Origin of the sequence: Limnohabitans sp. Hippo3, assembly GCF_003063665.1 — a bacterium.
Taxonomy (GTDB): Bacteria; Pseudomonadota; Gammaproteobacteria; order Burkholderiales; family Burkholderiaceae_C; genus Limnohabitans_A.
The window spans coordinates 55,077-111,461 of sequence record NZ_NESF01000001.1; the positions used below are offsets into that span (position 1 = coordinate 55,077).

A 56,385-nucleotide genomic window follows, 5' to 3' on the forward strand; every position below is an offset into this window, starting at 1 on the left:
TCATGGATTGCTGCTCGTGGCGACCCGCGTCGGGGTTGGTCTTGCCCATCACGATGTAGACCGCGCAGCGTGGGTCGCCCGCGCCGGACGACCACCACTTGCGGCCGTTGATCACATACTCGTTGCCTTCGCGGCGGATTTCGCACTCGATGTTGGTGGCGTCGGACGAAGCCACATCGGGCTCGGTCATCAAAAAGGCCGAGCGGATCTCGCCGCGCAGCAAGGGTTCCAGCCACTGGTCCTTGAGTTCTTCGCTGGCGTAACGCTCCAGGGTTTCCATGTTGCCCGTATCAGGTGCCGAGCAATTGAAGACCTCGGCGGCAAAAGGCACACGCCCCATGATTTCGCACATGGGCGCGTATTCCAGGTTGGACAAACCCTGTGGCGCCCGCTTGGACTTGGGCAAAAACAGGTTCCACAGGCCGGCGGCTTGGGCCTTGGGCTTGAGCTCCTCGACGATTTTGGTGGGCACCCAAGCATTGCCTTTGGCGCGGTTTTCGGCAATTTCTTCAAAGAACCTCGCCTCGTTGGGGTAGATGTGCTCGTCCATGAAGGCGAGCAAGCGGGCCTGCATGTCTTTGACCTTGGGGGTGTATTCAAAATCCATGGTCTCTCTCCTAGGGTTGGGATTCGGTTCTTAAAAATGGGGTCACGCTTGGCGGGCAAAGCGCCAGGCCAACTCGGCCATGGGGCGGGCCCCTGCGCCTGAAGTTTTGGCTTGTTCGCTGGACGCAGTACCGTCTTCGACGCGTTTGGCAATGCCTTGCAAGATGGCCGCGATGCGGAACATGTTGTAGGCCAGGTAAAAATTCCAGTCTTTGGCCAAGGCCTCGGGCGTGGTGAAGCCGGTGCGCTCGCAATAGCGGCGGATGTATTCGGCTTCAGAGGGAATGCCGAGCTCTGCCAGATTGAGCCCGCCAATGCCGCGGAAGGTCCCCGGGCTGATGTGCCAGGCCATGCAGTGGTAGCTGAAGTCGGCCAGCGGGTGGCCCAGGGTGGACAGTTCCCAGTCGAGTACCGCCAGCACGCGGGCTTTGGTGGGGTGAAACATCAGGTTGTCCAGGCGGTAATCACCGTGCACGATGCTGACCAGCGAATCGTCCTTGGCGCTGTCCGGGATGTTTTTCGGCAGCCAGTCGATCAGCTGGTCCATCTCGGGGATGGGTTGGGTGATGGAGGCGGCGTATTGTTTGCTCCAGCGGCCGATCTGGCGCTCGATGTAGTTACCCGGTTTGCCATAGCTGGCCAGGCCTTGCTTGGCAAAGTCGACTTTGTGCAGCGCCGCCAGCACACGGTTCATCTCGTCGTAAATTTCTCCGCGCTCAGCAGGCGTCATGCCGGGCAGAGACTGGTCCCACAGCACGCGGCCTTGCACGAACTCCATGACATAAAACGCGCGGCCAATCACCGACTCGTCGTCGCACAGCGCATGCATTTGCGCCACGGGCACGTCGGTGCCGTGCAAGCCTTGCATCACGGTGAACTCGCGTTCGATGGCATGGGCTGAGGGCAGCAGCTTGGCCACCGGGCCGGGTTTGGCCCGCATCACGTATTGGCGTGAAGGGGTGATCAGCTTGTAGGTAGGGTTCGATTGGCCACCCTTGAACATTTCCACGCTCAAGGGGCCTGCAAACCCGGGCAGCTTGGCCGTGAGCCAGCTTTCCAAGGCCGGGATGTCGAAGGTGTGGGTGCCGGTGACAGGCCGGGTCCCCACGAAATGATCAAAAGCACTCATGGGGTGACCCGTCGAAAATCAAGGGCCGCTGCAGTCAGCGGTGAGATGAAAAAACTGTGGCGCGTCAGTGGTCCGCGTTCACGATCAGCAGCAATGCATCGCGATCGAGCACCACCAAGCCACCGGGCTCGATGCGGATGATCTGCTCGCGTTCCATTTGCTTGAGTTCCTGGTTGACGCGCTGGCGCGACGCACCCAGCAGCTGGGCCAGTTCTTCCTGGGCCAGTTGCAGGCTGATGCGGATCGCCTTGGCGTCCGACAGACTGGGCACGCCGTAGCTGCGCAGCAAGTGGTTGAGCTGTTTGGCCAAGCGCGCGCGCAAGGGCAGGGTGTTGAGGTCTTCCACCAGACCGTACAGCTGGCGAATGCGGCGCGACTGCAGACGCAGCATGGCTTCGTAAAACTCGACGTGCTGGGACAGGATTTTCTTGAAGTCGGCCTTGGCCACGTTGAGCGTGGTCGTGTCGCCGTGTGCATAACAATCGTGCGTGCGTCGGTCCCCGTCGAAGATCGACACATCGCCAAACCAGATGCCCGGCTCCACATAGGTCAAGGTGATCTGCTTGCCCGACACCGAGGTCGAGCTCACGCGCACCGCGCCCTTGGCACAGGCAATCCATTGCTCGGGCGGGTCTCCCCGTGCCGCGAGCATGTCGCCGTCCTTGAAACGTTTGACGTAAGCGCATCGAAGTATGTCGTGACGAAGTGAAGGTGAAAGGGTTGAGAACCAGCGACCACCATTGATCGCCTCTCTTTCCTCCATTGTCAGAATCGGTTCGTCCATGCTCTGTCCTTTGAGTGACTGGGAATCGTTTTTTTGTCGCCTGGGGGACCAGTCGCTTTATTCGTATTCGGGTTTTTGCTTGTTCAGGAATGCGGAAATGCCGATGCCCGCATTGGCGTGGTGCAGGTTTTTGACAAAGTGGTCGCGCTCACGCGCCAGTTGCGCATTGAGGCTGCTGCCGTCGGCATCGCCCAGCAATTCCTTGATGCTGGCCAGCGCATTGGGAGCGCGGGCGTTGAGCTGTTCGCTCAGTTGCAAAGCCTGCTGCAGGGCTTGTCCGGCGTCCACCAGTCGATTCACCACGCCCAGCTGCTGCAAACGTTCGGCACCGATGCGCTCGCCGCACATCAGCAGCTCGGTGGCCAGTTGGCGCGGCACAGCGCGCGACAGACTCCAGCTGCCCCCGCCATCGGGCGACAAGGCAATCGAGCTGTAGGCCATCACGAACACGCTGTTACGGGCGGCCACGATCATGTCGCAAGCCAATGCCAGCGAAAAACCGGCACCAGCGGCAGGACCTTCCACCGCCGCAATCACCGGTTTGGGGAAAGTGCGGATGGCTTCGATCCAGTTGTGCAGGCCTTCGATGCTTTGCGCTTGGTGCTCAGGCGGCAAATGGCGGTTGTTTTGCAGGCGCTGCAAATTGCCACCTGCGCTGAAGATGCCGTTGGCCCCGGTGATGACCACGCTGCGCACATCGGCGCTGGATTCGGCCACGCTCAAAGCTTCGACGCCTGCGGCGTACATCTCGGGACCGAGGGCGTTGCGAAACTCCGGGTTGCTGAGGGTCAAAACCAGGGTCTGGCCTTCGCTGGTGCTGAGCAATTGGGCGGTCATGGGCGTCCTTGGTGTTGAGGCTGATCAGTCTTCGGTGTGCATCAGCGACAGACCAATGGCGCCGCGTCGGCGCAACCAGGGGCTGGGGCGATAGCGTGGGTCACCATAGACCGTTTGCAGGTTGAACAGCACTTCCAGCACATTGGTCGGGCCATAACGGTTGCCCATGGCCAAAGGTCCCAAGGGGTAAGCCAGGCCCAACGTGACAGCCGTTTCCAGGTCTTGCGGGGTGCAGATGCGTTGCTGGCAAATGTCGGAGGCGATGTTCACGATGGTGGCTACCACGCGTTGGGTCACAAAACCGCCGCTGTCTCGGATCACCGACACGGCCTTGCCGTCGCGGGCAAACAGGGCGTGCGCAGCATCGCGCATGTCGGCGCGGGTGGCAGGGTTGGTGGCCAGCACGCGGCGTTTGGTGGCAGCGTCGTCGATCAGCATGTCGATGCCCACCGTGCGGGCTGGGTCCAGGCGTTCGACCACGGCCACCGTGGTGATGTCAAAGCCCAAGGGCGCCACCAGGGTCAGCGCCTCGGGCGATGGGGAGGCACCGGTTTCGATTTTGGCGCCCAGGTCCTTGAGCAGTTGCAGCAGCTCCATGCGGCGTGCTGCGCGGGGCGAGACCCACACGGGAGGGATATTGTCGACCACAGGCACAGGCGGCTCGGCTGGCACTTGGGCCACACCGTCGACATACTTGTAGAAGCCATCGCCGACTTTTTTGCCGACCACTCCACCGGCCAGGCGCTGGGCCGTGATCACGTTGGGGCGGTAGCGCGGCTCTTCGTAATACTGGTGGTAGATCGCTTCGATCACATGGTGCGACACGTCCAGGGCCGTGAGGTCAAACAGTTCGAAGGGTCCGAGTTTGAAGCCCACCTGGTCGCGCAGAATGCGGTCGATGGTGGCGAAATCGGCAATGCCCTCGCTCACGATGCGCAGCGCTTCGGTGCTGTAGCCACGGCCCGCGTGGTTGACGATGAAGCCGGGGGTGTCTTGTGCTTGCACGGGCGTGTGGCCCATCTGACGCGCAAAGTCGGACAGGCGCTGGCAGACCGCTGGATCGGTTTTGAGACCTGCGATCACCTCGACCACTTTCATGAGCGGCACGGGGTTGAAGAAGTGGTAACCCGCAAACTGGCCCGGGCGCTGCAAGGCGGTAGCAATGGCCGTGACCGAGAGCGACGAGGTGTTGGTCACCAGCACAGCGCTGGGTGCCAGCACTTTTTCCAGATCACTGAACAGGCTTTTCTTGATCTCGAGCTTTTCCACAATGGCCTCGACCACCAGCTCGCAGCCCGCTAGGTCTTGCAGCGTGGCAGCGCCCAGCAGGCGGCTTTTGTGACCAGCCACAGCTTCGGCCGTCAGGCGGCCTTTTTCCTGCAGCTTGTCCCACTGCTGAAACACCGCGTCGCGGGCTTTGGCGATGGCTTCGGCCTGCGTGTCGTACAGCCAGACCTGGCTGCCTGCTTGTGCGGCGATTTGGGCGATGCCCCGGCCCATGGCGCCGGCGCCGATGATGGCAACTTTGGAGAATGCAAGGGTCATAAAAAAGAAGTCTTAAAGGGATTCAATATGGCGTCTAACAACTGCTGCCTGCAGGCTCCGGCTTGTACAGCAGAAGAACACCCAAGATTATGGCCTGAGTTCACCTACCAAAAGGTGTGGTCATACAGGCTCAGCGCCGCACTTGCAGAGCGCCGGGATTGACGATGTTGGTGGGGGTGCCTTTGATGAAATTCACCACGTTGTCGAATGCGGCACCGAAATACAGTTCGTAATTGTTTTTTTCGACATAACCGATGTGCGGTGTGCAAATGCAGTTTTCCAGGCGGAGCAGGGCCGAGCCTTGCAAAATGGGCTCGGATTCGAAAACGTCGACTGCTGCCAAGCCGGGGCGACCGCGGTTCAAGGCACCGATCAGTGCGTTGGGTTCGATCAGCTCGGCGCGCGAGGTGTTCACAAACAAGGCGGTAGGCTTCATTCGACCCAGGTCATCGCCTGTGACCAGGCCCTGGGTGGCTTCGTTGAACCGCAAATGCAGCGACAACACATCGGACTCTTCAAAAAAGGCAACGCGACTGCTGGCGGCCCTGTGGCCATGCTGGACGGCCCGCGTGCGAGACTCGTCGCTGCCCCAAACCATGACATCCATGCCAAAGGCTTTGCCGTATCCGGCCACCAGCTGACCAATCTGGCCGTATCCCCAAATGCCCAGCGTTTTGCCGCGCAGCACGGTGCCCAGCCCGAAATTGGCAGGCATCGAGCCGGCCTTCAGGCCCGATTGCTGCCAGGCGCCGTGTTTCAGGTTGCCGATGTACTGAGGCAGTCGACGGGCCGCGGCCATGATCAAGGCCCAGGTCAACTCGGCGGGCGCGACCGGAGAGCCGACACCTTCGGCCACGGCCACGCCGCGTTCTGTGCAGGCGGCCAGATCGATGTGCCCACCCACCCGGCCTGTCTGGGCAATCAGCTTCAAGCGCGGCAGTTTTTCGATCAGGGCCCGCGTGAGCTGGGTGCGTTCGCGGATCAGCACGATGATGTCTGCGTCTTTCAAACGCACAGACAGCTGCCCGATGCCCTTGACGGTGTTGGTGTAGACCTTGGCCGGGAAGTTTTCGAGTTTGACTGCGCAGTCGAGTTTGCGCACTGCATCTTGGTAGTCGTCAAGGATCACAATGTTCATCCCTCCATTGTGCCTTGACGAGGCGACCCCTTCAGGTCAGCCGGACGGCATTGGATGTCAAATGCGGGCCTGTGCGGCTTCCAGTGCGGCCAGGCGGTCCAGTTCAGCGCAGACATCGGCCATGCGCCCTGAAATCACCATGCGACCGGCACCTTTGACCCGTTGATCGCTGTCGGTCACCCGCACAACGCGCAGGGCGGGTGTGGCCACAGCTGGGGTGCGTTGCGGCTGGGGCGCGTTGCGCGCTGCCAGAGGCCCGCACGCTGGCTGGCGTGTGGCCCAGACCGGCCGCAAATAGGCCTTGCTGCGTTGCGGTTTGACCGCAACAGGTGCTGCACGGTGGAGACTGGAGAGGCCTTGAAAAAGACCCGAAAAAGCAAGCAGAGCGATTCCCATGTGAAACCTTTCAAAAGCATGGAGGTTGGACACAGGCAGGATTGCTGAAGAAGCCTGTTGCATCAGGGCTGGCAGAACCATGCTGCCAGCGCCCGCCACCTGATGCAACAAGCAGGTGCTTTACATCAGGAGTGTGTTGCGGATCAGGCCCACGGCCAAGCCTTCGATGTCGAAGGGCTCTTCGGGGTTGACCACGATCGTGGGGTAGTCGGGATTTTCGGGCAACAGCTCGATGCCGCCGCTGGTCTTGCGAAGCCGCTTGACGGTGACTTCATCGCCCAGCCGTGCCACCACAATTTGCCCGTTGCGGACTTCTTTGGTGGATTTCACGGCCAGCAGGTCGCCGTCCATGATGCCTGCGTCCCGCATGGACATGCCGCGAACGCGCAGCAAGTAATCGGGTGGCTCGGCAAACAAGCTGCTTTCAATCTGATAGGTCCGGTCCACATGCTCTTGCGCCAAAATGGGAGAACCGGCTGCAACACGGCCGACCAGCGGCAAACTCAATTGACCCAAGCCGGGCAGGGTGAGGCTGAACAAGTCGGACGGTGCCCGCAAAGCGCTGCGGTTGCTGCCTTTGAGGCGGATGCCGCGCGAGGTGCCGCTGACCAGTTCGATGGCGCCTTTGCGGGCCAGGGCCTTGAGGTGTTCTTCAGCCGCGTTCGCCGACTTGAAGCCCAGCACGCTGGCGATTTCGGCACGCGTGGGTGGGGCACCGGTGTTGGCGATGGTGTTCTGGATAAGTTCCAGAATTTCCTGCTGCCGGGCGGTGAGTTTGGGGCTGTCGGACATGGCGGTCTCCTTGTAGGAAATGGATGAGGCTGTTTTTTCATCCAGTGACTGTATTTTTAACCAGTTTTTAGGGCTGTGCAAGTGGTAAACGCAAAAAAAATTCAAAAAATCGTGGTTTTGGGCACAGGGGGCACCATTGCCGGCACGGCCGCGAGCGCCGCAGACCACACGGCGTACACCGCCGGACAGCTGGGGGTGCAGCAGCTGCTGGACGCGGTGCCGGGCCTGGGTGATGCCCTGCAAGGCGATCAGCTGGTGTGCGAGCAAGTGGCGCAGCTCGACAGCAAGGACATGGACCACGCCACCTGGCAGGTCTTGGCGCAGCGTGGTGTCCACTGGCTCGCGCAGGCGGACGTGGGGGGCATCGTCATCATGCACGGCACCGACACGCTGGAAGAAACCGCCTGGTTTTTGCAAATGCTGCTGCACACCCACAAACCGGTGGTGCTGACCTGCGCGATGCGCCCGGCCACGGCGCTTTCGCCCGATGGGCCACAAAATGTGATCGACGCCATGGCTGTGGTGCGCGACCCGATGGCTCGGGGGGTGTTGGCCGTTTGTGCGGGGCGCATCCACAGCGCCCGTGACGTGCAAAAAGTCCATCCTTACCGCTTAGACGCTTTCAGCTCGGGTGAGGCAGGACCGCGCGGCTGGGTGGAGCAAGGCGTTGTGCGTTGGACAGACCCGGGCGCTTGGCCGGTGGCGCATGCTCATGCCCAGCTGGCGCTTGGGCAGCCTGCTGCCGATTGGCCTTGGGTCGAGGTCGTGCCCAGCCATGCCGGTGCCGACGCGAGACAAGTGGATGCCTTGGTGGCTGCAGGTGTGAAGGGGCTGGTGGTGGTGGGCACTGGCAACGGCACGGTGCACCAGGCCCTGTGGGTGGCGCTCGCCCGAGCGCAGGACCAAGGTGTGGCCGTGCGCGTGGCCACCCGCTGCGCCGAAGGCCAGATTGTGGGGCAACCCGCTTTGCAGACAGCACCACGAGGCCTGAACGCCTACAAGGCGCGGGTGAGCTTGATGCTGGATTTGATGGGCCAGGGCTGAGCTGGCCCCGAAAGCACAAAGCCCCGCAGGGCGGGGCTTTGTGGGGGTGGCTGAGCTGAAGAATCAGCTCGCCAGCGCCTCGAAAGCACGGGCGGTGATGTCTTCCACGCTGCCCGTGCCTTGAATGGCGCGGTATTTGGGGGCGGCGGTGGGGTCTTGTTTGGCCCAGCCAGAGTAGTAGTCCACCAGTGGTCGGGTTTGGGCGCTGTAAACATCCAGACGCTTCTTCACGGTTTCTTCCTGGTCGTCGGCACGTTGCACCAAGGGCTCGCCAGTCAGGTCGTCGACACCAGCCACCTTGGGCGGGTTGAATTTGACATGGTAAGTGCGGCCAGAGGCGGGGTGGGAGCGGCGGCCGCTCATGCGTTCGATGATGGCATCAAAGGGCACGTCGATTTCGAGCACGTAGTCGAGTTTGACGCCCGCAGCCTTCATGGCATCGGCTTGGGGGATGGTGCGGGGGAAGCCGTCAAACAGGAAGCCATTGGCGCAGTCGGCCTGGGCGATGCGTTCCTTGACCAGGTTGATGATCAGGTCGTCGCTGACCAGACCACCGGACTCCATGACGGCTTTGGCTTGCAGGCCCAGGGGGGTGCCGGCCTTGACGGCTGCGCGCAGCATGTCACCTGTGGAGATTTGGGGGATGTTGTATTTCTGGCAGATGAAAGTGGCTTGCGTGCCTTTGCCGGCGCCGGGTGCGCCTAACAGAATCAGTCTCATGGGAAGGTCCTTATCGTTTGAAATGGTTTTGGCAAGACGGGCTTTGTCACCGCTGCCAGATTGTTTTTGAGAATATCACGCCAGGCTCAAAGTTGGCTTACGACGTCTACCCTGGTTTTCAATTCAGCCGATGAGGCTGCGCACACGCGCCAGATCTTGCGGCGTGTCGACGCCGGGGCCGGGGGCTTCGGGCGTCACATGCACCGCGATTCGGTGGCCATGCCACAGGGCGCGCAGTTGCTCCAGCGACTCCATGGTTTCAATCGGGGCGGGCGGCAAGGTCGGAAACAGCGCCAGAAAACCAACCCGGTAAGCGTAAATGCCGATGTGGCGCAGCGGCGCTGGGCTGGGCAAGGCCTTGAAGCCCGAGTCCGACTGGCCCTCACGCCACCAGGGAATGGGGGCACGGCTGAAATACAGCGCCATCTGGCGGGCATCCATGGCCACTTTGACCACATTGGGGTTGGTGAATTCTTCGACCGAGCCGATCGTGTGGGCGGCCGTGCTCATGCTGGCATCGGGCCGCTCGCTCAGCACGCGGGCCACTTCGTTGATGAGCGCGGGTGGCATCAGGGGTTCGTCGCCCTGCACATTGACCACCACCGCGTCATCGGACAAGCCCAGCAGTTGGCAGGCTTCGGCCAACCGGTCGCTGCCGCTCAGATGGTCTTGGCGGGTCAACAGGGCCCGCACGCCGTGGGCGGCGCAGGCGGCCACGATCCGTTCGTCGTCTGCGGCCACCACCACTTGGCTGGCCTCAGACTGCAGGGCCTGTTGCGCGACGCGCACCACCATGGGCAATCCGCCAATATCGGCCAAGGGTTTGTCGGGCAGGCGGCTGGACGCCATGCGGGCAGGAATCACCACGGTGAAGCCGCGTTGCGCTGGGGCATCTGTCATGGTCAATTGTCAGAGCGCAGGACGCAGTGCGGCCAGTCGGTCGATTTCTTCGTCACTCAGGGTGCGGGCTTCGTTTTCCAGCAAGATCGGGATGCCCTTGCGCACCGGATAGGCCAAGCGGGCGCTGCGCGAGAGCAGTTCCTGGCGTTCGCGGTCGAAGTTGAGCGGGCCTTTGGTGACCGGGCAAACCAGCAGTTCAAGCAATTTGGTGTCCATGCCGTCAATGATAACGGGGCCATGGTCCGCCGTGTGGCGGTACAGGTGGGCGTCAGTGCTGCAAAAGTGTGTCCATGCGCGCATCCAGGGCTGCCCAAAAATCATTTTCGGGCGTGAGCACCAAGGGCACGGCCAGCGCACCGGGTTCATGGGGCCAGAGTTTGGCCGCGTCTTTCTCGGTGCACAGCCAGGTGCGGTCGGGGCGTGCTTGCCAGTCCTGGTAGTCGTGGTGGTCGGGCAGGGCGGTGGTGGTGGCGAGGCTAAGGCCCGATTGGCGCAACATCTGGAAAAAAGCCTCTGGCCGAGCCAGTCCGGCCACGGCATGCAAGGGGCGCTGGCTCAGTTCGCTCAGCGCCATGCGCTGGCCCGTCGCGGTGATGGCATGGTCTGCCAGCTGGCGTGTGGCTTGGTATTGGGTGGGCTGGTCCTTATCTGACGCATGAGCCGAACGGGTCGGCCCCGTGTGCAGCACCCAATCGACCCGGCGCGGCCAGGCTTCGCGCAGGGGCCCTGCCGGCAGCAACCAGCCGTTGCCCGTGCCGCGTTCGTCCATCACGCATATTTCGAGGTCGCGGGCCAAAGCCAGGTGCTGCAAGCCATCGTCGCAAATCAGCACTTGCACCCCCGGGTGTTCTTGCAACAAGCCCAGTGCCGCATCAGCCCGGGCCCGCGCCACCCAAACGGGCACGCCCGTGGCTTGGTGGATCAGCAAGGGTTCGTCCCCTACGTCCAGTGGGTGGCTGTTGTGCGTCACGGCCCGCGCGTCATGCGTTCGGCGTCCATGCCCGCGTGAGATCACCCCGACCTGCAATCCCCGGGAGCGCAAGTGCTTGGCCAAGGCGATGGTCACAGGCGTTTTGCCTGCACCGCCTGCCACCACATTGCCCACCACGATGACCAGAGCGGGGACGCGCCGGGTTTTGAACAGACCCCAGGCGTAGGCCATGCGCCGTAGCGCCATGAGTGCGCCATACAAGGCCGCCAGCGGGCGCAAGGCCCAGGCGAGTGGACCACGCCGCAACCAGATGCGGGGCAAAAGCTGGTGGAGGTAGGCGGACAGGCCCATGCCAATCAGGAGCCCGGCACTTCGGCCGACTGGGCAGCAAAGGTGATTTTGGACAAACCGCTGCGGCGTGCCGCCTCCATGGCGTGGATGACGCTTTGGTGCGAGGCAGCAGCGTCGGCGCTGATCACCAGCATCGCGTCTTTGTCGGCCAGCGGGGTCAACACCGCCACCAAAGCGCCCACCGAGCTGGCACCTACAGGCGATTTGTTGATGGCGTACTGTCCTTGCGCGCTGATGGTCAGCACAATCTGGCGAGGCCGCTGGCTGGACGCGCTGGCGTCGGCCACGGGCAGGTTCAGCTGGATCTCGGTCAGCCTCGACCAGGTGGTGGTGAGCATCAAAAAGATCAGCACCACCAAGAGCACGTCAATGAACGGGATCAGGTTGATCTCGGGCTCGGGGGCGGTGCGAGGGGTCTTGAAGTTCACAGCCAGCCCTCAGGTGCGCGCAAGGCCCAGGTAACGGGCAAAGTGCTCGGCGGCCACTTCCATGGCCAGCACATGGCGGTCCACCACCGCGCGAAAGTAGCGCCAGAACATCAGCGCCGGAATGGCCACGATCAAGCCAAAAGCGGTGTTGTAAAGCGCCACCGAAATGCCTTGGGCCAGCAAGGCGGGCTGGTTGTTGGCCGCGGTGTGCGCGCCAAAAATCTCGATCATGCCGACCACCGTGCCCAGCAAGCCCAGCAAAGGGGCCGCCGAGGCGATGGTGGCCAGCGCAGGCAGGTAGCGCTCCAGCCCTTGGGCAGCCAGACGGCCCGCCATTTGCATCTGGGCCTGGATGTCTTCGCTGGTGGCTTGCGGGTTGGCTTGCAGACAACGCAGCCCGCTGGCCAGTACCGGCCCCATGGCCCCGGCTTTGTCCAGGGCCTGGATCATTTCGGGCAGGGGCACACCGCGTTGCGAGGCCTCGATGGTTTGCGCCAGGATGTTGGGGGGCATGACCTTGGCAGCTTGCAACTGCCAGCAGCGCTCCAGGATCAAGGCCAAGGCCACAATGGAACACAAAATCAGGGGCCAGATGGGCCAACCGGCGGCTTGTATGATGGACAGCAAGAAAAAAACCTTCCCGTTGATGGCGTCGCGAACGGGCTGATTATCGGCCAATGCCCGCGCTGCCCTGCAAACAGGGGCCGGATGTTGGGATTTCTGTGGATAACTTTGTGAAGAACTTGGCCTGTCGCGCTGTTCAGCATACTCAGGTATATATTAATTCTCAAAAATTCGCCCGGCTATTTTTAAAATACTCAACAAAATCAATGGCTTACGATGGCCTTACTGTTGCACTTGCACCGCAGTAGTCAAAAGCCGCATCGGGCTTGGCTTGTGGAGTACTTGGGCTGAACAGATCAGGGTTTGCCGCCTGAAATGCCCGTGAAACGCTGATAAAACCTCAATCCCATGCCCTTGAACGACGATCTGAAGCCGCGCGCGTGGACAGTTTCCGCGCTGTGCCGCGCCATCGCTGACACGCTGGACGCCCCGTTCAACCCGGTCACCGTGCGCGGCGAGATTTCGGGTTTTTCGCGGGCCGCCAGCGGGCATTGTTATTTTTCGCTCAAGGACGACACGGGCCAGATCCGCTGCGCCATGTTCCGGCGTGCCGCCAGTGTGATGGACTTCGCCCCGCGCGACGGCGAATTGGTCGAAGTGCGGGGCCGTTTGGGGGTTTACGAGGCCCGGGGCGATCTGCAGCTGATCGTTGAATCCATGGAACGCGCAGGGCTGGGCGCGTTGTTTGAGCAGTTTTTGCGTCTGAAGGCCAAGCTCGAAGCCGAAGGCCTGTTCGACCCCGCGCACAAACGCGAGTTGCCCGCCCAGCCCCGCGCCATTGGGGTGGTCACGTCATTGGGCGCAGCCGCTTGGCACGACGTGGTGACCGCGTTGCAGCGGCGCGTGCCCCACATCCCGGTGCTGATGGCCCCGGCCTTGGTGCAAGGCGCAGGCGCAGCCCCCACGCTGGCGCAGGCCTTGCAAAGCATTTACGCCCTCACGGCCGAAGACAACCCGCTGTGCCCGCCCGTGGACGTGATTTTGTTGGTGCGCGGCGGCGGCTCGATGGAGGACCTGTGGTCCTTCAACGACGAAAACCTGGCTCGCTTGATCGCCCAAAGCCCGGTGCCGCTCATTTGCGGTGTGGGCCACGAGACGGATTTCACCATCGCCGACTTTGTGGCCGACGTGCGTGCCCCCACGCCCACGGCCGCAGCCGAGCTGGCCGCGACCGACCGGGGCGTGGGTCTGGAAGCCCTGTCGGTGCTGGAGCAGCGCCTCGGCCGGGGGCTACTGCGACAGCAGGACCGCCAAGCGCAACGTTTGGATGCGGTGGCGGCACGCCTGGGGGTGGGTTTGGTCCGTCAGCAAGAACGGCAGGGTCAGCGCCTGAACGCGATTTCCACCCGTTTGGGTCGCCCGCAAGCCCTGCTGGGCCAGCACCGCCAGTGGCTGGACCGCTTGGCGCACCGTTTGCAAGCGGGCGTGCAAAGCCCATTGACGGACCGAGCGCACCAGTTGGAGCGCTTGAATGACCGACTGCGCTTTAATTTGGGCCAGCAGGTGCCGCAACGCGCCCAGCGGCTGGAGCATGCCGCTTTGCGTCTGTCATCGGTGGACCCGCGTCAGGTGCTCGAGCGGGGTTACGCCTGGCTGAGCGATGCGCATGGTCAGGCTCTGACCCACGCCGCCCAGTTTCAGCCAGGCCAGGCGGTTCGGGCGACGCTGGCTGACGGCGAAGTGCCCTTGAAAGTACAGGACTGATCAGAGAGTCCTTGTTTTCCTTGTGGGAGGTCGCCCCTGCAGCCGAATGCTTGCATGGGTTGAGGCTGATTTGGCGGATGCGGGTAAGCCGTCATGGGTCGGGGCCTGGGCACCTCATGAGGGAGTACCCAAAATCGGCGCCCAGGCCCCGGCCCATGACGGCGATGGGCAGCGTGAGCTCTTCAAAATCGGTTTCTGGGTATCAGCCCACGACGGCAATAGCCGGGTTGACACTGTTTTCAGTGACCTGCCGCTCCAAAGGGCGATCAGGCAACCCCTAAAATGCACGGGTCTACCTTCAACCTGCAACAACAAAAGGACACCTTCATGGAACACACCTTGCCCGCACTGCCTTATGCGATCGACGCTTTGGCCCCTCACTACAGCCAGGAAACTCTGGAGTTTCACCACGGCAAGCACCACAACGCTTATGTGGTGAACCTGAACAACCTGCAAAAAGGCACTGAATTCGAGAGCATGTCCCTCGAAGAGATCATCAAGAAGTCCAGCGGCGGCATCTATAACAACTCGGCCCAGATCTGGAACCACACCTTCTTCTGGAACTGCATGAAGCCCAACGGCGGCGGTGAGCCCACAGGCCCATTGGCAGCCGCCATCAACGCCAAGTTCGGCAGCTACGCCGCTTTCAAAGAAGCTTTCGTCAAGAGCGCTGTAGGCAACTTCGGCTCCGGCTGGACATGGCTGGTCAAGAAAGCCGACGGTTCGGTGGACATCGTCAACATGGGCGCCGCTGGCACACCCCTGACCACGGGCGACACCGCTTTGTTGACCGTGGACGTGTGGGAACACGCCTACTACATCGACTACCGCAACATGCGCCCCAAGTTCGTCGAGACCTTCCTCGACAAGCTGGTCAACTGGTCTTTCGCTGAGAAGAACTTCGGCTGATCGAAGGTTTGCCCAAGTCAAAAAGCCCGCTGACGCGGGCTTTTTGCATTTTTCAGCAGGGCTGTTGGACCTGAAGGTACCGAACTACAAAATATGGGCGAAATCCGACTGAGCTGAGCGTGGGCTGGGGCTGGGCACCGATTTTGGGTACTCCCTCATGAGGTGCCCGAAGCACCCAGCAGCCAGCACCCAGCACCCAGCACCCAGCGCAGTCAGCGGATCATCATCCCGCCATCTGCCACGATGGTCTGCCCCGTCACATACTGCCCGGCCGGGCTGGCCAGGAACACCGCCACACCGCCAATGTCGTCGGGCTCGCCCATGCGGCGCAGCGGCGTCTCCTTGTTGTACTTGGCACTCAACACCGGGTCTTCGTGCAGCGCTTTGGCAAAGTCGGTCTTGATCAAGCCCGGTGCGATGCAGTTCACCCGAATATTGTCCGGGCCCCATTCCACGGCCAGGTTGCGCGCCAGCTGCATGTCGGCCGCCTTGGAAATGTTGTAGGCCCCGATGATGGCCGAGCCGTGCAGGCCGCCAATCGACGAGACGATCACGATGGCGCCGTCCTTCTTGGCCTTCATGTCCGGGTAGACCATGTTGCACAGCCAGGTGTTGGACAGCACGTTGTTGCGCATGACCTTGTCGAAGACCTCGTCGCTCATGCCCGTGGTGGGGCCGTAATAGGGGTTGGTGGCCGCGTTGCACACCAGGATATCGATCGGGCCCCAAGCCGCGCGGGTCTGGGCGATCAGGTTTTGCAGTTGTTCTTTGCTGGAGATGCTGGCGGCAATCGCCATGGCTTCGCCGCCTGCGGCCTGGATTTCCTTGACCACCACTTCGCAGGCGTCCTGCTTGCGGCTGGATACCACCACCCTGGCGCCTTGCCGGGCCAGTTGGTGCGCGATGGATCGGCCAATGCCCCGGCTGGAGCCAGTGACGATGGCGACTTTGCCTTTTAGGTTGAACAACGACATGAAACGGTCTCCTTCTTGAATGCTGGGCAGTCTGCCCGGTTGAGGTGTCCGTGTCTGTCCTTCGGGTGTCACCCGAACAGGGAATTCGCCCAGCTTGCGACACAATGGGGCCCATGGAACAAGTAGATGCTGTCGTGATCGGGGCTGGCGTGGTCGGCCTTGCTGTGGGGCGGGCGCTGGCGTTGTCAGGCCGCGAGGTGATGGTGCTCGAATCAGAGAACGCCATTGGCACGGGCACCAGCTCGCGCAACAGCGAGGTCATCCACGCGGGCATTTACTACCCGGCAGGCTCGCTCAAGGCGCGGCTGTGCGTGCAGGGCAAGCAAATGCTGTATGCCTATTGCGCTGAGCGCGGTGTGGCGCACCAGCGCCTGGGCAAGCTGATCGTGGCCACCAGCCCCGAGCAAGTGCTGGCGCTCGACGGCATCATGGCCAAGGCCGCCGCCAACGGCGTGCACGACCTGCAAAAACTCAGCGCCGCCGAGGCCCAGGCACTGGAGCCCGCGCTGGCCTGCGAAGCCGCGCTGCTCTCGCCCAGCACGGGTGTCATAGACAGCCACGGCCTGATGCTCGCCCTGCAAGGCGACATGGAAAACGCGGGTGGCCTGCTGGCGCTGGTCTCGCCCGTGCAGCACATCGGTCTCAAGCATGGCACCGCCACGCACCCGATCCGCGTGACCACGCAAGACGGCACCGAGCTGGCTTGCCAGGTGCTGGTCAATGCCGCAGGCCTGAACGCCGTGCCAATGGCGCGTGCCATGGAGGGTCTGGACCACAGTTTGTTGCCGCAAGCCTACTTCGCCAAAGGCAATTACTTCACGCTGGCGGGCAAGGCGCCGTTTTCGCGTTTGATCTACCCCGTGCCCGAGGCGGCGGGCTTGGGCGTACACCTCACGCTCGACCTGGGGGGGCAGGCCAAGTTCGGACCTGATGTGCAGTGGGTGGATGACCCGGCCGATCTGCAAGTCGACCCGCGCCGGGGTGACGCTTTTTATGCCGAAGTGCGCAAATACTGGCCCGCCTTGCAGGATGGTGCGCTGCAGCCAGGTTATGCGGGTATGCGCCCCAAGATCAACGCCCCTCACGAGGCAGCAGCCGATTTCATGATCCAGGGACCGGCCCAGCACGGCATGCCCGGTCTGGTGAATCTGTTGGGCATCGAGTCGCCGGGTTTGACGAGTTCGTTGGCGATGGCTGACGAGGTGTGCGCCCGGCTGGGCTGATCGCTTTTGGGACAGCGCAGGCGGCAGGCGCGCGCCTATCATGGCGCGCATGCACCCACTCGACGAAGCCATTGACCTGCGCGCCTCTGCCCTTGCGGACGCACCCCACGAATTCACAGGCGCAACCCATCCGGCCTATGCCAACATGGTCGGGCCCTTTGGGGGCACCACCGCTGCGCAGCTGTTGCAGTCGGCCATGCTGCACCCCGATCGCCTGGGCGAGCCGGTGGCGCTCACGGTCAACTTTGCTGCTCCGGTGGCCGATGGCGACATCCGCTTTGTGGCTCGACCCGTGCGCACCAACCGATCCACGCAGCACTGGATCATCCAAGCCCACCAGGCCGAAGGCGTGGTGGCCACAGCCACCGCCGTGTTTGCCGTGCGGCGCGAGACCTGGTCGGATGTTGAGGCGGTGATGCCCGCCAACGTCCCCGCGCCCGATGCTGTGCCCCGCATGCCTGTCAAGGGCATGCCCGCCTGGCCGCAGCGCTACGACATGCGTTTTGTCGAAGGTGCTTTCCCCTCGGCCTTTGACGAGCAAGAACAAACCCACTCGCGCTCCACCCTGTGGGTGCGCGATGAGCCCGAGCGGGCCATGGATTTTGCCTCGATGGCGGCCATCAGCGACAGCTTTTTCCCGCGCATCTACATCCGTCGTCGCCGCCGGGCCATGATCGGGACGGTGTCACTGACCACCTATTTCCACGCCGACAGCGCCCTGCTGGCGCAGGTGGGCACGCGCCATGTGCTGGGCGTGGCCAAGGCACTCAACTACCGCCACGGATATTTTGACCAGACCGGCGAGCTGTGGAGCCCCGAAGGCCAGCTGCTGGCGAGCACGCACCAGCTGGTGTACTTCAAGGACTGATTTCATTTAATGAAAACCAATTGATCCCTAAAAAACCTTGTTTAGGCATCAGTGATGTAGGCTACTTAGGCTGGGGATGGCTCGGACTTGCAAAATTACCCCAATCTATCTACGGTAAACATCCCAGTCGCTTGGCTTTCGTAACGGTATCCGCAAAGTTACAGATACCCATTAACTTCTTCTCGAAGATTGAGTCGACTGACTCATAGCCAGCTGGTAAGCTTCCTACGCTGTTCCAGCTTATAGGTAATGAGTTATCACACTTATCTGGGTTTTTTGTCTTAAATCCAATTTCTTGGCATTGAGCGCCATATTTCGCGACTTTCTCTGCCCGTTTAGCCCAAAATTCGGACTCGTTTTTCTTTGCTTCTGCAATAGTTTGCTCAAAATCTTTCTCAGCTTCAGCACGAATCTCACGAATTTGCTGCTCTGTGAGTTTCCCTACAATATGTTCTCGCATTGCGTAAGCTGACGGTGGAGCATTTCTTTCGCAAGCAGAAAGACAAAGCAAAATAATTAGTTGTAAAGAAATATTTTTTATTTTCATATAGGAATTTTAAGCGTAATCCTCATTGGTTCGGACTCAGCTCTTCAATTGCTGCAGCGCACTGGCCACTTCTGTGACCAGCGCCGGGCCTTTGTAGATCAGGCCTGTGTAGATCTGCACCACGTCGGCTCCAGCCTCGATCTTGGCGATGGCATCGTGTCCGCTCAGGATGCCGCCCACACCGATGATGGGGAAGTCTTTGCCCAGCGTGGCGCGCAGCTGGCAGATCACGCGGTTGCTGCCTTCCAGCACGGGTGAGCCGGACAGGCCACCCATTTCTTCGGCATGAGGCAGGCCGCTCACCGCGTCGCGCGCCAGTGTGGTGTTGGTGGCGATCACGCCATCCATGCCATGTTTTTGCAGCGTAGCGGCGATCACGCCGACTTGGGTTTCATCCAGATCGGGAGCGATTTTGAGGAACATGGGCACGCGGCGGCCGTGCTCGGCGGCCAGTTCTTCGCGCCTCGACACCAGAGCGCCCAGCAAGCCGTCCAGCGCTTCATCGCTTTGCAAGGCGCGCAGGTTTTTGGTGTTGGGGCTGGAGATGTTCACCGTCACGTAGTCGGCATGCGGGTAAACGCCCGCCAGCGCGATCAAATAATCGTCGGTGGCGTTTTCAATGGGGGTGGCGGCGTTTTTGCCGATGTTCAGGCCCAGCAGGCGACCTTGCTGGCGGAACTTGGAGCGCTTGACGTTGGCGATGAAGGCGTCGAGCCCGTCGTTGTTGAAGCCCAGGCGGTTGATCAGGGCTTGCGCCTCGGGCAGGCGGAACATGCGCGGTTTGGGGTTGCCCGGCTGCGCCTTGGGCGTGACGGTGCCGACTTCGACAAAGCCAAAACCCATGGCGCCCAGGCCGTCGATGCAGCGGGCGTTTTTGTCCAGACCTGCCGCCAGGCCCACGCGGTTGGGGAAGTGCAAGCCCGCCAGTGTGATGGGCTGGGCGACAAAGGGCTGGCGGTAAACCCGGTCGAGTGGGGTGTTTTGCGTGCGGGCCAGGCCCTCGATGGTCAGTTCGTGCGCCTCCTCGGGGTCCATCTTGAACAAAAACGAACGGGCGAGGGCGTAAGGGATCAGGGACATTGGATAATTCCGGGCTGGCGCAGAGATCTGCGGCGTTTGAATCGGTGGCCCTGATTGTCGCAAACCCCGGCCTGTCTTTTTTCACTCACAAACCGAGCCCCTTTCATGACCCAAGACGAACTCAAAGCCCTGGTGGGCCAAGCCGCCCTGAAATACGTTGTCCCTGGCGAGATCGTCGGCGTGGGCACGGGCTCGACGGTGAATAAATTCATCGACGCCTTGGCCACCATGAAAGACCAGATCAAGGGCGCGGTGTCCAGCTCCGAAGCCTCCACCGTGCGCCTGAAGGCCTTGGGCATTCCTGTGTTTGACAGCAACGAGGTCGAGAGCCTGTCGGTCTACATCGACGGCGCTGACGAGATCGACCACCAGGGCCACATGGTCAAGGGCGGCGGCGCGGCGCTCACCCGTGAAAAAATTGTGGCGGCGCAGTCCAAGCAGTTTGTCTGCATCGCCGATGAGAGCAAGCTGGTCAATGTGCTGGGCTCCTTCCCCTTGCCCGTGGAAGTGATTCCGATGGCCACGGCCCGCGTGATGCGCCAGTTTGCGGTCATGGGCGGCACGGCCGCCGTGCGCCTCAAAGACGGACAGCCGCTTGTGACCGACAACGGCCAGCACATCGTGGACGTGAAGGGTCTGAAGATCACCGACCCGGTGGTGTTTGAAAACACCGTCAGCCAGTGGCCGGGCGTGGTGACGGTCGGCGTGTTCGCGCTGCAAAAAGCGCAGGTGTGTTTGCTGGGGACATCGACGGGCGTGAAGACGCTGACGTTCTGATCTTCAAGCTTTGCGCAGCAGCAGGCGCAGATCGGGGCCGATGCGCTCCACCGCATGAAATGCGAGCTGGACCGAATCGCTCAGCGCCGTGAGCGCTGGCAAATTGGCCATGCCCTGGCCAGGGCCCATCAGCTTGGGGGCCAGGTAGACGAGGTATTCGTCCACCAGTCCTTCGCGGATGAAGGAGCCGTTGAGCTTGTGGCCGGCTTCGACATGCAGCTCGTTGATCTCGCGCCGGGCCAGGTCGCGCAGCATGGCGGCCAGGTCCACCTTGCCGCCGGGGCCCGACATGTCGATCACCCGGGCGCCGCGTGCTGTCAGTGCCGCACGTTTGAGCGCGTGCTCTGCGTTGGCAGGGTCAACCGCTGTGTAAATCCAGATCTGCCGCGCCTGATCGCCTGCGCCTTGGGTGTCCAGCAGTTGGGCGTTCAGTGGCATGTCGAGGCGGCTGTCCACCACCACCAAGTGTGGCTGGCGTGGGGTGTCCAGCCCTCGCACGTTCAGCTGGGGATCGTCTTCGAGCACGGTGCCGATGCCGGTCAAGATGGCGCAGGCACGCGCTCGCCAGGCGTGCCCATCGGCACGGGCTTCTGGCCCGGTGATCCATTGGCTTTGGCCGTTTTGCAAGGCGGTTTGCCCATCCAGCGAGGCCGCCACTTTCATGCGCACCCAGGGCAGGCCCCGCTCCATGCGGCTGAAAAACCCGATGTTCAGTTCGCGGGCCTGCACGGCGATGTCGTCCGTCACGTTCAGGATGTCGGTCTGCACGCCCGCTGCCGCTAAACGTGCCATGCCTTGGCCCGCCACTTGGGGGTTGGGATCGGTCAGGGCTGCCACCACGCGGCCGATGCCCGCTGCGGCCAGCGCGTCGCAGCACGGCCCGGTGCGGCCCTGGTGGGCGCAAGGCTCCAGAGTCACCCAGGCGGTGGCACCTTGCACGCTGTGCCCGCGTTCGGCCGCGTCGCGCAGGGCCATGATTTCGGCGTGCGGGCCACCAGCCCGCTGGGTGTGGCCAATGCCCAGCACCGTGCCGTCTGTGGCGGTGATGACACAGCCCACGCGCGGGTTGGGTGAGGTCAGCCAGAGGGCCTGGCGGGCCGATGTCAGGGCCATGTCCAGGGCTTGGGGCAGGGGGGATGGATCGGTCAAGAGCGGCACGGCAGACAACAGTTCAGGAGTTCAGAAGGTGCAAGCCAAAGCGTACACGGACTAGGGGGAGGATACGCCAAGCCAGCCAGGCACAGCCGAGACGCTGCTGTGCCAGTCGATGAAATTGTCTGCGGCGGCCCATTGCACCCGCACGTGCAGGTCGTGCAGCGTCCCATCGCCTCGGGGTGTGCTGCGTGCTTCACGCTGGTAGCGAACGCCCTGCACCTGTACGCTGGTCTGTGGCGGGCACCAAGTGATGCCCGTCCTGGCTTGGGCGTGCAGGCAATCCATGGCCTCTTGCGCCAGGTGTTGGGCCACCGTGTGCTGGCGGCTTTCGCTGGCGGTGTTCAGGGTCTTGAGGGTGAGCTGCGTAGCCCCCACCAGGCCAATGCCCAAAACCGCCGAGGCGATCAGGGCCTCGATCAGCGCCATGCCTTGCTGGGTTGGCCTTGTGCGAGTCATGGCGCGCCCTCACTCCAGCTGCCGTGGATGCGTTGCAGGCGTGTGGCATCGATGCCCTGCGGCCAGTTGAGGATGTAGGCATTGCGCCCATCGGCTTGCGCCAGCACCGTGCCCGATCGCCATTCGGGCAAGCCGGACTCCACGACCAGCTGGCCTTCGATGGTGCCAGCTTGCCAGCCCCGCATCTTGTCGTCGTTGCAGCCCGAATCGATCAAGACGCTGCCGTGGATGCGCACGCCAGCGCCGATGCGCGGGCAGCGCTGGGCACAGGCTTTGGCTGAAAACACCAGCAGGGCCGGGTGATCCGTGCTGCCCACGTTGCCCTGCCAGTCGGCGGGGCTGTCGATCCAGTAAATCGTGCGCGGTGGGGTGCTTTGCGCGGTCAGGCCGTTGCGCTCTTGGGCGCTCGACCAAGCTTGCAGCTGTGCATCGGTGATGTCGCCCAACACACTTCGCCAGGCAGCGCGTGTGCACGGACTGCGCACGCTGGCCGAGCTGGGGCCGGTTTTGCTGCCTCCACCGGGCAAGCTGCTGGCGCTCAGGGCCAGGCAGGCATTTTTCTCCGCAGTGGAAATGCTGCCGTTGCGGTTGGTGTCCGCCACCCAATGCGTGAGCACTGCAGGGCCTTTGGCGCTGCTGGCGCAGGTTGGGCCTTGGCTGGTCAGCGGGCAAACCCGCAGATGGGCCGCCGCGGCTTCACTGACGCAGCCATTGAGCACGAGTGCAGCGGGCGCTGCCAGACTGGGTGCCGGGGCGACGGTGGGGGCGAACACGCTTTCCCGCACCAGCGCCTGGCTCTGTTGCCCGCTGTGGCGGGCGCTGGCGTGCAGCGTGATCACATGCGGCGATAGGAGCAGGTCGCGCACAGCGATGGCGCTCAGCTGCGCTTGGGGCAGAGCCGGGTGCGGCGGCAGCGCCAAGGGGCTGCATTGCCACTGCCGGCCGCTCAAGCCTGCAGGGCAGTGGGTTGGGCTGTTCATCAGGTCCTGCGTGGGGGTGGCACTCAGCACGGCCTGCGCGCTGGCCAAAGCCGCTTCGGCCGCCAGCTGTGATTGCTTGGCTCGGGCATGGTTTTGGCTGGCCATTTGGTCCATCAACACGCTGCGCGCGCTGTAAAAACTGGTCAGGCTGGCCAGGATCACCAGACCGATGGCCACCAGCAGCGTGATGGCACCGCGCTGTGGGTGCAAGTCGCGATGGCGGTTCATGGGCAAAACAGCGCTTGGTAGCTCGCCGGCAAGTCGTTGCGCAAATGCACGGTGTGCGACAGACTGACCTGCCGCGAGGCGTCGGTGGGCCATTGCGCGGTCAAGGCCATCTCGACGCGGCGGCGCAGCCAGCCTTGGTGCTGCTCGCAGTGCAGCTGCCAGCGCAAATCGGTGATCTGCAGGTTGGCGCTGTCAGTGATGGCCAGCCAGTCGCCGCTGGCGCTGCACGATCTCTTGGCGTGCAGCACTTTGCCGGTCAGACGAAAACCCATGCATTCGTTCTTGTCCTGCTCGCCGTTGTGGTTGCGGTCGTGGCTGAACTCGATCCTGTGGCCTTCGATGCTGAAGTCTTCCGGGCCATCGCAAAACGCGTCTTCGCACACTTTGGGTGAGCGGGTTTCCCAGGCGCTGGCGCTGTATTGGGCTTTGCGCAGTTCCCGTGCCATCCAGTCCATGGCCGAGCGCAGGTCGTGGTGCAGGTGGCTGTTTTGCAAGGCCATGCGGTGGCCGCGCAGGTGGTTGGCCAGCAAGGCGCTGCCTGCGGCCAGCACGACCAAACCGACCGACAAGCCCACCAGCAGGCCCATCAGGGTTTCGCCGCGTTCGCCTCTGCAGCCCATGTGTTCAGCGGTCATGGCGTCAGCGGTGCCAGCAGCGATGGGGGTCGCTGTCCAGGTGTTCACCTGCGCCAAACACGGCGGTGGCGCTGGCTTGCCAACGCAGGTTCAAAGGCGAGCAGTCACGGTCTGCGACTTGCTTGTTCAAGGCGATGGCTTGCGCTGAATAGCCGTCAGGGGTGGCCTCGATCAGGCGGATCTGGTAATGCCCTTGAGGCGACTGGTCACTGGCCCAGCCCAGCGCGCTCAAGTTGTCTGCGTGGCTGTCATGGGTGCTGCGCCAGCGGGCCTGGTCGATTTGAAGCTGAAGTAGCGCCGCTTGTCCGTCGCTGCGACGAGCCTGTCGCTGCTGCTGTTGGTAGGTGGGCACGGCCAAGGCTGCGAGCAGGCCCATCAGGGCCACCACGATCAACAGCTCGGCCAAGGTCCAGCCACTGTTGCGCTTGCTTGGATGCCGTTTCGGCGGGCAGGTGCCCCTGGCGGCTGTGGACATGTGCGCTCTCCTGTTGTTGGCTTTTTATTGTGGCCTTATGCATTCATCTTGTACAGTGCATTCACCCGTGCGCCCAACCATGTGCCATCCATCCTCAAGCCCACCTCCGACTCTGCCCAGCGTTCAAGCGCGGGGCTTTACCTTGCTGGAGGCCTTGGTGGTGTTGGCTTTGCTGGGCATTCTGGTGGGCATGGCCGCGCCCGCCATGTCGGACCTGCGCGCCAGGCACCAGTTGCAGGCGCAGGCCGAGGGATTTCTGGACAGCCTGGTGCTGGCGCGCTCAGAGGCCTTGCGCCGACAGCAACGCATCAGCCTTTGCGCTCAAGCCCCAGGGGGTGGCTGTGACGCCGATGGCCAATGGCAGCAGGGCTGGCTGGTGTTTGTGGATGGGAACGACAACGGCTTGATGGATGCCGGTGAGGCGCTGATCGAGTCGCATGAGGCTCTGCTTGCAGGGATGAGTCTGGGAGTGACCAGTACCGTGAAAACTTACTTTTCGTATGGGCCCGAGGGACGCAGCATGAGTGCCAATGGGGCCTTCATGGCCGGGACATGGCGCTTTTGCAAGGCCGGATTGCCCCAAGGTTGGCAGGTGGTGAGCAACGCTTTGGGCAAGCCCCGCATTGAAAAATACACACCGCAGCCCTGTCCATGAGCCTGGCGGCCCGGGCGCGGGCGCTGGCGGGATCAGCTTTGGACTTCGTCCACCAAGGTTTTGAAATCGTCGATGTCTTCGAAGTTGCGGTACACACTGGCAAAGCGCACATAAGCCACTTTGTCGAGCTTTTTCAACTCGCGCATGACCAGCTCGCCAATGCGGTGCGAGGCCACTTCGCGGATGCCCAAATTCAGCAGCTTTTCCTCGATGCGCTCAATCGCGCCGTCCACCTGCTCGGTGCTCACGGGGCGTTTGCGCAGGGCCAGGTTCAGGCTGGCGCGCAGTTTCTCGCGTTGGTAGTCGATGCGTCGGCCGTCTTTCTTGACGATGGCCGGAAAGTTGACTTCCGGCTTTTCGTAGGTGGTGAAGCGCTTTTCACACGCCCCACATTGACGGCGACGCCGGATGAAATCCCCGTCCTCGGCCAGACGGGTCTCGACCACCTGGGTTTCGAGGTGAGCGCAAAACGGGCATTTCATCGCGCGGGCCGATCAGCCGTAGACCGGGAAGCGGCTGGTCAGCGCGTGCACCTTGGCCCGCACCGTGGCCAGGTTGGCTTCGTCCAGCGGGTTGTCCAGCACGTCCGCAATCAGGTGGGCGGTGGCGCGGGCTTCTTCGTCCTTGAAGCCTCGGGTGGTCATGGCCGGGGTGCCGATGCGCACGCCGCTGGTCACGAACGGTTTTTCGGGGTCGTTCGGGATGGCGTTCTTGTTGATCGTCATGTGGGCGCTGCCCAAAGCAGCCTCGGCCACTTTGCCCGTGATGCCTTTGGCGCGCAGGTCCACCAGCATGACGTGGCTTTGGGTGCCGCCGCTCACGATGCGCAGGCCGCGCTGGGTCAGTACCTCGGCCACGATCTGGGCGTTCTTGACGACTTGTTGCTGGTAGGCTTTGAACTCAGGCTGCAGCGCTTCCTTGAAAGCCACGGCCTTGGCCGCGATGACGTGCATCAGCGGGCCGCCTTGCAGGCCGGGGAAGATGGCGCTGTTGATGGCTTTTTCGTGCTCGGCCTTCATCAGGATGATGCCGCCACGCGGGCCGCGCAGGCTTTTGTGGGTGGTTGAAGTCACCACGTCGGCGTGTGGCACCGGGTTGGGGTAAACGCCCGCGGCGATCAGGCCGGCGTAGTGGGCCATGTCGACCATGAAAATCGCACCCACTTCTTTGGCCACTTTGGCAAAGCGGGCCCAGTCGATGTGCAGGCTATAAGCCGAGGCGCCAGCGATGATCAGCTTGGGTTTGGTTTCGCGGGCTTTGGCTTCCATCGCGTCGTAGTCGATGGCTTCGTTCTTGTCGAGGCCATAGCTCACCACGTTGAACCACTTGCCCGACATGTTCAGCGGCATGCCGTGGGTCAGGTGACCGCCTTCGGCCAGGCTCATGCCCATGATGGTGTCGCCGGGTTTCAGGAAAGCCAAAAACACCGCTTCGTTGGCCGACGCGCCGCAGTGCGGCTGCACGTTGGCAGCTTCGGCGCCAAAAATTTGCTTGATGCGGTCGATGGCCAGTTGCTCGGCCACGTCCACGTGCTCGCAGCCACCGTAGTAGCGCTTGCCGGGGTAGCCTTCGGCGTATTTGTTGGTCAGCTGGCTGCCTTGGGCGGCCATGACGGCGGGCGAGGCGTAGTTTTCGCTGGCGATCAGCTCGATGTGGTGTTCTTGACGGGCGGTCTCGGCCTGGATCGCGGCAAAGATCTCGGGGTCGGTTTGTTCAATCAGAATGTTGCGGTGGTACATGGCAGTCCTTCAGATGATGGAACCTTGGCAGGCACTTGTGACAAGTTCCCGACAAGGGCTGCCCAGGCGAACGGCGGATAACCCGTGTCTGGGTTCCATGGCCAGTTCCGGGCTGTGCGCTTCCCAGTGGTTCTGGGGTGGCCCCACGGCCACCGCGCTCCACGTCAGAGTGTTCCCGCCTGTTCTTTGAAAAGAGGGGGCTCCTATCGCCAGTCGCGCACTTCGTTAGTGTAGCCGAGCGCTGCAGCCTTTCGGCTCGGGTCAGCCCCTGCTCACAACCGTGCCGCAGGGGTCTTGGCCACCAGAGCGGCGGTGTTTTGTTTTTCAGTGACTTTTTCCAGCTGCTTTTGCTCGGCCAAGACGCGGTCGACGTATTGGCTTTCCATGGCCTGACCGGAAGACGCGCCATAAAGCGCCAGGGCTTCCTCCAGGCTGCTGGTTTGTTGCAGCAGGCTTTGCAAATGCCGGACGCCCACACGCACATTGGTCAGCGGGTCAAAAGCCGACAAGGGGCCGCCGAATTGGCCCAGGGCCTCGGCGTGGGCCTTGATTTCCAGCTGCATCAAGCCGACATTGCCTTGGCTGCCCGAGGCAAAAGGATTGAAACGGGACTCGATCGCCATGATGGCCAGGATCAGGCTGGGGGGCAGCTGGCTGCGCTCGCCCAAGCTCCAGGCCTCGGCCACCATGGCCCCCAAAGGCTCACTCGAGACGCGGTACTTGCGGCTGAGCCAACGGGTCACGGCTGCTTGGTCGGGCGTCAGGTCGCTCAGGATTTGCGTGGTCGAGCGGGTCGCTGCGTTGCTGGCCACAGGGGCTTCCACCGCCTCGGTTTGGCGGATTTGCAGCCAGCCCAGCAACATTTCGCTGGCCGCTGTTTGCAGGCTGGGGCGGGCCAAAAAGCCCAGACTCACGATCACGACCACCAGGCCGAACAGGGCCAGGCTGTGGCGGGTGATTTCGATAAAACCTTCTCGGACATCGGCGGCCCAGGTCTGCAGACACAGACCGAGGCGAGACATGTTCAATGACGCTGTCATAGCACTTCCTCTCGTAGCCAACGCGGGTGACGGATGTCAGCCTGCGCGGGTGGGTGGTGTGGGGGACGGGGCCTGCAGCGCACCGGGGTGCACCAGCAGAACCGGCCAAAGGTGGCAGCGGTATCGGGTTATCCCTAATCTTGGGATGGGCGAATTCTAGGAATATTTAATATCAAGTCAACACTATCAAAAATTAAATTTATTTCATTTGATTATATAGAGCCGCTTGTGCGGTCGAAATCACAGGAGATTGCCGTGGATTGCGCTCAGAGGGCCGGGGCGGCCCAAATACCGGCGAAAATACGGGGTTGTCGTCCGGCCCGCTGCCCACTTTGTGGGTAGCGCCCGGCCCGATGCTGATGCCGTATTTGGCATGGACCGTGTTTTAAAGTTTTTACCGTGACTTCATCTTCAAAGCCTCTTGACCTCGCCGCGCTGGACTCCTTGACCGGGGGGGCTTTCCATGCCGCCACTTCAGGCGAGCGCAGCGCCCGTCTGCGCGAATGGCTCTCGACCGAACCCGCTGCCGACGCCCTGGCCGAGGTCTACCGCGAGATGGCCTCGCGCGACAAAGGCGCGGCCAAGCTCCTGAAGGAAAAGCTCGACGAGCTCAAGCGCCAGCATGGTCAGGACGCGTTGGCCAGCGACTGGGCGCACAAAGCAGAGCAGATGCTGCAAGCCCCGCGCCTGAACATTGGCGACGCCATGGCCTGGCAGCGCGACGCTGCCAAAGCGGGCGCACCCCTCTCGCGCGAGCCCTTGGCCAGTTTGAAGCTGCGTTTGGCCGAAGTGGTCAAAGGCGTGGAAGACCTGCAGCACCAGGTGATGGTGCAGCGCGAAGCCGCCGTCTTGCTGGCGCAGCGCATCGAAGTGCTCTCGACCAAGCCCATGGCCGAGGCCCAAGCCGGTTTGGCCGGGGTGCAGGCCGATGTGGCCCAGTGGCAAGCCCAAGCTGGGCAGCTCAGCACCAACCCCGTCTGGCCCAGCGTGGATTTGAAGTTCCCGGCCCAGCTCGATGCCGCGCAGAGCCAGCTGCAGGCCGTCTGGCAAGGTTTTTCTGCCGCCTTGGCGCTGGCCCAGCAAGCCCAGGCCGATGCCACCGCCGCCTTGCCCTCGGTGCCCGTGTGGGCCGATGAAATCCGCCGTTTGCGCGGCGAGGTCGTGGCGGACGTTCAGTCCCCCGCCGCAATGCCTGCGCCTGGCGATGCCGCCAAAGAGCCCAAGCCTGCCAAACCCAAAATGGACGCGGCCCAGCGCCAGGCCCTGCGCGAGCAGGCCCTCAAGGCCGTGACCGACGTGCTGGAAGCGCTTGAAAAACAGATCACCGAGAGCGAGGGCGCCCCCTTGCCCGAGGGGGTCAACGCTTTGCGTGCGGCCCTCAAAACCCACGGCAGGAACCTGGACACCAGCTTGGACGAGCGGGTGCACAAGGCCTTGACCGCAGCGGGTGACGCCGAAGGCTGGCAGCGCTGGCTGGCCGATCAGGTGCGCCAGACCCTGGTGGCCCAGGCTGAAGGCCTGCTGGACGCCGACAAGGCCCCCACCGTGGGCGGCCGCAAAATGCAGGACAAGCTGCGCCAATTGCGCGACAGCTGGAAGCAAACCGACCAAGGCGGCTTGCCCAACCATGCGCTGTGGAAGCGTTTCGATGCCGCTTGCAACGAAGCCTACAAAACCGTGCTGGCTTGGCTGGAGCAAATGAAAAAAGAGTCCGCCGACCACCGCGCCCAACGCGTGGCCCTGATGGACGAAGTCAAAGCCTGGACGGCGGCCAACGCCGAAAGCGAAGACTGGCGTGCCCAGTTGCGTGCCCTGCACCAGTTTGCCGACCGCTGGCGCAATGCGGGCCACCTCAGTGAAAAAGCCTTTGGCGAAATGCAGTCGCAGTGGAAGGCGATTTTCAAAGCCGCTGCCGCCCGCCTCGAAGCCGCCCAAAAAGCCAGCGTCGAACGCCGCCAGGCCCTGATCAACGAAGCCCGCGAGCTGGGCGCTGCGCCCGCTTTGCGTGTGGACGCCGTCAAGGCCTTGCAGCAGCGCTGGCAAGTCGAAGCCCAATCGGTCCCGTTAGACCGCAAGACCGAACAAAAACTCTGGGAAGTGTTCCGTGCGCCGCTGGACGAAGCTTTCCAGCGCAAAGGCACCGAGCGCCACGCCTCGGCCGCCCCCTTGACCGCCCGTGACCGCGCCGTGATCGACGCATCCAAAGCCCTGGACGAAGCCAATGCCGGTGGCGATGCCAGCAAGATCCGCGCGGCCATGGCTGCGCTCGATGCCGCCTTGCGTGGCCAGGCGCAGGAAGCACAGGCTGCCAAAACTGCGGCAACCAGCGCAGCACCCGCTGTTGACCCAGCCTCTTCGCCTGCGCCTGCTGCTTCAGACCTGCTCGCTGATGAAGCCGCATCGGCTGCTGAGCCGGGCGAGGGCGCGGCTGTTGCCGAGGGTGAAGCCCCTGCTGCGCCTGTGGCCCCGCCCAAACCCGCCAAGCCTGTTGTGGCGGTGCGGGGCGATGACCGCCCCGGCCAAAAGAAAACAGAAGCCGTTGCAGGTCGCGACGGACGCGATGGCCGCCGCGATGGCCGACCCGGCGAGCGCGGTGCGCGTCCCGGGGCTGACCGAGGCCCTGGTCGCCCAGGTGAGCGTGGCGGTGAGCGCTTTGGCGACCGCGGTGGTCGTGGCGAAAGCCGTGATTTCCGCGAGGACCGCGGTCCGCGTCTGGGCGATGCCGCTTTCCGTGCTCAGCGCGAAGCCATGGAGCGTGCCGAAATGTCGCTGCGCAAACTGGCCGCGCAAGCGCACGGCGAAACCCTGACCCGCTTGATGAGCGCCTGGCAAGAGCGCCAGGCCGAAGCATTGCCCAGCGCACAGGAATTGGGCCGCGCCATCAACGCCGCGACCCGTCAGGCATGGGCGCAAGCCGTCAGCGCACCCACCAAGGTGCCCGCTGCCACGGCTTTGTTGCGTCTGGAAATGGCGGCCGAAGTGCCAACCCCGGCCGACAGCTTGAACGAGCGCCGCGCTTTGCAATTGCAGCTGCTGACCCAGCGCAACCAGCCTGGCCCCCGCGAAACCTGGGCTCAGGATGTGGCGCAGGTGCTGTCCGGCCCGCACGAAGAGGCCACGGCACGCCGCCTGCAAAACGTCTTGAAGAACCTGCTGCGCGGCTGATGGGTCTTTCCCGCCGTTACATGCAAAACGGCCGCTTTCGATCGGCCGTTTTTTGATCGGCACGGGTCTTGAAAAGAAGGCCGTTTAAAGCCAATCGATCCGCTGTGAACCGCCGGCGCGCTGCAGCCTGAACACCTGCGCCCGCACAGGGGCGTGGTCCAGCGACCAGTCGCTCAGCACATGCCGTTGGGCGGTGCCCAGCACATGGTCAGCAGGGCGGTGGGTGTGGCCGTGAATCAGCCGATCCGCTTGGGCTTGGGCCAGCCAGAACTGGCTCATCTCCGGGTCTGCGTCGGCAAAGGTCATGCCCTCGTGCTTTTGCGACTCGCTGAGCGCACGCAAACTGCGGGCAAACGCCTGACGCTCTTCCAAAGGCTTGGCCAAAAACGCCTGCTGCCAGTCGGGGCTGCGCGCCTGCAGTCGGAAGGCCTGGTAAGGTTTGTCGTCGAGACAAAGCGCATCGCCGTGGGTGAGCAAAATGCGCTGGGTACCCAGCGCGAGCAAAGTCGGGTCTGTCAGGGGCTGAACGCCACAGCGGCCCAGGTAATCCGGTCCCACGAGAAAATCGCGGTTGCCGGGCATGAAGCCGACATGGGCGCGTTGTGCTGTTTGGCGCAACACCTCGGCACACGCTTGCAAAAAGGGGTCGAGTGCAGCGGCATCGTCGCCCACCCAGACTTCAAACAAGTCCCCCAGAATCAGCACCGCATCGGCAGGCGTGCGGGCCATGTAGTCGCGCCAGGCTTCAAAGGTGGCGGTCTCGGAGGCCTGCAGGTGCAGGTCCGAGATCAGGTCCACGGTTTGCCATGTCGCTGGCGCGGTCAGCAAGCCGATGTTCGGCCGGGTGGTGCGCGGGTCCGACACGGCTCAGCCCATCACAGTGCGACGGCTTTTTCGATCACGACGTCCTCTTTGGGCACGTCACCGTGGCCGCCGCGGTTGCCGGTTTTCACGCCTTTGATCTGGTCGACCACTTCGGTGCCCTTGACCACTTTGCCGAACACGGCATAGCCCCAGCCTTGCATGGAAGGTGCGGTGTGGTTCAGGAAGTCGTTTTTCGCGACGTTGATGAAGAACTGCGCTGTGGCCGAGTGGGGCGCCGAAGTGCGGGCCATGGCCACGGTGTATTCGTCGTTTTTCAGGCCGTTGTTGGCTTCGTTCTCGATGGCCGCGTCGGTGGGCTTTTGGCTCATGCCGGGCTCGAAGCCGCCGCCCTGGATCATGAAGCCGGGGATGACGCGGTGAAAAATCGTGTTGTTGTAGTGGCCCTTGTTCACATAGGCCAGAAAGTTTTCGGTCGACTTGGGGGCTTTTTCAGCATCCAGTTCGAGGGTGATGACGCCGTAGCCGGTGATGTGCAGTTCGACTTGTGGGTTGCTCATGGTGTTACTTCAACAAAGTGATGGATTGGATGACGACTGGCGTGCGGGGCACATCGGTCGGGAAGGGGCCGCCAGCGCCCGTAGGCGTGTTGCGGATTTTTTGGACCACGTCCATGCCGGACGTGACTTTGCCAAAAACGGTGTAGCCGAACAGCTGGGGGGCGTTCAGCAGTTGGGCGCGGGCCACGTTCTCGTAAACGCGGCCCTGGTATTGAAATTTGGCCACCGGGTCACCGTCGGGGATCGGGGTCGGGTCCAGAAAAGCGTTGTCCACCACGTTGATGAAGAACTGCGCGGTGGCCGATTGCGGGTCGTTGGTGCGGGCCATGGCCAGCGTGCCGGTGGTGTTTTTCAGGCCAGCGGCCAGGGCCTGGCGGCCTTCGTGCGGCACGGGTGCGCGGGTTTTCTTCTCTTTGTATTGCGCGTCATAGCCGCCGCCTTGCACCATGAAGCCTGCAATCACCCGGTGAAAAATCGTGCCATCATAGTGCTTGTCGTTCACATACTGCAAAAAGTTGGCCACGGTTTTGGGGGCTTTGTCAGCGTAGAGCTCGGCTTCGATGTCTCCTATCGAGGTGCTGATGCGCACCTTGCTCACGCCGGAGGTCTGGGCCTGGCTGGCCATGGGCAACGCCAGAGCCAGTGTCAGGGCCAACGAGGTCAAAAAGCGGGAACGTCGCATGGTGTTCTTCCAATGGGTGCAAGGTGAGGCGGCAGGTGGCGTGCGGGATGGCGCGTCGGTGGTGGCCTCAAGGCGCCGACGACTTGAGCAGTTGTTCGGCCGCCTGGCGTTTGCTGGTCACGCGCGGCTGCGGGGCCGGTGCCCGGCTGGCTTTTTGGTAAGCCTCAATGGCCAGAGCAATGTAGACATCGCCCAGATTTTCCAGGGCCGTGCCGTAATCGGGCCGTGCGCGCACAGCGTCTTGCAACTGGGCCAGCGCCTCGGCATAGCGGTTTTGGCGGGCCAGCAGGGCGGCCAGGTTGTTGTGCGGTTCGGGCAGTTCGGGGAAGGACTGGGTCAAGGCCTGCAGGGTTTCCATCGCCTCGGCGGTCTGGCCCTGACCGTCTTGAATGCGGCTGAGCAAGAGGCGCATTTGCGGGTCGGTGGGGCGGGTCTTGAGGTGTTCCTGCGCTTGCGCTTGGGCTTTGGACCATTCGGTCGCCCCGATCAGTCGGTTCACATCCTGGTAAACGTCCGCTTGGGCGCTCACGCTGGACAGCAGCAAAAGACTGGTCAATACGAACGAAAGTAGAGCTTGCATGCGCGCCAAAAGTGTTGAATTCGGGCTGCCAGAAACTGGGAGCAGGGCCCCCGTCGGGGATATACTGAAGGGTCATTGTAGCGGAGGGCACGCGGTCATCAGGCCGTTGGCGGGGGCTGTTGCCCAGCCGGGAAGCGGGGCTTTGGGCCTTGTTTCTTTGTGTTGAGTTTCCTGAATTTCCCTGAGCCGATCAGATGCCGATGCCGGACACTGTCGTGTGGGTGGTTGTAATAAAAAAATCTTTGATCTGACATGAGTCTGCGCATCTTCAACACGCTGAGCCGTGCTGTCTCCGAGTTTTCTCCGGCCGAGCCCGGTCATGTGCGCATGTATGTTTGCGGCATGACGGTGTACGACCTGTGCCATCTGGGCCACGCCCGCTCGATGATCGCGTTCGATGTGGTGCAGCGTTGGCTCAAGGCCAGTGGCTACCGGGTCACCTATGTCCGCAACGTCACCGACATCGACGACAAGATCATCAAACGCGCCCTGGAAAACGGCGAAACCATCCGCGGCTTGACCGACCGCATGATCGAGGCGCTGCACCAGGACGCCGACGCCCTGGGCATCGAACGCCCTCAGCACGAGCCCCGTGCCACCGACTACGTGCCGCAGATGCTCAGCATGATCGGCACGCTGGAGCAAAAAGGCCTGGCTTACCGAGCGGGCAATGGCGACGTGAATTATTCGGTGCGCAAATTTGCGGGTTACGGCAAGTTGTCCGGCAAGTCGCTCGATGAGCTCAATGCTGGCGAGCGCGTGGCGGTAGAGACGGACAAGCAAGACCCGCTGGACTTTGTACTCTGGAAGAGCGCCAAACCCACCGAGCCGGAAGACGTCAAATGGGCCAGCCCCTTCGGCACGGGCCGCCCTGGCTGGCACATCGAGTGCTCGGCCATGGCCTGCGAACTGCTGGGCCAGACCTTTGACATCCACGGCGGCGGCGCGGACCTGCAGTTTCCGCACCACGAAAACGAGATCGCCCAAAGCGAAGGTGCCAACGGCCAGCCCCTGGCGCGTTATTGGATGCACAACGGCTTCATCAATGTGGACAACGAAAAGATGTCCAAGAGCCTGGGCAATTTCTTCACCATCCGCGATGTGCTCAAAGAGTTTGATGCCGAGACGGTGCGGTTTTTCATCGTGCGCAGCCATTACCGCAGCTCGCTCAATTACAGCGACGTGCACCTGAATGACGCCAAAGGCGCTTTGAAGCGCCTGTACACCGCGCTGCAGGCTGTGCCGCCAGCCGTCGTGAAAATCGACTGGGCCGACCCCTTGGCCGCTCGCTTCAAAGCCGCCATGGACGAAGACTTTGGCACGCCCGAGGCGGTGGCTGTGCTGTTCGAGCTGGCGGGTGAAGTCAACCGCAGCGGCTCGGCCGAGCGTGCCGGCTTGCTGAAAAGCCTGGGCGGCTTGCTCGGTTTGCTGCAAACCGACCCCACGGTTTACCTGCAGGCGGGTGCAGGGCTGGATGAAGCGGCCATTCAGGCGCAGATCCAGGCCCGGGCCGACGCCAAAAAAGCCAAAAACTTTGCCGAAGCCGACCGCATCCGCAACGATTTGCTGGCGCAAGGCATTGTGCTCAAGGATTCTGCGGCTGGCACCACCTGGGAGGCGGCTCAGTGAGCGCAGCCACACCCGCGGTGACACCCGTCACCCCCGCTTATTGGGCCGAGGCCTGTGCGCACCTGGCCAAAAAAGACCGGGTCATGAAAAAACTCATCCCCCAGTTTGGCAACGCCATTCTGGAGACGCGGGGCGATGCTTTTGTCACTTTGGCGCGGTCCATCGTGGGCCAGCAAATCTCCGTGAAGGCGGCACAGTCGGTTTGGGACCGCTTTTCGGTGCTCCCCAAACGGCTCACCCCGGCTGCCGTGCTCAAGCTCAAGGTCGACGACATGCGGGCGGCCGGTTTGTCGGCCCGCAAGGTCGAATACCTGGTCGATTTGGCCATGCATTTCAGCTCGGGCACGGTGCACGTCAAGGCCTGGCAAGAGATGGACGACGAGGCCATCATCGACGAGTTGGTGGCGATCCGGGGCATTGGCCGCTGGACGGCCGAGATGTTCCTGATCTTCCACCTCATGCGGCCGAATGTGCTGCCGCTGGACGATGTGGGCTTGATCAACGGCATCAGCCGCAACTACTTTTCGGGCGAGCCGGTCAGCCGCAGCGATGCCCGTGAAGTGGCCCAGGCCTGGAGCCCCTACGCCACGGTGGCGACTTGGTATATTTGGCGCTCGCTGGACCCCGTGCCCGTGGCGTATTGAAGGGCTGGACAGCGCGTCCAGCCGGAAACAGAACAGAGGAGCCCAACTTGGCCAAAAAGACATTTCTCGACTTTGAGCAACCCGTTGCCGAACTCGAAGCCAAGATCGAAGAGTTGCGTTACGTGCAGACCGAGTCGGCGGTGGACATCACCCTCGAAATCGACCAGCTGAGCAAGAAAAGCCAGCAACTGACCAAAGACATCTACAGCGATCTGACCCCCTGGCAGATCACCAAAATCGCCCGTCACCCCGAGCGCCCCTACACGCTGGACTACATCAACGGCATCTTCACCGACTTTGTCGAGATGCACGGTGACCGCCACTTTGCCGACGATTTGTCGATCGTGGGCGGCTTGGCCCGTTTCAATGGCCAGGCCTGCATGGTGTTGGGCCAGCAAAAAGGGCGCGACACCAAAGAGCGCACGCTGCGCAACTTCGGCATGAGCAAGCCCGAGGGCTACCGCAAAGCGCTGCGCCTCATGAAAACCGCCGAAAAGTTCAAGCTGCCCGTCTTCACTTTTGTGGACACGCCCGGCGCCTACCCCGGCATCGACGCCGAAGAGCGCGGCCAGTCCGAAGCCATTGGCCGCAACATTTTCGAGATGGCCCAGCTCGAAGTGCCGATCATCACCACCATCATTGGCGAAGGCGGCTCCGGCGGCGCATTGGCCATTTCGGTGGCCGATCAGGTGTTGATGCTGCAGTACTCGGTGTATTCCGTCATCAGCCCCGAAGGTTGCGCTTCCATTTTGTGGAAAACCAGCGACAAGGCCGAAGTGGCTGCCGATGCCCTGGGCATCACGGCGCATCGCCTCAAGGCCTTGAACCTGGTCGACAAAATCGTCAACGAACCCGTGGGCGGTGCCCACCGGGACCCTGAGCAAATGGTGTCCTTCCTCAAGCGCGCCTTGGGCGACGCCTGGCGTCAGGTGGCCGACCTCAAGCCCAAAGAGTTGCTGGAGCGCCGCTACGAGCGCCTGAACAGCTACGGCCGCTTCACCGACACCAAAGCGGGCAAATAAAACCGCAGGTGAGCCGTCAGGCTTCACACATGGCGCACACCTTTGAACAGGCCCTGACTGATTTCAGCCCGGGCCTTCCTTTTGCCGTGGCGCTCAGCGGTGGCGCCGACTCGACCGCATTGCTTGTGGCCTGCGCACGGCGCTGGCCCGAGCAGGTGAGGGCGGTACACATTCACCACGGCTTGCAAGCCGCTGCCGATGGTTTTGAGGCGCATTGCCGTGCGCTGTGTCTGGCGCTTGGGGTGCCACTGGCGGTGCGGCGCGTGCAAGCGGGCCCCGTGCCCGGCCAAAGCCCCGAAGACGCCGCCCGCCAAGCCCGTTATGCCGCGCTGGCCGAAGCGGTGCACAGCGAGTGGCCCGAGGTGCGCGATGTGGCCCTGGCCCAGCACGCCGACGACCAAGTGGAAACCTTGCTGATCGCTTTGTTGCGCGGCGCAGGCCTGCCCGGTCTGGCCAGCATGCCCGCGCATTGGCAGCGGCAGGGCCTGAACTGGCACCGCCCCTGCTTGGCTGTGCCGGGCGCCGCATTGCGCGAATGGCTTCACAGCCAGGGGCAAAGCTGGGTCGACGACCCCAGCAACGCCGACGAGAAGTTCACCCGTAACCGTATCCGCGCCCGCGTCTTGCCCGCGCTGGCCGAGGCCTTGCCCGCTTTTCGCGAAACCTTCGCCCGCAGCGCCGCCCATGCCGCGCAGGCGCAAGAGGTGTTGAACGAAGTGGCGGCGCAAGACCTGGCGCAGGTGGGCGTGCCGCCGCGCATCCAGGCGTTGCAACAGCTCAGCCGCGCCCGCCAAGCGCTGGTGCTGCGCCACTGGCTGCGGCAACACCATGCCACCACGCCCAGCACCGCGCAGCTGCATGAACTGCTGGACCAGGTGGCAGCCTGCATCACCCGGGGGCACCGCTTGCATCTGAAAGTGGGGCAGGGCTTTGTGGTTCGGGCTGGGGTCTGTTTGTCTTATTTGGCTTGATGTGCGAGCCTTCGGCGGGCCTGGATACCCGAGTGCGCGGGTATGACAGGTTTGCTTTGTCGCCCCTGACTCGATCGGGGGCCCATGCCTTCGGCTGCCATGGATGAGCGGATCGTGGGCATGAGCAGGGCGGTTTGTCGGGTCATGGAGGCGTCAGCCCGGTTGGTACAATTGACAGGCTTTGCTAGGGCCTCAACCCCTTTTGACGTGGGCAGTGCTGTCTTGACTTCATTTCCTGAAACCAGCGCCTGCTTTCTCCTTCTTTTCAGAACTACACATGGCTTTGATCGTTCACAAATACGGCGGCACCTCGATGGGCTCGACCGAGCGCATCCGCAATGTCGCCAAGCGCGTGGCCAAATGGACGCGTGCTGGCCACCAGATTGTGGTGGTCCCCAGCGCCATGAGCGGCGAAACCAACCGCCTGCTCGGCTTGGCCAAAGAGTTGGCCCCTGCCAAACCCGGCACGGACTACCACCGCGAACTCGACATGCTAGCCTCCACGGGCGAGCAGGCTTCGTCGGCCTTGTTGGCCATTGCGCTGCAAGCCGAAGGCCAGCCTTCGGTCAGCTACGCGGGCTGGCAAGTGCCCATCAAGACCAACAGCGCCTTCACCAAAGCCCGCATCGAATCGATCGACGACGTGCGCGTGCGTGGCGACCTGAACGCAGGCAAGGTCGTGATCATCACCGGCTTTCAGGGCGTGGACGAGAACGACAACATCACCACCTTGGGCCGTGGCGGCTCGGACACCTCGGCCGTGGCTGTGGCTGCAGCCCTCAAGGCCGACGAATGCCTGATCTACACCGATGTGGACGGCGTCTACACCACCGACCCCCGCGTGGTGCCCGAAGCCCGGCGTCTGCACACCGTGAGTTTTGAAGAGATGCTCGAGATGGCATCGCTCGGCTCCAAGGTTTTGCAAATCCGCTCGGTCGAATTTGCAGGCAAATACAAAGTGCCCATGCGTGTGCTGTCGAGCTTCACGCCCTGGGACATCGACATCAACGAAGAAGCCGCATCCGGCACCCTGATCACTTTTGAGGAAGACGAACAAATGGAACAAGCCGTAGTTTCCGGCATCGCATTCAACCGCGACGAAGCCAAAATCTCCGTGTTGGGCGTGCCCGACAAGCCCGGCATTGCCTATCAAATCCTGGGCGCTGTGGCCGATGCCAACATCGAAGTGGACGTGATCATCCAGAACCTGAGCAAAGACGGCAAGACCGACTTCAGCTTCACCGTTCACCGCAACGACTACGCCAAGACCATCGACCTGCTCAAGGAAAAAGTGCTGCCTGCGCTTGGCGCGGCTGAAGTTGCGGGCGACGCCAAGATCTGCAAAGTGTCCATCGTCGGCATTGGCATGCGCAGCCATGTGGGCGTGGCCAGCAAGATGTTCCGCAGCCTGAGCGAAGAGGGCATCAACATCCAGATGATCTCCACATCCGAAATCAAGACCTCGGTCGTGATCGATGAAAAATACATGGAATTGGCCGTGCGCGCACTGCACAAAGCCTTCGATCTGGATCAAGCCTAAGTTATAATTTGACCCACTGGAAACGTGACCGAGTGGCCGAAGGTGCTCCCCTGCTAAGGGAGTATGGGGTGTAGAGCCTCATCGAGGGTTCGAATCCCTCCGTTTCCGCCAAACAGCAAACCCCGCATCAGAACAATCCGATGCGGGGTTTTGTTTTTGGCAATTTGATCATCAGTTTTGCAGTGCTCTTCACCTGCTTTTCAGAGCGAATGGGCAGCAAAAGGGTCAAGGTTTCATTTCTTTAAAACTAATTAAGAAACCAGAATCGAAACCTAAGAACATTTAAGACAGTTCTTGTCTGGCATGCGAGAAAATTGAGGCAATAAGTTTAAAAATTGCCAAAAATGAAATTCGCAAACAGTCGTTCTGAACGCTTTCGCCGTCTTCTCCAAGCCACGCACAAAGCCTCTCAATGGACCGTTTGGCTGGCCGTGCTCATCGCAGTGCAGGGCGCTCAGGCGCAAACGGCGGGTGCCGGGCAAAAGCCGCTGCGCTTTGTTGACCTGACCCAGGCCGATGTGCTGGCCTTGCCCGCCTTTGAAATTGGCGATGCCGATGCCAGCGCCACCACACCGCCAGTCACTGGCACGGCCTTGTCCGAGTTCATCGAAAAAGCGCTCGAGATCAGCCCCCAGCTGCAGCAAGTGCGCGCACAACTGGCCACGGTCGAAGCGGGCCGCAAAGTGGCGCGGGCCGACTTGTTGCCCAGCTTGTCGCTGCGCCGCGCCACGGGTCCCGAAAAATCGCGCAACGTCGGCGAAGCCGCAGACAAACACACCTACAGCCAAAACGCGATCCGCCTGACACAGTCGCTGATCAACGCCATCTTGTTCAACGAGTTCCAAGGCAGTCGCCAGGCCGAAGCTTCGGCCCAATACCGTTTGCAGGCGGCCTACGACAACGTGGTCATGTCGGTGTTGCGTGCCACGGTCGACGTGGCCACTGCCCGCTTGGTGCTGGACTTTTCCAGCATCCAGCTCGCGCAGCTGCAAAACATCCTGACCTACCTCGAAACCCGTGTCAGTGTGGGCGCGGCCAGCCCCTCTGACCTGGAGCGTGCCCGCACCCGCGTCTTGAACGCCCGCCAGACCCGCATCGAGCAGCAGGCCAATTACCGCAACGCCACCCTGGAGTTGACGCGCCTGACCAGCCTCACGCCGCAGGCCATTCGCTTGCCCGACACCGCGCGTTTCCCGGCTATCCCTGAGAGCTCGGCGCAGCTGCAGGCCTTGGCCATGGCCCAAAACCCCGAAATCCTGGCCCTCAAAAGCGATGTCGAAGCGCAGCAATCGCGCATCAAGGCCGAGATGTCCCGATACATGCCGGTGGTCGGCCTGAGTCTGGAGCGCGATGTGAGCAAAAACGTGCAAGGCACCAACGGCCCACACACCGACACCCGTGCTTTGCTGGTCGTCAACTGGGCCACATCGCTCGGTGGCAAGGAGTGGTACCAGGCCGAGCAGGCCCGTGCCGAACTGCGTGCCCGTGAGGCCAAGCTCACCGACGAAAGCCAGCGCTTGGCGCAAGCACTCGAGGGCGACAACGCCCTGATGCAGTCGGCCACGCTGCGCATGCAAACCGCCCGGTTGGAACAAGCCTCCGCCAGCACCGTGGTCGAAGCGGTGGCCGAGCAGCTGCGCATTGGCCGCTTGGGCTCTTTGCTGGACGCACTGGACGCGAGCGAGCGCTACTTTCAGGCCCGTCAACGTTTGGCGCAATCCATCGGCCAAAACATCAAGGCGCATGCCCAGATCCTGCAGCGCACGGGTCAGCTGCGCGAACTGCAGCCCTGATCGCCCAGCCAACACAACACGACAGAAAAGCCACCATGGCAGCAACCTCCGATTCCGGCGAAGCCTCTGACATCTTCTGGCCCGGCTACGTCGACGCCGTCACCAACCTGGCCATCAACCTGCTGTTCGTCATTGCCGTGATGAGCATCGTGGTGCTCGGCGCCACCTTGCAACTGGCGCAAATGACCAAAAAGAAGGCCATTGAAGAAGCGCAGTCACAGCAAACCGCCACTTCGGCCTCGCACACGCAAGACAAGCAAAAAGGCGAGCAGCAAAAAGACGCCAATGCCCAAAGCAAGGACGAAACCGTCAGCCGCATGCAGCAAACCATCAACGAGGTGCAGGCCAAGCTCGAGGTGACCCAAAAGAAGCTCGACGAAACCCAGCGCAAACTGGCTCAGACGCAAGACGTGCGCGAAGAGGTGGTTCATGCCAAAGACAACAAGCCCACCGAACCCAAACAAGCCAACAAACTGCAAAGCCTGACGCAATCGGCCATCGTGGTGGTTTTCAGCCCCGATGTGGTCACCCTGTCTGCGGCCGAAGTCAATGAGTTGATGGGCAAGCTCAAAAAAGTCAGCCCTTTGCAACAGGGCCGCTGGCAAATCACCGTCATCTCGCCCAAAGGCTTTTCCGAGGCGGCCCGCCTGTCTTTTTACCGTGCCAATGCCGTGCGCAACGCCTTGCTGGAAAACGGTGCGCCCAGCACCGCCATCGACCTGAAGATCCACGAAAGCACCCAGGCAGGTGCTGACAACACCAAGGTCTTGTTGCGGTGGACACCATGAAACCCAAGACCTTGACGGTAGATCAGCGATTGCTGCTCGCTTTGGCTTTGCTGGTGTGCAGTGCCATGGTCTGGGCCATGGTCTCGCCTGTGGACCAGATCGTCCGAGCCGAAGGCCGCATCATCGCGGCAGGCCGCGCCCAGATCGTGCAGCACCTCGAAGGCGGCATCGTGCAGCAAATCCTGGTGCGCGAAGGCCAGGTCGTGTCTGCTGGCGATGTGCTCATGCGCCTGTCGGATGTGCAAGCCAATACCTCGGTGCAGCAAGGCCGATCGCGGCTGCACGCCCTCATGGCGCAGCAAGCCCGCCTCACGGCCGAAGCCCAGGGCCAGACCGAGCCGCAATTCGCGCCCGACATCCCCGAAGACATCCAGCGCGAAGCGCGCAATGCTTTCAAAGAGCGGCTGGCCCGCGTGCGCTCGGAGCGCGCCGTCATCAGCCAGCAGCACACCCAGCGCCAGGCCGAACTCAGCGAAGCGCGCAGCCGCATCGTGAGCACCCAGGTCGAGCTGGACCTGGCCCGCAAACAGTCCACCCTGATGGACGTGCTGGCCAAGAAAGGTGCGGCGTCGCAGATGGAGTTGCTCGAATCGCAAAGCCGCACCCAGCGACTGACCACCACGCTCAACGACATTCAGGCCTCCTTGCCGCGCCTGCAAGCGGCCGTGTCCGAGTTGTCCGCCCGGCTTGAAGAGTCGTCGGCCCGCTTCCGCGCCGAAGCGCGAACCGAGTTGACACAGGTCAGTGCCGAGTTGGCCAAGCTCAGCCTGGCTGTCGACGGCGACACCGACCGCCTGGACCGCACCGAAGTCCGCGCCCCCACCAGTGGCTACATTAACCGCCTGAACTTCAACACCATGGGCGGCGTCGTCAAGCCCGGCGAAGTGCTGCTCGAGATCACCCCCAACCAAGGCCCTGTGGCGGTGGAAGCGCGTGTGCGCCCCAACGACCGCGCCTCGCTGCGCCCGGGCCTGAGCACTCGCGTGATGATCGGCGCCTACGACTACGCCATCTACGGCGCACTGAACGGCCGTCTGGTCGAAGTCAGCGCCGACACCTTGCCCGACGAATCCGGCCAGCGTTATTACCGCGTGCTGATCCAGACCGACACCCCTTCGCAACGCATGGCCTCGCTGGCCATCTTGCCCGGCATGACCGCCCGCGCCGATGTGGTGCTGGCACAGCGCAGTGTCATGACCTATTTGCTGTCACCCCTGCTGCGGTTCAAGCAACAGGCGTTCACAGAGCCCACCTGATTCACGGTGTTTTGAAGTTATCGAGGACAAGAAATGAAACGACTCCAACTCTATTACTGGTACATGGGCGTTCCGGTTGCGCTGGTGTTTTTGGGCACCTTGGTGTTCTGGGACGCCATCATCAGCACCGTCGAGGGCAATCCGCACCCGCAGATCAACTACATCATCTTCTTGCTGGTGGCCGTAGGCTGTTACCAGATGATGGCGCACGTGCGCCGCATCAACCAGGAAGGCAGCCTGTTTCGTCAATATCGCCTGATGGTGGACAGCGGCGTTCCCGACGAAGAGCTGGACGCCACCTTGTCCGACATCAGCAAAAAACACGATGTTGTCCCTTTGATGCAGCTCATCCAGGGCCTGCGCGGCAAACCGCTCACACCTGTACAGCATTCTGCCATCGAGTCGGAAATGGAACGCTTCACGGCCCGCCAGACCCGCCGACTGATGATGTCCCAGTTCATGGGCGGCCTCATGGTCGGCATGGGACTCTTGGGCACCTTCATTGGCCTCTTGGGCGCTCTGGCCGAGATCGGCAAACTCATCGGCTCCTTCAACTTGGGCGCTGGCATGGTAGACCCGGTGGCCGCCATCAGCGAGCTGGTGGCGCGCCTCACGGCCCCTATGCAAGCCATGGGCGTGGCCTTCAGTGCGTCGCTCTTTGGCGTGCTGGGCTCGCTCATCATGGGCGTGCTGTCGGTGGGCGTGCGCAGCGCCTCCAGCGATCTGGTGTCCTTTGTGCACTCCGACACCTCGCTCATGCTCGACCTGGCGCAAGAAACCGATGCCAGCGGCCTTGACCTCAACCCTGTCGCCCAAGCCCTGGGTGAGTTGGCCGAACATTCGCCCTTGTTGCGTGGCTTGGCCGTGGCGCTTGACCACTCCGAGCGCCGAGTGCGCGAAATGATGCGCGGCATGGGCACGCTGATGGCGCGGCTGGAAACCAACAACCACGGCACCGGCAGCCTAATCGTGCAAATCAGCCAGCAAGCCGAACAGCAAGACCGCTTGCTCGCGCTTGTCTCGCAAATGCAAAGCAGCCAAAACGAGGTGGTCGAGCGGCAGGCCCAAATGGCCGACGCCCACACCCAGCTGGCCCGTCACCTGGGTGAACACATCCAGACCATGGACCGCGCTCTGGCCATGCAAAACCAGCAGCAAGCCGCGCACGCCCAAGCCCAACAAGACCTGTGGGCCCGACAAGCCGAGCTGCAGCAAAGCATCCTGCAGCAACAAAACCAGACGTTCGAAAAACTGCTGCAAGCCCAGCACGCCGAATCGGCCTCGCAAATGCAGGCACAAAACACCCTGTGGCAAACCTACCTGGAGCAACAGCAAAACATGCTGCGCAACAAGGAAGAAACCCTCACGGGTCAAGCCCTGCTGGAGCGCCAAAACCGCAACAACCAATGGAACCAATGGGTTCAGGTGCAAGAAGCCGGCCTGCAAAAAATGGTGGACCACCTCTCGGGTACCCAGCGCGTGCTGACCGAATACACCAGCCATGCCGTGCGCTGGAGCGAACAGCTGCAGCTGGAGCAACAACGCCAAGGCCAGGTGCACCAGGACGTGACCAAGCTCCTGCAAATCAACACCCAAGGCCAGCAAGCCGAACGCGAATCGAGCCAGGCCATGCTCGCCCGCATGGACGCCATGCTGCAAGAGGCGCAATTTCGCAACGAGCAAATCGTCACGCTGCTCAGCAGCCTGAGCACCCAAGCCAAGCCTCAGAGCGCTTGAATGTTTTTTGTCAACCCCACCGAAGCCGATTGACCATGCCAAACACCCAGTCGACCCCACCTGCCGCCGCCAACAACACCGCCCCGAGCCAACCGGGGGCCGAACCTCGCTTGATCAGCGCGGTGTCGGCCGATGGTGCTTCGCCGCAATTCAAAATCCCGGTCAGCTCGCAAGCCATCCAATCGGTCGAATCGGTGGACCTGGACCTGGTGCTCACCACCACCACGGGCGAAAAAATCATCTTGCAGCAGGGCGCACTGCAAGCCGCCACCGCCCCTGACAGCAAGATCGTTTTTCAAAACGGCGACAGCATCACTGCTGCCGATCAGATTAAAAAACTGGGCGTGCTCAAGCCGGTAGAAGGCGGCAGCTTCCGCCTGAAATCCGGCGATGCCAGCCCCGCCGTGGCAGAACTGGTGACCGGTGACGGCTTCGGACTGGGCAAAGAGTTGCAAGACACCATGAGCCAGCTGACAGAAACCAGCAAACAGCTTGAAAAAGTGCTGCAAACCCTGAGCACTGCCACCCTGTCCAACACCGCCGACGACAGCAAACCCATTACCGCCGGGCCAGGCACCGGCACAGGCGTTCAGAAAATCACGCCCCAAAGCGAAAACAAGTTTGCATCGCCTTCGCCAGGCTCGCCGCCGCAGCCGGAGGTGGAGAAGTTCACCAGCAACAACACGGACAGCGGCAACGTTTCCAACATCAAAATCACCAGCACCCTCAGGGGCTTGTATGGTGCCCCTGACAACATCATCTCCAATGTACGTGTCGTCGACAAAATTCAGTCGGAGCAGCAGGGTAAAGAAGTCCTCAAACCCTTCAGTCAGGCATCGTTGCGTGAGATGCTGCCTAGCGATCCTTTGCAAGTGCGAATTTCAGGTTCTACTCCGGTTGCGCTTGAGCCCAATGGGTTAGCCCACAACACGCTGGTGATGCCCGGTGTTTTGAATGCAAGCAGCATCCGGTTTGAATTGCCCCAAGGCACAGTTTTGCCTGATGGTTTTCGTATCGCAGGTCAAACGTTCTCTGGTTCCAGCATCACGATTGCCGCCGAGAGCCTCAAGGATCTGAGTTTGGCCATTCAGTGGAAAGTGGCCGATTTGGACGACTCGATTACTAAGGCTGATTTTCAGCTGGGCGTGAAATACCTGGACGACAAGGGTGCAGAATTGGAACAAGGCCGCGCACCCCTCACATTCACCTACGGTGAACTCAAAACGATCGAAGACACCGTTCAGCTGGATGCCAACAGCAACACCAAGATTTTCCTGTCGGCGTATGGTTATAGCTACAAAATTTTGGGCGATAACAGCGACAACAATGTTGTAGCTGGAAGCGGCAATGACACTTTGGATGGGGGTTCTGGTTCTGACTTCTTGGCTGGGGGCGCCGGAAACGATACCTACGTGGTGGACAACGCAGGCGACGTGGTCGAAGAGAATGCGGGCGAAGGCACCGACACGGTCGAAGCCTCCATCAGCTATGCATTAACCCCCAACGTCGAAAACCTGACCCTGACCGGCACAGGCAACATCAACGGCACTGGCAACGACCTCAACAACCTGATCATCGGCAACAGCGGCAACAACCGCATCGACGGTGCCCAGGGCGCCGACACCATGCGCGGTGGTCTGGGTAACGACACCTACGTGGTAGACAATGCGGGCGACGTGGTCGAAGAGAACGCAGGCGAAGGCACCGACGCGGTCGAAGCCTCCATCAACTATGCGTTGACCGCCAACGTGGAGAACCTGACCCTGACCGGCGCAGGGAACATCAACGGCACCGGCAACGCTCTGGACAACCTGATCATTGGCAACAGTGGGAACAACCGCCTGGATGGCGGCCAGGGCGCCGACACCATGCGTGGTGGCCTGGGCAACGACACCTACGTGGTGGACAACGCAGGCGACGTGGTCGAAGAGAACGCCAACGAAGGCACCGACACGGTGGAAGCCTCCATCAGCTATGCGTTGACCGCTAACGTGGAGAACCTAACCCTCACAGGCGCAGGCAACATCAATGGCTCCGGCAATGCTCTGGACAACCTAATCATTGGCAACAGTGGGAACAACCGCCTGGATGGCGGCCAGGGCGCCGACACCATGCGTGGTGGCCTGGGCAACGACACCTACGTGGTGGACAACGCAGGCGACGTGGTCGAAGAGAACGCCAACGAAGGCACCGACACGGTGGAAGCCTCCATCAGCTATGCGTTGACCGCTAACGTGGAGAACCTAACCCTCACAGGCGCAGGCAACATCAATGGCTCCGGCAATGCTCTGGACAACCTAATCATTGGCAACAGTGGGAACAACCGCCTGGATGGCGGCCAGGGCGCCGACACCATGCGTGGTGGCCTGGGCAACGACACCTACGTGGTGGACAACGCAGGCGACGTGGTCGAAGAGAACGCCAACGAAGGCACCGACACGGTGGAAGCCTCCATCAACTATGCGTTGACCGCTAACGTGGAGAACCTAACCCTCACAGGCGCAGGCAACATCAATGGCTCCGGCAATGCTCTGGACAACCTGATCATTGGCAACAGTGGGAACAACCGCCTGGATGGTGGTCTGGGTGCGGACACCATGCGTGGTGGCCTGGGCAACGACACCTACGTGGTGGACAACGCAGGCGACGTGGTCGAAGAGAACGCCAACGAAGGCACCGACACGGTGGAAGCCTCCATCAACTATGCGTTGACCGCTAACGTGGAGAACCTAACCCTCACAGGCGCAGGCAACATCAACGGCACCGGCAACTCTCTGGACAACCTAATCATTGGCAGCAGCGGTAACAACCAACTGTTTGGTGGCGATGGAAATGACACCCTGATCGGTGGCGCTGGTGCGGACACTCTGGATGGAGGCAGCGGTAATGACACCACGTCATACACCACATCCACGGCGGCGGTCACGATCAACCTGGCAACAGGTCTGGGTTCCGGTGGTCATGCGCAAGGTGATGTGCTCATCAGCATCGAGAACCTGATTGGCAGCAACCACAATGACACGCTCACAGGCGATTCAGGTATCAACCGTTTGGAGGGAGGTGCTGGCAATGATACCCTTGATGGCGGTGGCGGTGCAGACACCCTGATTGGAGGTACCGGAGACGATACTTACATCATCAACAACACCGGTGTCACCATCACAGAAAATGCTGGCGAAGGCACAGACACCGTGATCAGCAGCATCAACTACACCCTGGGAGCCAACCTCGAAAATCTGACCTTGGTTGGGGGCGCGACCGAGGGTACTGGCAACAGCCTCAACAACGTTATTACCGGCAACGGGAATAACAATATTTTGAAAGGTGGCGATGGCAATGACACTCTCGTGATCAATGCCACTGGTTTGAGCACTGGCACATTCGATGGTGGAGCAGGCACAGACACCCTGAAAATATTGGCTTCTTCAGGGGCCACCATCGATCTCAGAGGCATTGACAACGCCAAATTCACGAGCATTGAAGCCTTGGATCTCACGGCACAAACCAACAACACGCTCAAGCTCAACTTGAGTTCCATTCAATCGTTGGTGGATAACGCAACGGGGACACCCACCTTGAGCATCAAACTGGGTACGGGTGACGTCATCGATTTTGTGGTGGATTCCAACCAACAGATTTTCAACAACACCAACACCAAGACGATGACTATTTTTGGTAGTGCTGGAAGTTCTTTGGAACAGCTGGCCATCATCAACTATGCATAAAGCTCTGAACGCTACACACAGCCCCCCCGACCTCTCCAGCCTCAAGTCCTGGCTGGGCTTTGTGTTGCGGGGCCGTTTGGGTTGGCTCACTTTGTCCAGTTTCTTCATCAACCTGGGCGTGTTTGTGCCTTCCTTGTTTGGCATGTTGGTGTACGACAAGGTGGTGCACAACGGTGTGTTCGAGACGCTTTGGGCTTTGGCCATTGGCGTGGTCTTGTATTTGGCCATTGAGCTGTGTTTGCGCACCTTGCGTGTGCGCGACATCGAGCGCGTGGCCATTGCGGTGGACCACTTGATCGACCAGCGCCTGTTTGCTGCTTTGCTGCAGCCTTCGGCCCGCAGCGGGGCGCAGCCGGGCATGGCGGCGCGGTTCCTCACGCTTTATCGAGACCTCGCTTCGGCACGCGATTTCTTTTCGTCGCAATACCTGCTGGCCATGGCCGATGTGCCGTTTTTGGTGCTGGTGTTGTTGGTCATTGGCCTGATTGCCTGGCCACTGCTGATGGTGGTGTTGGTCTGGGTGGGTTTGTATGTGCTGGTGGGCCAGTGGCTCAAGGACCGCACGCTTGCGCAAACCCGCGACGTAAACACCGAGCAGGCCACCAAACTGGCCCTGCTGACGGACACCCTGTCGTCGCTGGACACCCTGCGTACCAGCCATGCCGGTAGCCGCATGCAGCAGCGCTTTGGGGCAACGTCGCTGCAACTGGCCCGCGCATCGCGCAAGCTGCGCTTGTCGGTGGTGTTGCAAATGCACTGGCAAATGGCGGTGTCTTTGCTCAGCTATGTCAGCTTGCTGGTGGTGGGCGCGTACCTGATTTATGGCCAACACATCACGGTCGGTGCGCTCATTGCCGTGTCCATGCTCAGCGGGCGCACGCTGGGCACAGTGGGCCAGGTCTTGCTGGCTTTGGGCCGCTGGACCGAGTTGCGCCAGTCCATGAATCAGCTGGCTCCTTATTTGCAAGCCGCGCCGGGGCAGTGCGATGCACTGCCTGGGGTCAGCGCCAACAGCGCCGCCCCCAGCCTCCCGGCCGACAGCAGCACCGTCCTTGATACCCTGCGCCGCCCCGCAGGCACGGTGCGCGGCCATATCGCCACGCACCAGTTGGTGCACCGCTATGCCAACGACCAAACCGCGCTGCGCGAGCTCAACCTGAATATTCAGCCCGGTGAACGTGTGGGCCTGTTGGGCCGTCCGGGCTCGGGCAAGTCCACCTTGCTGCGCATCCTGGCCGGAGCCATCCAGCCCATGCAAGGCGAGGTGCGGGTGGACCACGCCAAGCTGCACAGCATCGTCGCGCACGACCGTGTGACTTGGCTGGGCTTCAAGCCGCAAGAAGCGCCGCTGTTGGCGGGCACGCTCGAATCCAATATCTTGCTCAACCTGCCCGATGACGCCACACCCCAAGAACGCATGGACGCACTGGCCCACGCCGTCTACATGTCGGCCCTGGACGTTGACCTTGCTTCGGGCGCCCTGCGGCTGGATTTGCCGGTCGAGGAGTACGGTGCCAACCTCTCGGGTGGGCAGCGTCAAAAAGTGGCCCTGGCCCGCACGCTGGCCACCCGACCGCGCCTGTTGCTGCTGGACGAACCCACCACCGGGCTGGACACCGAAACCGAAAAAACCATCGTCGAGCGCTTGGCCACCCTGACCGACGTGACCCTCGTCGTCGTTACCCACAGCGCCGCCTTGCTGGCCATCACCCAGCGCCTGGTGGTGCTGGAACACGGCCAAGTGCTGGCCGACGGACCCACTGCCAAGCTCTTGGTGGTTTGATTAATTAGAATCTCCGCTTGTTTTTAAAAAAATCCTATGCACATCGCTTTGCTTGAAGATGAAACCACGTTGGCCCAGGAAATTCAGGCGCTCCTGAGCGCTGCTGGGCACACGGTTGAGCATTATTCGGATGGGCACCAAATCATGCGAGGCCTGCTTAAGGACACCTTTGACCTGTTTGTGCTCGACTGGCATGTGCCCGGCCCCAATGGGCTGGAGGTTCTGCAGCATGTGCGCCAAGCGCTCAAGTTGTCTACCCCTGTGGTCTTTTTGACCAGCAACAACGCTGAAGAGCAAATCGTTCAAGCCCTGAATTCAGGCGCTGACGATTACTGCAGTAAACCCGTGCGCACCCACGAGTTCATGGCCCGCCTGGCGGCCTTGCAGCGCCGCATGGCCCCGCCTGCGGCCAACCCTCAGGGCGGTGAGTTGTTGCCCGGGTATGTGTTCGACCACGTCGAGCGCATTGTTCGGGTGGATGGTGAGCCGATTGTGCTGACCGAAAAAGAATACGAACTCAGTCGCCTGATGTTCGAAAACCCTGACCGTCCGATTGCCCGCAATCGCATCATGAAAGAAATCTGGGGCCGCGAAGAGGACGCGCTCTCGCGCACGCTCGATGTCCACATTTCCTGGATTCGCCGCAAGCTCAACATCGGTGCCAATGCTGCCAAAGTGCGCTTGGTCGTGGTGCACGGTTTTGGCTACCGCCTCATGAAAATGGCCCCCACCGAAGGGGATGCTGCATGACACCGCCGCGGCTTTCATCGCTGGTAAAACGCGCTGTATGGGTGTTGGCCTGGCTGGTGCCGGTCGCTGCCCTGGCGCAAGCCGCACCCGACACCGATCACCTGATCTACCAAATGCAAGCCGGTGACACCCTCACGGGCCTCGTTGAGCGTCACATGCAAGGCTCCGACGCCCTCAAGCAAGTGGTGCAAGCCAACCGCTTGGCCAACATCCACCGCATTCCGGTGGGGCAAAAGATCAGAATTCCACGCAGCCTGCTCAGGTACACGCCCTCCAGCGCCACCGTGACCCGTCTGAACTGCAAAACCGTGGTCCAGATCGACGGCCAAAACGCCGTGCCCATCCAAACCGGTTCGGTGTTGGGGGAGGGTGCTGTGGTGCGCATTCCAGCAGGGTGCCAATTTGCCCTGACGCTCGAGGACGAATCCACCGTGCGCCTCATGTCGGGCGCGGTGATTCAACTTAAAACCTTGCGCCGCAATGCGTTTGAAGCTTCGCCCGAGGTCAAGATCGAGCTGCTCGACGGTCGTCTCGAAATCGACGTCCCCCGCAAGCGGCTCAGCACCGACGCCCCCTTCCAGGTGCTCACGCCCACTTCAGTGGCGGGTGTGCGTGGTACGGAGTTTCGGGTGGGCTTCGATGCCAAGCAGCGCAGCAGCCAGGTGGAGGTCAAGGTCGGCGCTGTGGGCGCACGCGGACAGGCTGAAAAAACCGAAAAACGCGCGGGCACTGGTCAGGGCGTCGCCGTCATGGCCAATGGGCAATCGCTCGATGTGGAGACACTTTTGGCCCCGCCACGTTACGCCAGTTTTGAGGCGCAGCCCGGCGGCAAAGATTGGTTGCTCAAGTTCGACGCGGTGCCGCAAGCCGAGCGCTTCATGTTGGTGACCGCCGATGACGCCAATTTCAGTGCCCTCATGATGCAAGAACAAGCCACGCAGGCTCAGGTGATGGCTCCAGCACTGGGCAGCAAGCCCGTGTTTTACCAGTGGGCCTCGATCTCCAGGACAGGCCTCATGGGGCAAGCCACCGACTATGGGGTTTGCAAGGGTTACAAACGCCTGGAGCAGTGGCGCTGCAATGTACCCTTTAACGTGAGCGGCCTGATCAAACCCCACCTGCAGTTCCAGAAAATCGACGCCCAAGGCCAGGTGTTTGAGCTGCTCAACGGCCTGGTGCAGGCGGTCGACAACAACGTGCTGGTGTTTCGCGGCCTGCCCTCGGGCGTTTACCGCTGGCGCATCGAGCACGAAATCTCCGCCACCATGAAAGCCGGTATGAGCGGCCAATTTGAGCTGGTGGCCATTCCCGGCGAGGACTGATGCGGTCTCCTTTGGCGGTTTTGGCCCATCTGTGGGGACAACTCCGCCAAAAATCCCTCAACCGCGACGAGCAACGCTTCTATCTGGAATGGCTGCTGGTGGCCGTGTTGGCGCTCAGTACCCTCAGTCTGTTCACCGTCATGCAATGGGGCAAGTCCCCTGGGCACATCATTTACGACCAGTTTCACCGCTGGCGTGCCCCGCTGCCGGCCAACGACATCGTCATCATCGGCGTCGACGATGCCAGCCTGGAAGAGTTGGGTGGCTGGCCGCTCAAGCGCTTGGTTTATGCCGACCTGCTGCAAAAACTGGCCGATACCGGTAACGAACCCAAAGCCATTGGCTTTGACATCCTCTTCCCCGACCCCAGCCCCTACGATGAAGCGCTGGCCGCACAAATGCGTCGGCACAACAGCTACCTGTCGGTGGAGCAGCCCCGGCGCAGCGGTCTGGCCTCAGTGGCCATCCACAAACCGCAGGCCGTGCTGGTCGATGCTGCGAAAGGCCTGGCGCACATCAACGTCACTTTCGAAAGCGATGGTTTCTCGCGTGGGGCCTATTTGCAAGAGGGCGCTTTGCCTCATTTGTCGCTGGCCGTGTCGGGCATGCCCGCGCAGCGCTACCAGTCGCACGGTGGCTACCGCCGCTTCAACCTGGTGGACCCTGAAATCGGCTTCCCCATCGTCTCGCTGGCCGATGCCCTGTCCGACGACTTTCCTATCGAACTCCTCAAAGACAAATACATCCTGATCGGCTCGATCGCCCCCAGCTTGGGCGACCACTTTCCCACCATCTATTCGGGTCGCGAGGGCACCGGTACCCCCGGTGTGGTGCTGCACGCCAACCTGCTCAACGACATCCTGCGTGGCAGCCTCATCAGTCCTGTGCCGCAGTGGGCGCAGCTGGCGCTCAGCTTGTGGGCCTTGTTGTCGGTGCTGATCGCCCTCATGGTGCTCAGTCCGTTGGCCGAACTGGTGATCACCGGCATCACGGTCGTGTCGGCGCTGGTCGTCAGCTTTGTGCTGCTGCTGGCGGCCGATGTGTGGTTTGACCCGGGCCTGTGCATCCTGGCCATCGCGCTGGTCAAGCCCGCCTGGGCCTGGCGGCGCACCGAGATGATTGTGCGCTTCATGGGCGACCGGGCGGCCAAGCTCGAAAAAGTCCAGCGTTCGCGCAAAAACCTGATCCAAGGTGGCCTCAAGCTGCGCCACTTTGCCAGCGACACGGTGCTGCAATACTCGCGCCTGCTCGACAAGGCCATTGGCGCTTCTAGCGAAAGGTTGGAGTTTTTGAACCGTGTGGTGAGCGAAATACCCACCGCCGTTCTGGTGGCGGACGCAGAGCAACGCATCGTGCTGGTGAGCCCCCGCATGCGAGATGGCATTCCTGCAGGGCTGCTGCAAACCGGCCAGCCCTTGCTGCCGCTCATGTTTTATCTGGGCCTGCACAAAACCCAGGACCTGAGCCAACTCACGGGCCAGGACCATTACGTCAGTGGTGTGGACACCAACGGCACCATCCGCCACTACATCTTCCGTGTGGCGCTGCTGCCGCAAAACGAAGACAACAGCCTGTGGATTTTCGCGCTGACCGACATCACCCAAATGCGCCAGTTTCAGGCACAACGTGAGCAAACCCTGCAACTGCTCTCGCATGACATGCGCACGCCGATTGCGTCCATCATCTCCCTCAGTCGCAAAAGCGGGGCAGAGCAGGGCAGCAGCGTCAACCCGCAAACGGCGGCCAACATCTACCGCCACGCCGACACCCTGCTCAACATGATGGACGACTTCATTTTCTCCATCAAAGCCCAGGCTCAGGAATACCAGCTGGTCGAAACCCTGATCGACAGCGTGGTGGACGAAGCCATTTACCAAGTCAAAGACCTGGCCCTGAGCCGCCAGATGCGTCTGCTGCAAGACTTTGACGACGAGCCCCAATTCGTCATGGCCGACCAGCGGCTGCTCACCCGCATGCTGGTCAATTTGTTGGTCAATGCGGTGCGCTACGGGCAGCAGGGCTCCGACATCCACATCACCCTCAGCCATGACCCCGAGACCTCCGTCGGAGACCCGCAGTCAGGCCAGACGCCGCCCGTCGGCCAAATGGTGCACATCGTCATGCGCAACACCGTGGGCGCCCCCGACGACGCCAACCACCCCCGTCACATGTCCTCACAAGGCTTTGGCTTGGGCTTGGGCTTTGTCAAAACCGTGGTGCGCAAACACCAAGGCCACATCCACCTGCACCTGCCCCCCGAACCCGGCGCCACCGCCGAAGTGCGCGTTCAACTGCCCATGGCCAAGCCCTTCTGGCAAACCTGACACTCCGCGGGAGCCTGCAATGCCCCTGTAGGAGCTTGCCCTGCAAGCGAATCCCTGCAAACCAACGTCAATCTTGCATGTCAGCGGCTTCAGCCCTGACACACCGTTGTACCAAGACCTTGAATGTCGGACCTGAAGGTACCGACCTACTTGCCCCCCTGTGGTAGCTCGCCCCCGCAAACCCCAACAGCTTGAATGCACAAAAAATTTCCCGAACGGTAAATAACGATTGCACTCTGCACCATACCCGTCGATAATTTCCCGAACGGGAAATAATTTCAATGAGCCACATCCAAACTACAGCACAACTCGGTGACGCACTCCGCTCGGCCCGCAAGCGGCTGGGCTTGACGCAGCCCCAGCTGGCTTTGGCGGCTGGCGTGGGGGTGCGCTTCATCGTCGACCTGGAGTCGGGCAAACCCACAGTGCGACTCGAAAGCGTGCTGCGCGTGATCGATGCCTTGGGTGGAGCGCTCCAATTGACTGGCTTGGCATCTTCTGCCCATGAGCCTCAAGCTGAGGGCGATCACCATGGCGCGTGAACTGGAAGTCTGGCTCTTTGCTGATCGCGTGGGCACCCTGAGCCTGGTGGATGGGCGATTGCATTTTCGCTACCTTTCCGAATGGCTATCGCGCCCAAACGCTGTGAGCTTGTCCAGCTCTTTGCCTCTGCAAGACGCACCATTCGACGATCACCACTCGCGCCCCTTCTTTGCGGGTTTGTTGCCAGAAGGCCAACTCAGGCGGCTGATTGCACAGCGATTTCAGGTGTCGACACAAAACGACTTTGCGCTGCTCGATCACATTGGTGGTGAGTGCGCCGGAGCCGTCACCTTGCTGGAGCCAGGGCAGCCCATGCCCGGTGCTGAACAAGCGGACGACGTTCAGTGGCTCACCGAAGACGACATCGTGGCCCTCCTGGATGAATTGCCACAGCGCCCGATGCTCGCTGGCCAAGACGGCTTGCGGCTCTCATTGGCGGGGGCTCAGGACAAACTGCCCGTGGTGTTCGATGGTGTCCGAATGGGGTTACCCAAAAACGGCACCCCCAGTTCGCACATTTTGAAGCCCGCCATTCGCACACTGGAGGACACCGTCAACAACGAAGGCTTTTGCCTGGCGCTGGCCGATGCCATGCAGCTCCAACCCGCCAAATCTCAGGTGCTTTCTGTGCGAGGGCGACAGTTTTTATTGGTCGAGCGATACGACCGGGTGAGCCATGCCCAAGGCCAGCGGCAGCGGCTTCACCAAGAGGACTTTTGCCAAGCACTTAGCGTTGTGCCTGAAATGAAATACCAGAACGAAGGCGGCCCGGATCTGGCGCAATGCTTCGACTTGGTCAGGCGTGTCACCCGCCCCAGCGCCCCCCAGGTGCTGCGCTTGCTGGACTATGTGATCTTCAACGCCCTGATCGGCAACCACGACGCGCACGCCAAGAATTTTTCTTTGCTCTATGCGGACAAGTCTGCGGTTTTGGCGCCGTTTTACGACGTGCTGTCTACAGCGGTCTACCCGACGCTCACGCCCAAGATGGCCATGAAGATCGGCAGCAAGTACAAGTTCAGCGAAATTCAGCCGCGGCACTGGGCGCAATTTGCTGATGCTGTGGGGCTCGGTAAAGC

General features: G+C 61.8%; 53 protein-coding genes, 1 tRNA gene and 1 riboswitch (2 of these 55 running past the window's edge). Of the genes, 25 read left to right on the top strand and 29 right to left on the bottom strand.

The features are described 5' to 3' along the window. The 8 genes from B9Z34_RS00310 to lexA all read right to left on the bottom strand — a co-directional run. Nucleotides 1-607, bottom strand: the beginning of a protein-coding gene (locus B9Z34_RS00310) for an acyl-CoA dehydrogenase family protein (protein ID WP_108426110.1). 653 nt of this gene lie to the left of the window's left edge; 607 of the gene's 1,260 nt are visible here — the first part of the coding sequence; it begins with the start codon at nt 605-607; the stop codon falls past the left edge of the window. 42 nt (nt 608-649) lie between these two features. Then, nucleotides 650-1,735 (bottom strand): phosphotransferase, encoded by a 1,086-nt coding sequence (locus tag B9Z34_RS00315; protein WP_108426111.1) that lies wholly within the window; start codon nt 1,733-1,735, stop codon nt 650-652. A 64-nt stretch (nt 1,736-1,799) separates the two neighbouring features. Then, entirely contained in the window at nt 1,800-2,519 is a 720-nt protein-coding gene (locus B9Z34_RS00320) for a Crp/Fnr family transcriptional regulator (RefSeq protein ID WP_108426112.1), read from the bottom strand. A 57-nt stretch (nt 2,520-2,576) separates the two neighbouring features. Further along, nucleotides 2,577-3,356 (bottom strand): oxepin-CoA hydrolase, alternative type, encoded by a 780-nt coding sequence (locus B9Z34_RS00325; RefSeq protein WP_108426113.1) that lies wholly within the window; start codon nt 3,354-3,356, stop codon nt 2,577-2,579. 24 nt (nt 3,357-3,380) lie between these two features. Next, nucleotides 3,381-4,901 carry a 3-hydroxyacyl-CoA dehydrogenase gene (locus B9Z34_RS00330; protein ID WP_108426114.1) on the bottom strand — a complete coding sequence of 507 codons (1,521 nt, stop codon included), beginning with the start codon at nt 4,899-4,901 and terminating at the stop codon, nt 3,381-3,383. A 130-nt stretch (nt 4,902-5,031) separates the two neighbouring features. Beyond that, complete coding sequence (locus B9Z34_RS00335) at nt 5,032-6,039, bottom strand: D-2-hydroxyacid dehydrogenase family protein (RefSeq protein ID WP_108426115.1); 1,008 nt, start codon at nt 6,037-6,039, stop codon at nt 5,032-5,034. 57 nt (nt 6,040-6,096) lie between these two features. After that, the gene (locus tag B9Z34_RS00340; RefSeq protein WP_108426827.1) at nt 6,097-6,435 is read right to left on the bottom strand and encodes a hypothetical protein; all 339 of its coding nucleotides are present in this window, start codon (nt 6,433-6,435) and stop codon (nt 6,097-6,099) included. A gap of 120 nt (nt 6,436-6,555) precedes the next feature. Continuing rightward, the gene (gene lexA / locus B9Z34_RS00345; RefSeq protein ID WP_108426116.1) at nt 6,556-7,227 is read right to left on the bottom strand and encodes a transcriptional repressor LexA; all 672 of its coding nucleotides are present in this window, start codon (nt 7,225-7,227) and stop codon (nt 6,556-6,558) included. A gap of 117 nt (nt 7,228-7,344) precedes the next feature. Here lexA and B9Z34_RS00350 point away from each other — a divergent pair, with 117 nt between their 5' ends. Next, on the top strand, nt 7,345-8,271 hold the full coding sequence (locus tag B9Z34_RS00350) for an asparaginase (RefSeq protein ID WP_233249401.1): 927 nt from the start codon (nt 7,345-7,347) through the stop codon (nt 8,269-8,271). 63 nt (nt 8,272-8,334) lie between these two features. Here B9Z34_RS00350 and adk read toward each other — a convergent pair whose 3' ends face one another. The 6 genes from adk to B9Z34_RS00380 all read right to left on the bottom strand — a co-directional run bounded on the left by adk (nt 8,335) and on the right by B9Z34_RS00380 (nt 12,228). Then, on the bottom strand, nt 8,335-8,991 hold the full coding sequence (gene adk, locus B9Z34_RS00355) for an adenylate kinase (protein ID WP_108426118.1): 657 nt from the start codon (nt 8,989-8,991) through the stop codon (nt 8,335-8,337). A 123-nt stretch (nt 8,992-9,114) separates the two neighbouring features. Then, a complete protein-coding gene (kdsB, locus tag B9Z34_RS00360; RefSeq protein ID WP_108426119.1) occupies nt 9,115-9,891 on the bottom strand; it encodes a 3-deoxy-manno-octulosonate cytidylyltransferase in 777 nt (258 codons plus the stop codon). Between the two features lie 9 nt (nt 9,892-9,900). Beyond that, nucleotides 9,901-10,107 (bottom strand): Trm112 family protein, encoded by a 207-nt coding sequence (locus B9Z34_RS00365; RefSeq protein ID WP_108426120.1) that lies wholly within the window; start codon nt 10,105-10,107, stop codon nt 9,901-9,903. Between the two features lie 52 nt (nt 10,108-10,159). After that, the gene (lpxK, locus tag B9Z34_RS00370; protein WP_369907561.1) at nt 10,160-11,182 is read right to left on the bottom strand and encodes a tetraacyldisaccharide 4'-kinase; all 1,023 of its coding nucleotides are present in this window, start codon (nt 11,180-11,182) and stop codon (nt 10,160-10,162) included. Further along, on the bottom strand, nt 11,179-11,601 hold the full coding sequence (locus B9Z34_RS00375; protein WP_108426122.1) for a biopolymer transporter ExbD: 423 nt from the start codon (nt 11,599-11,601) through the stop codon (nt 11,179-11,181). The genes lpxK and B9Z34_RS00375 overlap by 4 nt, the downstream gene beginning before the upstream one ends. A 9-nt stretch (nt 11,602-11,610) precedes the next feature. Then, nucleotides 11,611-12,228, bottom strand: coding sequence for a MotA/TolQ/ExbB proton channel family protein (locus B9Z34_RS00380; RefSeq protein ID WP_108426828.1), 618 nt, complete (start codon nt 12,226-12,228; stop codon nt 11,611-11,613). A 345-nt stretch (nt 12,229-12,573) separates the two neighbouring features. Between B9Z34_RS00380 and xseA the strand changes: the two genes are divergently transcribed. Next, a complete protein-coding gene (gene xseA / locus B9Z34_RS00385) occupies nt 12,574-13,929 on the top strand; it encodes an exodeoxyribonuclease VII large subunit (protein ID WP_108426123.1) in 1,356 nt (451 codons plus the stop codon). 327 nt (nt 13,930-14,256) lie between these two features. Further along, nucleotides 14,257-14,838, top strand: a complete 582-nt coding sequence (locus tag B9Z34_RS00390; RefSeq protein WP_108426124.1) for a superoxide dismutase — start codon at nt 14,257-14,259, stop codon at nt 14,836-14,838. Nucleotides 14,839-15,050: 212 nt separating this feature from the next. On the opposite strand, the gene B9Z34_RS00395 is transcribed toward B9Z34_RS00390, so the two are convergent. Beyond that, nucleotides 15,051-15,812 (bottom strand): SDR family NAD(P)-dependent oxidoreductase, encoded by a 762-nt coding sequence (locus B9Z34_RS00395; protein ID WP_108426125.1) that lies wholly within the window; start codon nt 15,810-15,812, stop codon nt 15,051-15,053. A 113-nt stretch (nt 15,813-15,925) separates the two neighbouring features. Here B9Z34_RS00395 and B9Z34_RS00400 point away from each other — a divergent pair, with 113 nt between their 5' ends. Together B9Z34_RS00400 and B9Z34_RS00405 are read left to right on the top strand one after the other, a co-directional pair. Next, nucleotides 15,926-17,035 carry an NAD(P)/FAD-dependent oxidoreductase gene (locus B9Z34_RS00400; RefSeq protein ID WP_108426126.1) on the top strand — a complete coding sequence of 370 codons (1,110 nt, stop codon included), beginning with the start codon at nt 15,926-15,928 and terminating at the stop codon, nt 17,033-17,035. Between the two features lie 40 nt (nt 17,036-17,075). Further along, on the top strand, nt 17,076-17,903 hold the full coding sequence (locus tag B9Z34_RS00405) for an acyl-CoA thioesterase II (RefSeq protein ID WP_108426127.1): 828 nt from the start codon (nt 17,076-17,078) through the stop codon (nt 17,901-17,903). Nucleotides 17,904-18,012: 109 nt separating this feature from the next. On the opposite strand, the gene B9Z34_RS14425 is transcribed toward B9Z34_RS00405, so the two are convergent. Together B9Z34_RS14425 and B9Z34_RS00410 are read right to left on the bottom strand one after the other, a co-directional pair. After that, entirely contained in the window at nt 18,013-18,450 is a 438-nt protein-coding gene (locus tag B9Z34_RS14425) for a hypothetical protein (RefSeq protein ID WP_146179606.1), read from the bottom strand. Between the two features lie 36 nt (nt 18,451-18,486). Beyond that, nucleotides 18,487-19,530 carry a quinone-dependent dihydroorotate dehydrogenase gene (locus B9Z34_RS00410; protein WP_108426128.1) on the bottom strand — a complete coding sequence of 348 codons (1,044 nt, stop codon included), beginning with the start codon at nt 19,528-19,530 and terminating at the stop codon, nt 18,487-18,489. A gap of 105 nt (nt 19,531-19,635) precedes the next feature. Here B9Z34_RS00410 and rpiA point away from each other — a divergent pair, with 105 nt between their 5' ends. Further along, nucleotides 19,636-20,307 (top strand): ribose-5-phosphate isomerase RpiA, encoded by a 672-nt coding sequence (gene rpiA, locus B9Z34_RS00415; RefSeq protein ID WP_108426129.1) that lies wholly within the window; start codon nt 19,636-19,638, stop codon nt 20,305-20,307. Between the two features lie 3 nt (nt 20,308-20,310). Here rpiA and ribD read toward each other — a convergent pair whose 3' ends face one another. Genes ribD through B9Z34_RS00440 form a run of 5 tightly spaced genes read right to left on the bottom strand, consistent with a single transcriptional unit; the run spans nt 20,311 to nt 24,236 of the window. Continuing rightward, nucleotides 20,311-21,456, bottom strand: coding sequence for a bifunctional diaminohydroxyphosphoribosylaminopyrimidine deaminase/5-amino-6-(5-phosphoribosylamino)uracil reductase RibD (gene ribD, locus B9Z34_RS00420; RefSeq protein WP_369907480.1), 1,146 nt, complete (start codon nt 21,454-21,456; stop codon nt 20,311-20,313). A gap of 60 nt (nt 21,457-21,516) precedes the next feature. After that, the gene (locus tag B9Z34_RS00425) at nt 21,517-21,918 is read right to left on the bottom strand and encodes a prepilin-type N-terminal cleavage/methylation domain-containing protein (protein ID WP_108426131.1); all 402 of its coding nucleotides are present in this window, start codon (nt 21,916-21,918) and stop codon (nt 21,517-21,519) included. Beyond that, nucleotides 21,915-23,126 (bottom strand): hypothetical protein, encoded by a 1,212-nt coding sequence (locus B9Z34_RS00430; protein WP_108426132.1) that lies wholly within the window; start codon nt 23,124-23,126, stop codon nt 21,915-21,917. Before B9Z34_RS00430 ends, B9Z34_RS00425 begins: the two co-directional genes overlap by 4 nt. Next, nucleotides 23,123-23,761 carry a PilW family protein gene (locus B9Z34_RS00435; RefSeq protein ID WP_233249357.1) on the bottom strand — a complete coding sequence of 213 codons (639 nt, stop codon included), beginning with the start codon at nt 23,759-23,761 and terminating at the stop codon, nt 23,123-23,125. Before B9Z34_RS00435 ends, B9Z34_RS00430 begins: the two co-directional genes overlap by 4 nt. Before the next feature lie 4 nt (nt 23,762-23,765). Further along, a complete protein-coding gene (locus B9Z34_RS00440) occupies nt 23,766-24,236 on the bottom strand; it encodes a type IV pilin protein (RefSeq protein WP_108426133.1) in 471 nt (156 codons plus the stop codon). 79 nt (nt 24,237-24,315) lie between these two features. Here B9Z34_RS00440 and B9Z34_RS00445 point away from each other — a divergent pair, with 79 nt between their 5' ends. Beyond that, nucleotides 24,316-24,891, top strand: a complete 576-nt coding sequence (locus B9Z34_RS00445; protein ID WP_233249358.1) for a GspH/FimT family pseudopilin — start codon at nt 24,316-24,318, stop codon at nt 24,889-24,891. A 32-nt stretch (nt 24,892-24,923) separates the two neighbouring features. On the opposite strand, the gene nrdR is transcribed toward B9Z34_RS00445, so the two are convergent. The 3 genes from nrdR to B9Z34_RS00460 form a co-directional block, all read right to left on the bottom strand. Then, nucleotides 24,924-25,373, bottom strand: a complete 450-nt coding sequence (gene nrdR, locus B9Z34_RS00450) for a transcriptional regulator NrdR (RefSeq protein WP_108426135.1) — start codon at nt 25,371-25,373, stop codon at nt 24,924-24,926. A gap of 12 nt (nt 25,374-25,385) precedes the next feature. Continuing rightward, a complete protein-coding gene (gene glyA / locus B9Z34_RS00455) occupies nt 25,386-26,630 on the bottom strand; it encodes a serine hydroxymethyltransferase (RefSeq protein WP_108426136.1) in 1,245 nt (414 codons plus the stop codon). Between the two features lie 53 nt (nt 26,631-26,683). Further along, nucleotides 26,684-26,857: riboswitch (ZMP/ZTP riboswitch) on the bottom strand. A 45-nt stretch (nt 26,858-26,902) separates the two neighbouring features. Then, entirely contained in the window at nt 26,903-27,670 is a 768-nt protein-coding gene (locus B9Z34_RS00460) for a transglycosylase SLT domain-containing protein (protein ID WP_108426137.1), read from the bottom strand. A 399-nt stretch (nt 27,671-28,069) separates the two neighbouring features. Here B9Z34_RS00460 and B9Z34_RS00465 point away from each other — a divergent pair, with 399 nt between their 5' ends. Continuing rightward, nucleotides 28,070-30,835 carry a DUF349 domain-containing protein gene (locus tag B9Z34_RS00465; RefSeq protein ID WP_233249359.1) on the top strand — a complete coding sequence of 922 codons (2,766 nt, stop codon included), beginning with the start codon at nt 28,070-28,072 and terminating at the stop codon, nt 30,833-30,835. Between the two features lie 84 nt (nt 30,836-30,919). On the opposite strand, the gene B9Z34_RS00470 is transcribed toward B9Z34_RS00465, so the two are convergent. The 4 genes from B9Z34_RS00470 to B9Z34_RS00485 form a co-directional block, all read right to left on the bottom strand. Next, nucleotides 30,920-31,699 carry a UDP-2,3-diacylglucosamine diphosphatase gene (locus B9Z34_RS00470; protein ID WP_108426139.1) on the bottom strand — a complete coding sequence of 260 codons (780 nt, stop codon included), beginning with the start codon at nt 31,697-31,699 and terminating at the stop codon, nt 30,920-30,922. 11 nt (nt 31,700-31,710) lie between these two features. After that, nucleotides 31,711-32,217 (bottom strand): peptidylprolyl isomerase, encoded by a 507-nt coding sequence (locus B9Z34_RS00475; protein WP_108426140.1) that lies wholly within the window; start codon nt 32,215-32,217, stop codon nt 31,711-31,713. A 4-nt stretch (nt 32,218-32,221) separates the two neighbouring features. After that, the gene (locus B9Z34_RS00480) at nt 32,222-32,899 is read right to left on the bottom strand and encodes a peptidylprolyl isomerase (RefSeq protein WP_108426141.1); all 678 of its coding nucleotides are present in this window, start codon (nt 32,897-32,899) and stop codon (nt 32,222-32,224) included. Between the two features lie 67 nt (nt 32,900-32,966). Next, complete coding sequence (locus B9Z34_RS00485; RefSeq protein WP_108426142.1) at nt 32,967-33,479, bottom strand: tetratricopeptide repeat protein; 513 nt, start codon at nt 33,477-33,479, stop codon at nt 32,967-32,969. Nucleotides 33,480-33,731: 252 nt separating this feature from the next. Between B9Z34_RS00485 and cysS the strand changes: the two genes are divergently transcribed. The 17 genes from cysS to B9Z34_RS00570 form a co-directional block, all read left to right on the top strand. Beyond that, nucleotides 33,732-35,108: a cysteine--tRNA ligase gene (cysS, locus tag B9Z34_RS00490; protein ID WP_108426143.1), complete on the top strand. Its 1,377-nt coding sequence runs from the start codon at nt 33,732-33,734 to the stop codon at nt 35,106-35,108. Then, the gene (locus tag B9Z34_RS00495) at nt 35,105-35,752 is read left to right on the top strand and encodes a DNA-3-methyladenine glycosylase (protein ID WP_108426144.1); all 648 of its coding nucleotides are present in this window, start codon (nt 35,105-35,107) and stop codon (nt 35,750-35,752) included. The genes cysS and B9Z34_RS00495 overlap by 4 nt, the downstream gene beginning before the upstream one ends. 47 nt (nt 35,753-35,799) lie before the next feature. Continuing rightward, nucleotides 35,800-36,774, top strand: a complete 975-nt coding sequence (locus B9Z34_RS00500) for an acetyl-CoA carboxylase carboxyltransferase subunit alpha (protein ID WP_108426830.1) — start codon at nt 35,800-35,802, stop codon at nt 36,772-36,774. A gap of 29 nt (nt 36,775-36,803) precedes the next feature. Continuing rightward, entirely contained in the window at nt 36,804-37,745 is a 942-nt protein-coding gene (gene tilS, locus B9Z34_RS00505) for a tRNA lysidine(34) synthetase TilS (RefSeq protein ID WP_108426145.1), read from the top strand. A gap of 277 nt (nt 37,746-38,022) precedes the next feature. Further along, a complete protein-coding gene (locus tag B9Z34_RS00510; RefSeq protein WP_108426146.1) occupies nt 38,023-39,285 on the top strand; it encodes an aspartate kinase in 1,263 nt (420 codons plus the stop codon). An 18-nt stretch (nt 39,286-39,303) separates the two neighbouring features. Continuing rightward, a tRNA-Ser gene (locus B9Z34_RS00515) sits at nt 39,304-39,396 on the top strand. A 233-nt stretch (nt 39,397-39,629) separates the two neighbouring features. Further along, nucleotides 39,630-41,078, top strand: a complete 1,449-nt coding sequence (locus tag B9Z34_RS00520; RefSeq protein ID WP_108426147.1) for a TolC family protein — start codon at nt 39,630-39,632, stop codon at nt 41,076-41,078. Between the two features lie 35 nt (nt 41,079-41,113). Next, nucleotides 41,114-41,866 carry a hypothetical protein gene (locus B9Z34_RS00525; RefSeq protein WP_108426148.1) on the top strand — a complete coding sequence of 251 codons (753 nt, stop codon included), beginning with the start codon at nt 41,114-41,116 and terminating at the stop codon, nt 41,864-41,866. Beyond that, nucleotides 41,863-43,122, top strand: coding sequence for an HlyD family type I secretion periplasmic adaptor subunit (locus B9Z34_RS00530; protein ID WP_108426149.1), 1,260 nt, complete (start codon nt 41,863-41,865; stop codon nt 43,120-43,122). The genes B9Z34_RS00525 and B9Z34_RS00530 overlap by 4 nt, the downstream gene beginning before the upstream one ends. A 33-nt stretch (nt 43,123-43,155) precedes the next feature. Continuing rightward, a complete protein-coding gene (locus tag B9Z34_RS00535) occupies nt 43,156-44,859 on the top strand; it encodes a hypothetical protein (protein ID WP_108426150.1) in 1,704 nt (567 codons plus the stop codon). Between the two features lie 35 nt (nt 44,860-44,894). Beyond that, the gene (locus tag B9Z34_RS00540; RefSeq protein ID WP_199220035.1) at nt 44,895-48,584 is read left to right on the top strand and encodes a calcium-binding protein; all 3,690 of its coding nucleotides are present in this window, start codon (nt 44,895-44,897) and stop codon (nt 48,582-48,584) included. After that, nucleotides 48,577-50,367: a peptidase domain-containing ABC transporter gene (locus tag B9Z34_RS00545; RefSeq protein WP_108426151.1), complete on the top strand. Its 1,791-nt coding sequence runs from the start codon at nt 48,577-48,579 to the stop codon at nt 50,365-50,367. Before B9Z34_RS00540 ends, B9Z34_RS00545 begins: the two co-directional genes overlap by 8 nt. A gap of 36 nt (nt 50,368-50,403) precedes the next feature. Next, on the top strand, nt 50,404-51,117 hold the full coding sequence (locus B9Z34_RS00550) for a response regulator transcription factor (protein WP_108426152.1): 714 nt from the start codon (nt 50,404-50,406) through the stop codon (nt 51,115-51,117). Beyond that, nucleotides 51,114-52,439, top strand: a complete 1,326-nt coding sequence (locus B9Z34_RS00555; RefSeq protein WP_108426153.1) for a FecR domain-containing protein — start codon at nt 51,114-51,116, stop codon at nt 52,437-52,439. Before B9Z34_RS00550 ends, B9Z34_RS00555 begins: the two co-directional genes overlap by 4 nt. After that, nucleotides 52,439-54,763: a CHASE2 domain-containing protein gene (locus tag B9Z34_RS00560; protein WP_108426154.1), complete on the top strand. Its 2,325-nt coding sequence runs from the start codon at nt 52,439-52,441 to the stop codon at nt 54,761-54,763. Before B9Z34_RS00555 ends, B9Z34_RS00560 begins: the two co-directional genes overlap by 1 nt. A gap of 281 nt (nt 54,764-55,044) precedes the next feature. Then, nucleotides 55,045-55,305 (top strand): helix-turn-helix transcriptional regulator, encoded by a 261-nt coding sequence (locus B9Z34_RS00565; protein ID WP_108426155.1) that lies wholly within the window; start codon nt 55,045-55,047, stop codon nt 55,303-55,305. Further along, nucleotides 55,268-56,385 carry the 5' portion of a type II toxin-antitoxin system HipA family toxin gene (locus B9Z34_RS00570; RefSeq protein ID WP_233249360.1) on the top strand. Its footprint extends 175 nt past the window's final position, so only the first 1,118 of its 1,293 coding nucleotides appear in the window; the start codon lies at nt 55,268-55,270; its stop codon lies beyond the right edge, outside the window. The genes B9Z34_RS00565 and B9Z34_RS00570 overlap by 38 nt, the downstream gene beginning before the upstream one ends.

Excerpts from the sequence above, each read along its gene's own strand:
- B9Z34_RS00480 (WP_108426141.1), bottom strand. The coding sequence starts at position 32,899 with ATGCGACGTTCCCGCTTTTTGACCTCGTTGGCCCTGACACTGGCTCTG.
- glyA (WP_108426136.1), bottom strand. The coding sequence starts at position 26,630 with ATGTACCACCGCAACATTCTGATTGAACAAACCGACCCCGAGATCTTT.
- B9Z34_RS00315 (WP_108426111.1), bottom strand. The coding sequence starts at position 1,735 with ATGAGTGCTTTTGATCATTTCGTGGGGACCCGGCCTGTCACCGGCACC.
- B9Z34_RS00435 (WP_233249357.1), bottom strand. The coding sequence starts at position 23,761 with ATGACCGCTGAACACATGGGCTGCAGAGGCGAACGCGGCGAAACCCTG.
- B9Z34_RS00555 (WP_108426153.1), top strand. The coding sequence starts at position 51,114 with ATGACACCGCCGCGGCTTTCATCGCTGGTAAAACGCGCTGTATGGGTG.
- kdsB (WP_108426119.1), bottom strand. The coding sequence starts at position 9,891 with ATGACAGATGCCCCAGCGCAACGCGGCTTCACCGTGGTGATTCCTGCC.
- B9Z34_RS00445 (WP_233249358.1), top strand. The coding sequence starts at position 24,316 with ATGTGCCATCCATCCTCAAGCCCACCTCCGACTCTGCCCAGCGTTCAA.
- cysS (WP_108426143.1), top strand. The coding sequence starts at position 33,732 with ATGAGTCTGCGCATCTTCAACACGCTGAGCCGTGCTGTCTCCGAGTTT.
- B9Z34_RS00320 (WP_108426112.1), bottom strand. The coding sequence starts at position 2,519 with ATGGACGAACCGATTCTGACAATGGAGGAAAGAGAGGCGATCAATGGT.
- adk (WP_108426118.1), bottom strand. The coding sequence starts at position 8,991 with ATGAGACTGATTCTGTTAGGCGCACCCGGCGCCGGCAAAGGCACGCAA.
- rpiA (WP_108426129.1), top strand. The coding sequence starts at position 19,636 with ATGACCCAAGACGAACTCAAAGCCCTGGTGGGCCAAGCCGCCCTGAAA.
- lexA (WP_108426116.1), bottom strand. The coding sequence starts at position 7,227 with ATGTCCGACAGCCCCAAACTCACCGCCCGGCAGCAGGAAATTCTGGAA.
- B9Z34_RS00340 (WP_108426827.1), bottom strand. The coding sequence starts at position 6,435 with ATGGGAATCGCTCTGCTTGCTTTTTCGGGTCTTTTTCAAGGCCTCTCC.
- B9Z34_RS00530 (WP_108426149.1), top strand. The coding sequence starts at position 41,863 with ATGAAACCCAAGACCTTGACGGTAGATCAGCGATTGCTGCTCGCTTTG.
- B9Z34_RS00410 (WP_108426128.1), bottom strand. The coding sequence starts at position 19,530 with ATGTCCCTGATCCCTTACGCCCTCGCCCGTTCGTTTTTGTTCAAGATG.
- B9Z34_RS00525 (WP_108426148.1), top strand. The coding sequence starts at position 41,114 with ATGGCAGCAACCTCCGATTCCGGCGAAGCCTCTGACATCTTCTGGCCC.
- B9Z34_RS00560 (WP_108426154.1), top strand. The coding sequence starts at position 52,439 with ATGCGGTCTCCTTTGGCGGTTTTGGCCCATCTGTGGGGACAACTCCGC.
- B9Z34_RS00485 (WP_108426142.1), bottom strand. The coding sequence starts at position 33,479 with ATGCAAGCTCTACTTTCGTTCGTATTGACCAGTCTTTTGCTGCTGTCC.
- B9Z34_RS00460 (WP_108426137.1), bottom strand. The coding sequence starts at position 27,670 with ATGACAGCGTCATTGAACATGTCTCGCCTCGGTCTGTGTCTGCAGACC.
- B9Z34_RS00430 (WP_108426132.1), bottom strand. The coding sequence starts at position 23,126 with ATGAACCGCCATCGCGACTTGCACCCACAGCGCGGTGCCATCACGCTG.
- B9Z34_RS00400 (WP_108426126.1), top strand. The coding sequence starts at position 15,926 with ATGGAACAAGTAGATGCTGTCGTGATCGGGGCTGGCGTGGTCGGCCTT.
- B9Z34_RS00520 (WP_108426147.1), top strand. The coding sequence starts at position 39,630 with ATGAAATTCGCAAACAGTCGTTCTGAACGCTTTCGCCGTCTTCTCCAA.
- B9Z34_RS00325 (WP_108426113.1), bottom strand. The coding sequence starts at position 3,356 with ATGACCGCCCAATTGCTCAGCACCAGCGAAGGCCAGACCCTGGTTTTG.
- B9Z34_RS00510 (WP_108426146.1), top strand. The coding sequence starts at position 38,023 with ATGGCTTTGATCGTTCACAAATACGGCGGCACCTCGATGGGCTCGACC.
- B9Z34_RS00425 (WP_108426131.1), bottom strand. The coding sequence starts at position 21,918 with ATGACTCGCACAAGGCCAACCCAGCAAGGCATGGCGCTGATCGAGGCC.
- B9Z34_RS00365 (WP_108426120.1), bottom strand. The coding sequence starts at position 10,107 with ATGGACACCAAATTGCTTGAACTGCTGGTTTGCCCGGTCACCAAAGGC.
- B9Z34_RS00440 (WP_108426133.1), bottom strand. The coding sequence starts at position 24,236 with ATGTCCACAGCCGCCAGGGGCACCTGCCCGCCGAAACGGCATCCAAGC.
- B9Z34_RS00405 (WP_108426127.1), top strand. The coding sequence starts at position 17,076 with ATGGCGCGCATGCACCCACTCGACGAAGCCATTGACCTGCGCGCCTCT.
- B9Z34_RS14425 (WP_146179606.1), bottom strand. The coding sequence starts at position 18,450 with ATGAAAATAAAAAATATTTCTTTACAACTAATTATTTTGCTTTGTCTT.
- B9Z34_RS00535 (WP_108426150.1), top strand. The coding sequence starts at position 43,156 with ATGAAACGACTCCAACTCTATTACTGGTACATGGGCGTTCCGGTTGCG.
- B9Z34_RS00550 (WP_108426152.1), top strand. The coding sequence starts at position 50,404 with ATGCACATCGCTTTGCTTGAAGATGAAACCACGTTGGCCCAGGAAATT.
- nrdR (WP_108426135.1), bottom strand. The coding sequence starts at position 25,373 with ATGAAATGCCCGTTTTGCGCTCACCTCGAAACCCAGGTGGTCGAGACC.
- B9Z34_RS00335 (WP_108426115.1), bottom strand. The coding sequence starts at position 6,039 with ATGAACATTGTGATCCTTGACGACTACCAAGATGCAGTGCGCAAACTC.
- tilS (WP_108426145.1), top strand. The coding sequence starts at position 36,804 with ATGGCGCACACCTTTGAACAGGCCCTGACTGATTTCAGCCCGGGCCTT.
- B9Z34_RS00545 (WP_108426151.1), top strand. The coding sequence starts at position 48,577 with ATGCATAAAGCTCTGAACGCTACACACAGCCCCCCCGACCTCTCCAGC.
- B9Z34_RS00390 (WP_108426124.1), top strand. The coding sequence starts at position 14,257 with ATGGAACACACCTTGCCCGCACTGCCTTATGCGATCGACGCTTTGGCC.
- B9Z34_RS00565 (WP_108426155.1), top strand. The coding sequence starts at position 55,045 with ATGAGCCACATCCAAACTACAGCACAACTCGGTGACGCACTCCGCTCG.
- B9Z34_RS00395 (WP_108426125.1), bottom strand. The coding sequence starts at position 15,812 with ATGTCGTTGTTCAACCTAAAAGGCAAAGTCGCCATCGTCACTGGCTCC.
- B9Z34_RS00330 (WP_108426114.1), bottom strand. The coding sequence starts at position 4,901 with ATGACCCTTGCATTCTCCAAAGTTGCCATCATCGGCGCCGGCGCCATG.
- B9Z34_RS00540 (WP_199220035.1), top strand. The coding sequence starts at position 44,895 with ATGCCAAACACCCAGTCGACCCCACCTGCCGCCGCCAACAACACCGCC.
- xseA (WP_108426123.1), top strand. The coding sequence starts at position 12,574 with ATGCCCTTGAACGACGATCTGAAGCCGCGCGCGTGGACAGTTTCCGCG.
- B9Z34_RS00475 (WP_108426140.1), bottom strand. The coding sequence starts at position 32,217 with ATGAGCAACCCACAAGTCGAACTGCACATCACCGGCTACGGCGTCATC.